Consider the following 57,671-nt stretch of genomic DNA (forward strand, 5'->3'; position numbering starts at 1 on the left):
CGCGTGGGTTCATGTTGGGGTCATCGACTGTATCGCTCATAGATGAGGTGATATCCGGCCCCACCGCACCCGTAAAGCGACAGCGGGGAAGATTCTGGATTTTCCCTTGGTGGCGTGTTGGGGAATCGGTTAATTTGAACGAACCCCCGGATCGAGTCTGCTGCCCGAGGGGATTTTTGTCGTAGTGTGACCGGGGGGTACGCGAATATGACGCGCTTTATTCTGCTGAGCTTTGGTTTTCTCGCCTGGGCGTTTTACGAAATGAGCGGCGGCGGCGATTTTCGCGCCGGGTCGGTGACGCTCAGCTCGCCTCTGGCGCAGTCAGAGGCGGCGCAGACGCCTGACGTGGTGGCACGTGCGGACACAAGTGCCGCAGAGCTGACCGGAGTGGCGCGTGCGGCGTTGGCGCCAGACCCATCGTCGAATCTGGGTGTGACCTTGACTGCGGTTGCGCCCGTGACGTCTGTGCCGCAGGTCGATACTGATGCCGGGGTCGCGTCACTGCCGCAGCAACAGGACAAGGCGGCCATCGCCGAAGCTTTGACTCTGGCGCTGGAAAGTCAGGAACCTGCAACCGAGGAAGCTGCGGAAACACTGCAGGTTGTCGAAGACCTACAGCCGAGCATCTATGACACCTCCGGCGATCTGCGCGAGGTTGCGGGCAACCGGGTCAATCTGCGCAACGGACCTGGCACCGACTATGGCGTCGTCACGCGGCTGGGCCGGGGGGATGCGGTTGTGGTGCTCGAAGAGCCGGGTAATGGCTGGCTCAAGCTTCAGGTTGTGGACAGTGCCAGCGTCGGTTGGATGGCGGATTTTCTGGTCACAGCATCGGTTAACTGACGGTCCCGTCGCGCCGCCGTTGCGGGACGGGTTGCACCTGAGCCGCAGCACAGGCATGACGATTCGAGCAATCGCCGGGGGCCGTCATGCAAAAATCCATCCTTATCACGGGCTGTTCTTCGGGCATTGGGCTTGATGCGGCGCGCACATTGGCGCAGCGCGGCTGGCGGGTGTTTGCCTCCTGCCGGTCGCAACTGGATTGTGATCGACTGCGGGCCGAGGGTTTCGCCAGCCCGCGCATTGATTACGAGGACAGCGCCAGCATCGCGTCCGGCCTGGCCGAGGTGCTTGAGGCGACGGGCGGCACATTGGATGCACTGTTCAATAACGGCGCCTATGCGATTCCCGGCCCGCTTGAAGATGTCCCAACAGCTGCCCTGCGCACCATTTTCGAAGCCAATCTGATCGGCTGGCACGACCTGACCAATCAGGTGATTCCGGTGATGCGGCGGCAGGGACACGGACGCATTATCAACAACTCGTCGGTTCTGGGGCTTGTCGGAATGAAGTGGCGCGGCGCCTATGTGGCGACAAAGTTTGCGCTTGAGGGGCTGTCAGATGTCTTGCGGATGGAAATGGTCGAAACCGGAATACATGTCATCCTGATCGAACCCGGCCCAATCGAGACGGATTTCCGCAAGAACGCGATTTTTCAGTTTGAAAAGTGGATCGACTGGGAAAACTCGGCCCGCGTCGCGCAGTATCGCACCTCACTGAAAGACCAACTCTATCAGGGCAGCGCAAAGGGGCCGCAATGGCCGGCCTCAGCAGTGACGGTAAAAGTTATTCACGCACTCGAGGCGCGACGCCCCCACGTGCGCTATTATGTAACGGCGCCGACCTATGCGATGGGGGTGCTGCGCCGGTTGTTGCCGGGTCGGATGCTGGACTGGGTCTTGGCACGCGGCTGAATACCACATTCGCTTTTGCCCCCGACGGGGCTAAATGACAGCACAAGACGAAATGAACGGGTAAGGCACAATGCGGGACGATCCTCTTTTCATCGTGATGGCGCTGGCGATGCTGGTTGTGGTCATTATTCTCATGACCGGCATCGGCGGTTTTGCCAAAGGTGGCGAGTTCAATCGCAAATATGGCAACAAGCTGATGCGCGCCCGGATTGTGGCGCAGTTCGTGGCAGTGATTCTGATCCTGCTGTTTGTCTGGTTGCGAGGGGGGAGCTGACCACATGGTGGTGCTGAACAAGATTTACACGCGGACCGGGGACGCGGGGGAAACTGCGCTGGGAAATGGCGTGCGGGTGGCCAAACATTCGATGCGGGTGACAGCCTATGGCACCACGGACGAGTTGAATGCGGTGGTCGGCATCGCCCGGCTGCATTGCCCGCCCGAGTTGGATGCGCAACTGGCGCTGGTGCAAAATGACCTGTTCGATTTGGGTGCGGATTTGTGCCGCCCCGAGATGGAAAAGGACGCCGAGGCCGAATACCCGGTGCTGCGCATGGTCGCGCCACAGGTCGACCGGCTTGAGCGCGAGATTGATGCGATGAACGCGCGGCTTAAGCCATTGCGCAGTTTCATTCTTCCGGGCGGGTCAGCTGCATCGGCCCATCTGCACCAATGCCGGACAGTGGCGCGGCGGGCCGAGCGGTTGGTGGTCGAACTGGCCACGGTCGAAGCGGTCAATCCGATCGCCGTCAAATACCTGAACCGACTGAGCGACTGGTTTTTTGTTGCGGCACGCATCACCAACGATGACGGCAGCGCGGATGTCTTGTGGGTTCCAGGGGCGAACCGCTAACAGTGGCAGGGCGGCCAGTGGACGGCCCTGCCCCCGAAAGCGTCGGCAGGCGCAGGCCCGCAGGGCTGGTGCAATCGCGACTTGGTTCGCCGTGCCCGATTTCACGCTGCGGACGTTCCGCACTCCATGGCTACATTGGCCCGAAGTTGAGCCAGCCCCCAACCGCTCCGTCGCATTGCAACAAACCTGCGGCTGCGGTATCCCGTGCAGGGTTTGGCGAAGGAATGCACAGATGCGGCACGTATTGATCAGTCTTGCGGTGGGGCTTTTTCTGGCCGGCTGTGCGGATGGCGCGCGTGAGTTGCAAAAACCGGTAGAGCCGCTGGGCAACTTCAAACTGGGGCATGCGATTGTCGTCGCGCCCAACATCGTTCAGGGGCCCGCGTCGCGCGATGCCACGGCTGACGAATGGATCGCAGGCGTTGATGCTGCGCTTGAGGAACGGTTCCGCCGCTACGATGGCGAGAGTTTTTACCACCTCGGCGTTAGTGTCGAGGGCTATGTTTTGGCGCTGCCAGGTGTGCCGTTGGTGTTCAACCCAAAGTCGGTGTTGATCGTCAAGGTTACAGTGTTCGATGACGCCACGCAGAAAAAGCTCAATGAAGAGCCTGAACAGATCACCGTGCTCGAAGCGATTTCGCCCGAGACGATGGTCGGGTCGGGCGTGACCCAGTCCAAGGCGCGCCAGATGGAGCTGCTGTCGGCCAATGCCGCGCTCAAGATCGAGACGTGGATGCGCAAGATGCAAAAGGAAAAGGGCTGGTTTGGCGGGCCCGAAGCTGATCGCGTCGATACAGAGCCAGATGACGCCGAGACGACTGAATTGGACCCAAGGGTGCAGCCGGCAGCTACGCCCGAGGCGCCCGCTAACGCGCCGGAAAATACGCCCGAGGGGTTCGACGTCATTGTGGCCGGTCCGGTCCCGGCGACCCGCTGAACCCTGGCCGCGCGCCTGCGGTTCGAGTTTGTGGGCGCGCCTTTGGATGAGCCGCAACCGCCGCCTTGGTTTGGGTGCTGTGCGTGGCGATCCAGCGGATCAGATCCCTTGATTTTTCCTGTGTGAACCAATACATCGCCCGCGATGAGAAACGGGTGCGTAGGCATCCCCCAACGCAAAGGGCGCCTGGACAAAATGGCAAAGGCAAAGTTTGAACGTAACAAGCCGCACTGCAACATCGGCACGATTGGTCACGTTGACCACGGCAAGACGACGCTGACGGCGGCGATCACCAAGTATTTCGGCGAATTCCGCGCCTATGACCAGATTGACGGGGCGCCCGAAGAAAAGGCCCGCGGCATCACGATCTCGACCGCGCATGTGGAGTACGAGACCGAGAACCGCCACTACGCCCACGTCGACTGCCCCGGCCACGCCGACTACGTCAAGAACATGATCACCGGTGCGGCGCAGATGGACGGTGCGATCCTGGTTGTGAACGCTGCCGACGGCCCGATGCCCCAAACGCGCGAGCATATCCTGCTTGGTCGTCAGGTCGGTATCCCGTCGATGGTTGTGTTCATGAACAAGGTCGATCAGGTCGACGACGAAGAGCTGCTTGAGCTGGTCGAGATGGAAATCCGCGAACTGCTGTCGATGTACGACTACCCGGGCGACGATATTCCGATCATCGCAGGCTCGGCTCTGGCCGCGATGGAAGGCCGTGATCCCGAAATCGGCGAGAACAAGATCCGCGAACTGATGGCCGCTGTGGACGAGTATATTCCCCAGCCCGCACGCGCCGTCGACCAGCCGTTCCTGATGCCGATCGAGGATGTATTCTCGATCTCGGGTCGTGGTACGGTTGTGACCGGTCGTGTTGAGCGTGGCGTGATCAACGTTGGCGACAGCATTGAAATCGTTGGTATTCGTGACACCAAGACCACGACCTGCACCGGTGTGGAAATGTTCCGCAAGCTGCTGGATCGCGGTGAGGCAGGCGACAACGTCGGCGTGCTGCTGCGCGGTATCGACCGTGAAGGTGTTGAGCGTGGCCAGGTGCTGTGCAAGCCCAAGTCGGTGAACCCGCACACCAAGTTCGAAGCCGAGGCGTATATCCTGACCAAGGAAGAGGGTGGCCGTCACACGCCGTTCTTTGCGAACTACCGCCCGCAGTTCTACTTCCGCACGACGGACGTGACCGGTACGGTTGTACTGCCCGAAGGCACCGAAATGGTGATGCCGGGTGACAACCTGAAGTTCAACGTCGAACTGATCGCGCCGATCGCGATGGAAGAAAAGCTGCGCTTCGCGATCCGCGAAGGTGGCCGTACCGTCGGTTCAGGCGTCGTCGCCAAAATCATCGAGTAAGCTACGCAAAAGCGCGCGGATGCTCGAAACATAATTTTCAGGCCGCCCTTCGGGGCGGCCTTTTCTGTTTATCAGACAATTCGTTGGATACGGGATACGTGTTTCTACACCGTCCTTGGGATTGTGTGCAGCGGTGTGGTTTAGCTTCTGATGCTTGTGGTCAACATCTATGGTCCTGGGGGTTTCGTTGTTGCCACCAACGTGAACCAGCGCGCTCCGCTAGCGGGAGAGGTGACACCGGGCAAGAGCGCAGCACCTGGCACGGCGCGGCCAATCCAACTGTTGGCAGGTCCGCGGAACCTTCGCGACCGCTCACCTAGGTGGTAGGGCGTATTCAATAGAATTGATCGTTGTGCATCATAGGCTCTCAATCCGCCCGTTGCACTTTGGCACGCGTGCCATGTCCGAACCTGTGCGAAAGGCGCCGCATGGTCGCCAGCCGACGGGTCAGGTGCGGGGATCGTCACAACAGACTCCCGGCGATGCGGCATACTTTGCCGTGACCAGATTCGCGCTGATTACCTATTGTGAAGGGATCCGAAAAACCAAAGGCTGCCCATTCCTGGGCAGCCTTTGCAGATCTGTTACGCGCTGCTCAGAGCTGCGCGTAACAGGGGTCTGTACAGTTTCCGTATCCGGTCACGCCCTTATTTCAGGATGGACTGGATCAGGGCGCGCTTTTCGCTGTTGCTGTCGCTCGAATAAGCGATGTTGAGCAGGCTGGAAACTTCTGCGTTCGACAGAGCCGAAACTTCGATGCTCGGTGCATAGCGCGAAAGGATGATCTGGTTGGCATCCACAGTCGAAGCTGCCGATGCGGCACCGGTCAGAGCGGCGAGGGAAAGTGCGGAGAGTGCGATGATACGTTTCATTGTCGTGTTCCTATTTGATGAGGGCCAGTGCGGCCCGTTGTTGATTGCGTCGGTGTGTCCCTCCGACTGAACAGCAGATAGGGGCGCCGGTTCGGAAGTTGAAATCACGAATTGCGCGCGACCGATCACGCGGATTTTCCCTTGAATTGAAGTCGTTTATGCAGGTGAGTGTGTGAAATTGCACGATCAATGTGCGGGTCAGGAAAACATGGATTCTGCGCACATCTGCCGACGGACTGGCAGGTTTCGGGCGCGTGATACGCGGCGCAAAAATAGGCAGAAAAAAGTTTGGCACGAATTTGTGACATCTGCCTTTACGTTCCTTGCTGGCATCAATGCGCAAATTCGGGACTGGTCGCAACCTATCTTCGCGCGGGCAAACCTTTCCTGCGGTCAATATGACCGGGTTGCAGAGGGCGGTGAAGACGGTCCGCACCGCTGTGCATCTGAACTGCGCCACTTTGGCCATCAAAGTCGCGCGCATTCAATGACCGGGTACGGTTGATGTCCGCAGTTTGCCCACAAGCCATGAGACTGCTCGTTTAACATGGTTTTTTCAGCGAAACGCATACCTGCGCCGTCAACGTCTGCGATCGGGGGCCGTCCTCTGGCTCCAGACAAAAGACTTTCTTCGCGTTGAAAGCATTAGGACTTGAGCGAAAGCGACACGAAACGAGAAACTGATAAATCGGTTGATAGCCCTTGACTGCGCAGTCCCTCCATTCTATCCGAAACGCTGTGTAGGGGTATAGCTCAGTTGGTAGAGCGACGGTCTCCAAAACCGTAGGTCCCGGGTTCGAGTCCCTGTGCCCCTGCCATTGAATTTCAATCAGATGATACACGCATCGAGGCGGAGCAAGCGGGCGGTTTCGTGGCGTCTTTCTGGCGCCACTCTTGTGATTGTGGCCGATTTTTCCGCCCGTGGCAGTCCACTTTGGTCGTTAGAGCCGGGCGTTTAAGGCAGTTGGATGTCAAAGATTGTGGCAAATTTGCAGGACACAATCTGCTTGTCGGAAATTCTTCGAGAAATGTCGCTTGGGCGACAAATGGTCTGACCCAGCCTTTGTATCAGAGGGTGTGTGAGTGACGATTTGAGTATTCTAGCACGGGTCCCGAGTTTTCGGGGCCCGTGTTTTTTTGCCGGGCCGACCTGTCCGAAGGTCAGCGGCGTCAGTATGGATTCTGCGCCCGAAGGTCGAGGGCCTTGGGGTCGAGCACCAAAATCTCTTTTCTGCGGATATCTATGATGCCGTGACGGCGCAATTCGCCCAGTACACGGTTCAGCGTCTGTCGCGAGCAGCCCACGACCGAGGCCAGATCCGCCTGCGAGGCCCGGATACTCGGATGACCAGATGACAACTGGCACAGGTGACTCGAAATTCGCTGTTCGACCGGCTGGAACCTGTCAACGGATCTGAGGCGGTTGTCCCGAAGCATCATAAGGATGAAGTTGCGGGCAAAATTGCGCAAGAAAGCCGGGTTTTGCAGAATTTCGCGCAGTCGCGGCAGCGAGGCAAACAGCAACGTGGTGTCTGCGCCTGTAACCGCGCTGGCAACGAGCGGCATTTCCGCGACCGTTTCACCTTCGCCAAAGACATCGCCGACGTGGATGTGGCGCAGAACCACCCGGTTCCCCTGTTCCGAGAGATAGGCGATTTCCACGGTGCCGCGGGCCACAATCGCCATGCCTTGGGCTGTCTCGCCTTGCGACATGATTTCGGTCGGGCACTTGTAGGTGCGCAGGATACACACGTCGAGAAAGGCGCATTTTTCGGCTTGTGACAAACCGTCGAGGATTTCGCAGTTCAGTAATTGGGGGAAACGCCGGGAATTGTTCATGGGTCCGTCCAGGGTCCTGGCTGGGTCGCGCGCGCGTGCAGTGTGCCGAGCGTTTGAAAGCAATTTAAATACGTCGCGAGCCAAGAGGGAGGCTAAAATGAGGGAGATACCGGTGGTCAGAAGGTCCCGTGCGCTGACGGGGCCTTCTGGTGGTATTGTCTTGGATACAAAGCGCGTCGGACTTAGTTCGGAATGTCGCCGGTCAGACCTTCGACATAGAAGTTCATGCCCAGCAAATCACCGTCGGGTGCTGTCGCGCCCTCGGCCAGCCAAACCGAGCCGTCCTGTTTGTTCAGCGGGCCGGTAAAGGGATGGTAGTCCCCGCTGGCGATGCTGTCTTTGAGGGCGAGCGCCTCGGCTTTCACATCCGCCGGGACGGCATCCGAAATTTCACCGATGCCGACCATGCCGTCACCGATACCCGCCCAAGTGTCGTCCGACGCCCAAGAGCCGTCGAGCACGGCTTGCACCCGTTCGATGTAGTAGGGGCTCCAATTGTCGATGATCGACGACACGCGCGGCAGCGGCGCATAGTCGGACATATCCGATGCCTGACCAAAGGTGATCACATCGCCCGCCGCCTGTGCGGCAGCCTGAGGAGCGGTCGAGTCGGTGTGCTGCAGGATCACATCAGCGCCATTTTCGATCAAGGCACGGGCCGCATCGGATTCTTTGGCCGGGTCGAACCATGTGTAGGCCCAGATCACCGAAAATTCGACATCCGGGTTGACCTTTTTCGCGTGGATATAGGCGGAATTGATGCCGCGGATGACCTCGGGGATCGGGAATGAGGCGATATAGCCGATCTTGTTGGTTTTGGTCATCTTGCCGGCGATATGGCCCTGGATGGCACGGCCTTCGTAGAAGCGCGCAGAGTAGACACCGACATTGTCCGCCGTTTTAAAGCCGGTGGCGTGTTCGAATTTCACATCCGGGAATTTGGCAGCCACATTGATGGTCGGGTCCATGTATCCAAAAGACGTGGTGAAAATCAGATTTGCGCCGGACAGGGCCATTTGCGTGATGGCACGTTCGGCATCAGCCCCTTCTGGCACGCTCTCTTGATATACGGTTTCGACCTTGTCGCCAAAATGCTCTTCGACGGCGAGGCGACCTTTGTTGTGCTCATAGGTCCAGCCGCCGTCGCCGATCGGCCCGACAAAGATAAAGCCGACCTTGATCTTGTCGCCATGTGCGGCGGCAAAGCCCTGAGTTGCGAGACCGACCGCAAGCGCTGCGGTGGTGGTGAGAAGTGTTCTGCGGTTCATGGGATCTCCCTTGGTGGTTTGGTTGTTTTTGTGGCCTCAACTTGAGGCATGAAAGGCGCGACCGAGCGAGGCAGGCGCCCCGTGCGCGCCACGGGCGGAAATGATGACCAGCACGAGGATGGTTATCAGATAGGGTGACATCGACAGGATCTCGACCGGGACTTTGGCACCTGCCGCCTGGAGGTTGAGCTGAAGCACCGTGACGCCGCCGAAAAGGTAGGCACCGATCGCGATCCGGCCTGCCCGCCAGGATGCAAAGACCACGATGGCCAGTGCGATCCAGCCCGCACCGGCGGTCATGCCTTCGGTCCATTGCGGGACCCGAACAAGGCTAAGGTAGGCACCGCCCAGGCCTGCACAGCCGCCGCCGAAAAAGATCGCCGCCATGCGGATGCGCACGACTTTGTAGCCAAGGGCGTGCGCGGCGTCATGGCTTTCTCCGACCGCGCGCAGAACCAGCCCCGCACGGGTGTATTTCAGAAAGGCCCAGACAGCTGCAACTAAAGCCAGCGAAAAATAAACCATCGCGTCGTGGGAAAACAGCATGCGTCCCAGAATAGGCAGATCACCCAAAACAGGGATATCCAGCTTTGGCAAGGTCGGCGATTTCATCCCTTCATAGGGCTTGCCAATCAGGGATGACAAACCCAACCCCACCAGAGTAAGGCCCAGCCCGGTGGCGACCTGGTTTGATAGGAAAATCTGCGTCAGCACACCAAAGCTAAGCGACAACACTGCTGAGGCGAGCGCGGCAGCTGCAAAGCCAAGCGTGGGTGAGCCGGTCTTGACTGCGACGGCAAAGCCGACCACAGCCCCGGTAATCATCATGCCTTCGACCCCGAGGTTCAGCACACCGGCCTTTTCCACCACCATCTCGCCGATCGCCGCAAACAGGATCGGCGTGGCCGAAATCATGATCGAAGCGACCAGCAGGACCGGATTGATCGAACCAAGATCCATTATGCCACCTCCGGGGTGCCAATGCGGACACGGAAGTTGGTAAAGACATCCGTCGCCAAAAGGAAAAACAACAGCATGCCCTGAAACAGCTGGATCGAAGCACCGGGCAGGCCGAGCATGAGCTGCGCCAACTCACCGCCAATATACGTCAGGGCCATCAGCAGACCAGCCAGCAAAATACCAACCGGATGCAGGCGCCCGAGAAAGGCGACGATAATCGCGGTAAAGCCGTATCCCGAGTTGAAATCGATACTGATCTGACCGGCCGGGCCTGATACCTCGAACAGCCCAGCCATGCCGGCCAGTGCTCCTGAAAAGCCGAGGCAAAGAAAGATGATCCGCGCAGGCGAAACGCCGGAAAAGCGCGCAGCGCGCGGCGCTTCGCCGGTGAGGCGAATATTGAAACCTTGAATATGGCGGGTCAGCAGAACATAGGCAAAAATCACCGCGATAAAGGCCGAGAGCACCCCCCAATGCATCCCGGTCCCGGCAATGATCTCGGTATTCGCGGCAGCGGCATATTGCTGGAAATTGCGGGACCCAGGAAAGCCCATGCCTTCGGGATTGCGCAACAGGCCAGACGCAACCGAGGCGAGCAAGGCCTCGGCCACATAGACCAGCATGAGCGAAACCAGGATCTCGTTGGTACCAAAGCGGACCTTCAGAACTGCGGGGATCATCGCCCATACCCAGCCGCCCAATGCCCCTGCAATGACCATAAAAGGGAAAATCAACGGCGAAGTTGTGGGGTAGAACGCCAACCCTGCGCCAGCTCCACAGATTGCCCCCATGATGTACTGACCTTCGGCGCCGATGTTCCAGATCCCGGCCCGAAACCCGATGGACAGGCCAATCGCGATCAGGATCAGCGGTCCGGCCTTGACCAGTAATTGTGGTCGAGAATAGGCGGCGAACTGCGGATGAAACAGCGGATCCCAAAATATGATGCGGATCGCCTCGAGCGGTGGCTTGCCGAGGGCCGCAAACATAATGCCGCCGAGGATCATCGTGAGAAGCACAGCAAGAATCGGCGTACACACAGTCCAGAACTGCGACGGTTGTGGTCGTTTCTCAAGTCTGATCATGTCTGCCCCTCCGAATTTCGGGCGCAAAACTTTTTACAAAAGTTTTGCGCGGAATTTTTAGAGGAGGTTTGATAAGAATTTTCAAAAAAAATTCTTCGGCTAGTGGCACGGCAGGTGAAAATATCTGATTAGGTCGCCACATGAGCCACCTCCATGTCATGCGCGCCGCCCATCATTAGGCCAATCTGTTTCATGTCGAGATCCGTGACCGGTCGGATCGCAGAGAGGCGTCCTTCGTTCAGCGCGGCGAACAGGTCCGAGATTTCCATCAACTCGTCCAGATCCTGGCTGATGCAGATAATTGCCGCACCGGCTGCAGCCAGATCCAGTAACGCTTGGCGGATCGCTGCCGCGGCGGCGGCGTCCACTCCCCAGGTGGGTTGATTGACCACAAGCACATCCGGGCGTTGCAGGATCTCTCGACCGATGACAAATTTCTGCAGGTTGCCGCCCGACAGCGCCCGTGCTGCCGTTCCCGGCGACGGTGTTCGCACGTCAAAGCGTTTGATCACCTTTTCTGTGAAGCCCCGAGTCTTGTTCCAGCTGACAAACCCGTTTGCGACCAGCCCTTCGCGCCGGGCGGCGGTCAGCACGGCGTTTTCGATCAGGCTCATGTTGGGGGCTGCGGCGTGACCCAGGCGTTCTTCGGGCGCAGACAGCAGGCCAGCGTCGCGGCGTGCCATCGGGCCAGTACGGCTCACGTCCTTGCCCTTGAGCGTGACGCTGCCCGGGTTTGAGACCCGCTCTCCGGACAAGGCCGCCAGTAGTTCGTCCTGACCGTTGCCCGCTACTCCGCCAAGGCCCAGTACTTCGCCTGCGCGCACCTCGAACGATATGTCGCGCAGCGGCGTGCCAAAGGCGCCAGGTGCGGGTAGCGATAGGTTCTGTACCTTCAGCAGCACAGCGCCGGGATCGTGTGCCTTGGCCTGGGGTGTTGCAAAGCTGGCACCGACCATCATTTCACCCAACTCGCGGGCCGAGGCGTCGCGCGGTATGGCGCTACCCACCTTTTTGCCCAGCCGCAGGATCGTGGCGTGGTCGCACAGGCTGCGGATCTCTTCGAGCTTGTGGCTGATGTAGAGGATCGCGGTCCCCTCAGCGCTGAGCTTGCGCAGGGTGAGGAACAGGATTTCGACCTCTTGCGGCGTCAGGACGGACGTGGGTTCGTCCATGATAAGCAGGCGCGGGTTTTGCAGCAGGCAGCGGATGATCTCGACCCTTTGGCGTTCGCCCGCCGACAGCGTGCCGACGATGCGGAATGGGTCGAGCGGCAGGCCGTAAGTTTCTGACACCTCGCGGATCTGCACTGCGAGATCGCGTGTCTTTGGCGGATTCTCCATCCCAAGGGCGACGTTTTCGGCCACAGAGAGGGCATCGAACAACGAGAAGTGCTGAAACACCATGGCAACGCCAAGGGCGCGGGCCGCACGGGGTTCGGCCGGGGCGTAGGGAATGCCTGCGAGCGTCATCTCACCCTTGTCGGGTTTGACCAGGCCATAGATCATCTTGACCAATGTGGATTTTCCGGCGCCGTTTTCGCCGAGCAGTGCATGGATTTCACCTGTGCCGATGTCAAAGGAGACGTCGTCATTGGCGACAACGCCGGGATAGGCCTTGGTCAGGCCTCGGAGGCTGAGGAGTGTGTCATCCACGTCGCACCGTCCTTTGTGTTCTGGCTATTGAGTAGCGTTGCCGCCACGCCAACGGCAATGGCTTGCGGGTGCTTGCCCAGCGATTTTTGCCCGATCGGGCAGCAAATGCGAAAGATTTCAGCGTCGCTATGGCCGAGATTGCGCAAGCGACTGCGGAACCGTGCCCATTTGGTGTCAGAGCCGATCAGCCCGGCAAAGCCAAAGCCATGGCTCAGCAGCGCGTGGCACAAGGCAAGGTCGATCTCATGGCTATAGGTCAGGATCAGGTGGTGTGCAGTCTTGGGCGCAAGTGAGACGGCGCGCACCGGATCAGTCGCGGGTAAACACGTGACACAGGGTGGGGGCGCAGCGGGGAAACGATCCGGCGCGGTGTCGATCCAGGTCAGTGCAAACACGGGCAGCGGGTGCAGCACGTCGACAACGGCGCGGCCCACATGACCTGCCCCCCAAATCCAGAGGTGGGTTTGCGGTGTGGTGATCGGTTCGATCATCCAGCTCTGGAGACGCTGTGGCGCGGGGCGCTGCCCCTGCGCGCGCGCGCGGTCGATTAGGCGTTTCACGGCGAGCGGCATTGAGCCGTCGCCACGGATGACCAGTGTTTGACCGCGCCCGTCAGGAAGGGTGTCGGCGGTGTACTGTTCCGTCAACAGAGTGACTGCACCGCCGCAGCATTGACCGAGGTCCGGGCCAAGCGCATGGCGTGAAAAGCCCGAGACATTCAAGGCGCGGGCTGCTGCAGCGAATTCCAGAGCGCCGCCGCCGATGGTGCCTGACTGGCCACCGCGCCAGACCAATAGTGATGCGCCAACTTCGCGCGGAGAAGATCCAGCTACCTCGGCGATCACCACGCGAGCAACGGTGCCATGCGCCGCAACGGCAGCGGTGAGCGCGGCGAGATCGAAGCTCATGCGCCGGGCTCCGAAGGTCGCGCGTGATGAGGGCGGGAAAAGAGCGTATTTGAGAAGAGAAGAAGCGCAGGGCGTGCGCAATACCCTAGCGCGGAGGGCGCATTGGACGGACTAACCATGCTCGCGGACTTTCCGGATCGTATTGAGCACGCGTTCCGGCGTGGCGGGGGCGTCGAGAGTTGGATAGGCTGTGCCACAGGCCGAGATTGCGTCGGATAGCGCCATAAGCACCGAAATGCCGTGCATGAATGGCGGTTCTCCTACCGCTTTGGAGCGGTAGACTGTATCCTCGCGATTGCGACTGTCCCACAGGGCGACGTTGAAGATGGCAGGCCGGTCCGAGCAGGCCGGTATCTTGTAGGTCGAGGGCGCGTGGGTGCGCAGGCGGCCGGTGTCGTCCCAGACCAGCTCTTCGGTGGTGAGCCAGCCTGCGCCCTGGACATAGGCACCTTCGACCTGACCGATGTCGAGCGCGGGGTTCAGCGAGGCACCGGCATCGTGCAGGATGTCGGCGCGCAGGATGCGGTATTCGCCGGTTAGGGTGTCGATCACCACTTCGGAACACGCAGCCCCATAGGCGAAGTAGAAAAACGGGCGACCCTGGCCTTTGATCCGGTCCCACTGCACCTTGGGTGTCTTGTAAAACCCGGTGGCTGAGAGGCTGACACGGCCCTCGTAACAGGTTTTGGCGGCTTCGGCGAAAGAGATCTGATTGCCGGCCACATGAACGAGGCCATCGGCAAAGCGAACATCGGCGGGATCATCCTGATGCAGTTCGGCCAGGTGACGGGCCATGCGGTCGCGGATCGTGTCACAGGCGACCTGCACGGCCATGCCATTGAGATCCGACCCCGAAGAGGCGGCGGTGGCCGAGGTGTTTGGCACTTTGGCGGTGTCGGTGGCGGTGATGCGGATGGCATCGGTTGGCAGGCCGAAACGGGTGGCGGCGACCTGAGCGACCTTCTGAAACAGGCCCTGTCCCATTTCGGTGCCGCCATGGTTCATCGAAACCGAGCCGTCCTGATACACATGCACCAGCGCGCCGGCCTGGTTGAGATGCGTGAGGGTGAAGGAGATGCCGAATTTGACCGGGGTAAGGGCGAGGCCACGTTTCAGCACCGGACTGGTATCGTTCCAGGCGCGGATGGCATCGCGCCGGGCGCCGTAGTCCGAGGATTGCGCAAGCGCATCGGTCATCTCGTGCAGGATAAAATCCTCGACCGGCTGGCCGTAGGGCGTTGTTTGCGGGTCGGGGTGCTGCTCGGGCGGGGTGTCAGGTGAGCGGGCTGGAAAAGTGGCGACCGGCCCGGACTGCGCGGCGTAATAGTTGATCCGCCGCACCGCCAGCGGGTCGCAGTTCAGACGGTGCGCGATGTGGTCCAGCACCCGTTCGATCCCCAGCATACCCTGCGGTCCGCCAAATCCGCGAAAGGCGGTGGCGCTTTGGGTGTTGGTCTTGAGGCGATGGCTTTCGATCCGCACTGCGGGCAGGTTGTAGGCGTTGTCGGCGTGCAGCATGGCGCGGTCGGCCACCGGGATCGACAGATCCTGCGCCCAGCCACAGCGGGTCATCTGAACAAATTCCACCCCGTCAATGCGTCCGGAATCGTCAAACCCGGCGCGGTATTCGATCTGGAAATCGTGCCGTTTGCCGGTGATCATCATGTCATCGTCGCGGTCATAGCGCATCTTGCAGGGCTTGCATGTCAGGCGCGCGGCCACGGCGCAGGCCACGGCCAGCGCGTTCCCCTGACTTTCCTTGCCGCCAAAGCCACCGCCCATGCGCCGGGTTTCGACCCGCACGCCATGCATCGGCAGGTTCAGCGCCTCGGCGACTTTGTGCTGGATTTCTGTCGGGTGCTGGGTTGAACTGTGCACCAGCATATCGCCGTCATCCTGTGGCAGAACCAGCGCAGCCTGACCTTCGAGGTAGAAATGCTCTTGCGCGCCCATGTCGATGCGGCCTTCGATCCGGTGCGTGGCGGCATCAATCGCCTCTCCTGCGTCGCCCTTTTCCCAGATCCGGGGGCCGTCCTCGAACCGGCTGTCGGCGGCCAGCGCGTCCTCAACCGTGAGGATGGCATCGCGCTCGGCATAGGTGATCTTGGCCAGTCGCGCGGCACGGCGTGCGGCAAGGTGCGAGCGGGCGACAACCAAGAAGACTGGCTGGCCGTAATAATGGATTGTGGCACCAGACAACAGCGGTTCGTCATGTGCCGAGGGTGAGACATCATTGGCAAAGGGCAGATCCCGCGCCGCGAGCACGGCGACGACTCCGGGGGCGGTGCGCACTGGCGTAAGGTCGAGCGCGGTGATGCGGCCCGCAGCGATCGTGGCGGTGCCAAAGGCAAGGTGCAGCGTACCTGTCGGTGTTGGGATGTCATCAACATAGCGCGCAGCACCGGTTACGTGCAGGCGGGCGGCGTCGTGGGGCAGGGGTTTGGCGACACTCATTTCTGGCGCTCCGGTCCTGTGAATTGCGCTGGACCGATGGGCTGACGCCGGACGTGTACTGTGGATATGGTGGCAGCAAAGTCTGTGCGTGCCGGTCGACGGTTATTCCAGGGGGTGGGGCGGGTCATGCAGAGACCTCGTGAACATTGGCCGGGGTGCCGTTGTCCTCGTGGAAATAGCGGGTCAGCATGTTACGGGCAGCGGTCAGGCGGTATTCTGCGCTGGCACGCATGTCCGACAGGGGCGCGAAATCCTGCTCCCAGGCGGGGTCGGCTTTGGCGATGCTGCGCAGAGTCCAGGCATTGCCGATCAGAGCGGTTTCGACCGCAGAGGCGCGTTTGGGGATGCCCGCCATGCCGCCATAGGCGATGCGCGCGGCGGTGACGACGCCGTCGTCAACCGTGACAGACAGGCAACCGCAGACAGCAGAGATATCCTGATCAAACCGCTTGGACAGTTTATAGCATTTCAGCCGGTCGGGCTGGCGCGGGATCGATACCGCCGCGACAAATTCACCGGGGGCGCGGTCCTGTTTGCCATATTCACGAAAAAAGGCACCGATCTGGATGGCGCGGCTGGTGTCACGGCTGCGCAGATGCAGCGTGGCATCCAGTGCAATCAGCGCGGGGGGATTGTCACCGATGGGCGAGCCGTTGGCGATGTTGCCGCCAATGGTGGCGGCGGCGCGGACCTGGGCCGAGCCATATCGACGGATCATTTCGCCGTAAGACGGATGGTGCGGGCGGACCGAGTCCAGCACGCGGTCCATGGTCACTCCTGCGCCGATGTATATTTCGTCTTCCGTTTCCGAGATTTCCTGAAGCTCGCGGCAGCGGTTGAGGAAAATCACCGGCCCAAGTGGGCGGAATTGCTTGGTCACCCATAGACCGACATCGGTGGCGCCGGCGATCAGAGTTGCGTCGGGTTGCGCGGCAAAGGCGTCGGCAAGGGCGTCGATGGTCTCTGGTGCCTGTGCTGTGGTGGTTTGAACTGCGGCGGGCGTGGTGCCAGAGGCTATTGCGTCAAAGGTCCGACCGCTTTCAGTGCTCGCCCCTGCCGCGAGCTTTGCGCCGTCGTCCAGCCAGGTGGGAATGGGGGCCGAAGCCGCACTGTTCGCCGCACGGATGATCGGTGCGTAACCGGTGCAGCGGCACAGATTGCCGGCCAGAGCATCGTCAAATCGGGTGTCGCCATTGCAATGTGCTGTGACCATCGACACCACAAAGCCCGGTGTGCAGAATCCGCATTGCGAGCCATGGCAGTCAATCATCGCCTGCTGCATCGGATGCAGCGTGCCATTGGGGCCGATAATCCCCTCAACGGTGCGCACTGCACGGCCTTGGAGCTGCGGCAGCAAAAGAATGCAGGCATTCAACGCGCGCGCCGCCCCCGAATGATCCGTGATCATCACCGTACAGGCGCCACAATCACCTTCGTTGCAGCCCTCTTTGGTGCCGGTGAGGCCGCGTTCCTCGCGCAGCCAGTCGAGCAGCGTGACCGTTGGATCGACATCCCGCAGCGACACACTCTCTCCGTTCAGAAGAAATGTAATATCCATCAATAAAACCGCCGCCTTACCGTTTGGTCGTTGTCCGGAATGCGCGCCCTCGATGCGGCGTAGAAAGCGATTGCCCGGTGGGATCAGGCTAGGCAAGCTTTGCCCTAGGATGCAAGCCCCTTGCCGGTGCTTCGTGTCGTTTTGGCTGGGCAACTGCGGCAAGATCGGGCAGTTTCCCTGATTTGGGGGCAAACTGTGCCGACAAAACCGCTGGTCGGGGCGGCTATCCCACGCATTTCCCGATCTGCCGCGGCGTAAGATTGCGTTGGCCGGTTGAAAACCAGGTTTCGGATTGCTGCCCGACCGCCTTGCAATTATTGGAACAGGTAATCGTCAAAGGGAATAAGAGGTCATCTTTGTGAAACACATTCTTTTGGCAGGGGTCTTTATCGCGTCAATCGGCACAGCGTCGCAGGCGGCACTGGTGGCGGATGTGTCCGGTGTGGTGGGGTTGGGTTACACCGCGATCAGCTTTCGCGAGTCTTCAACCGCAGTGGGCGACGGTTATTTCCAGTACGGTAGCGACATGTCCATTGGTGATGCATGGCAGAACCTTGGTGATTTCACCGGGATCAACGATTTTGAAATCCTGTCGCCCATCTATGGCAACGCTGAAATCAACATCGGCGCAGGCGGATCAGCCGTCACACGTGGAATCGACATGTTCTATGTGAATCATGACCTCACGTTCGGTGACGCTTTTGGCGTCGGAGTTGTTGGGCCGGACAATTTCACCTTTGCCACGGGCGATCTGGTCAGTTGGAGTGGTGAGTTGGTCTTTGCTACGGATATCTCGGATATGGTGAATTTTACCGGATCTCGCAGTTACTTTGGCAGCGCCTATGGCGGCGGCGGAACCCAGTTGGATCTTGAGCTGATCTTCAATGCCAAGCTGGCGTCGGTGCCGCTGCCTGCTAGCTTGCCGCTGGCGTTGGCCGGGCTGTTGGCTATGGTCGGGCTGGGCTGGTCCAGGGCGCGCCGCCGGAAAACCTGACGCGCCGAGTATTTCACAAAATTGATGGTAGAGACCACAAGCGATTGTGGTCTCTTTGTCATTGGGCCGCTAGATTCACACCATGTCTCAGCATCCTCGATTCGTTCATCTGCGTGTTCACACCGAATATTCCCTGCTCGAAGGCGCCGTGCGGCTGAAAAAGCTGCCCGCGCTTTGCGAGGCGGCGAATATGCCGGCCGTGGCGATCACCGACACCAACAACCTGTTTGCCGCGCTGGAGTTTTCGATTGCGGCCAGCGGGGCAGGGGTGCAGCCGATTATCGGCTGTCAGGTTGATCTGCGGCTTGCCGATCCTGCTCCGGGCGAACGGCCACGTGATCCCGCGGGCCTTGTCCTGCTGGCGCAGAATGAGCGTGGCTACCAGAACCTGATGAAGCTCAACTCGTGCCTCTATTTGCGCGGTGACGGGCAGTTGGCGCATGTCACGTCCGAAGATCTGGCGCAGCACGCCGACGGCGTCATCTGTCTGAGTGGCGGGCCCGACGGGCCGGTCGGACAATTGTTGCAACAGGGTCAGCGCGGGGCCGCTGAGGCGCTGATGGGGCGTCTGGCGCAGATCTTTGGTGACCGGCTGTATGTCGAATTGCAGCGCCACCCCGGCGAGTCGGGGCTGCCCGAGAATGAGCGCGCCTCAGAGCGCGGTTTTGTCGAGATGGCCTATGCGATGAACCTGCCGCTGGTCGCCACCAACGACGTTTATTTCCCGAAATCCCAGATGTACGAAGCGCATGACGCGCTGATCTGTATCGCCGACGGGGCCTATGTCGATCAAAAGGAAGACCGGCGCAAACTGACGCCGCAGCACTACTTTAAATCGCCGCAAGAGATGGCAACGCTGTTCGCCGATCTGCCCGAAGCGATCGAGAACACGGTCGAAATCGCGCGTCGTTGCGCCTTTATGGCCTACCGGCGCGACCCGATCCTGCCGAAATTCGCCGATAACGAGATTGAGGAACTGCGCCGTCAGGCCAAAGAAGGTTTGGTCGAACGGCTGCGGGTGATCCCGCATGCGACCAGCGTCGAAGACTATGAAAAGCGGCTCGAATTCGAACTGGGCATTATCGAGGGCATGGGATTTCCCGGCTATTTCCTGATCGTTGCCGATTTCATCAAATGGGCCAAGGATCAGAACATTCCCGTCGGGCCGGGGCGAGGGTCTGGCGCTGGTTCCCTCGTCGCCTACGCGCTGACCATTACCGATCTTGATCCGCTGCGATATTCCTTGCTGTTCGAACGCTTCCTGAACCCGGAACGGGTTTCGATGCCCGACTTTGACATCGACTTTTGCATGGACCGCCGGGAAGAGGTGATCCGCTATGTGCAGGATCGCTATGGCCGCGACAAGGTCGGCCAGATCATCACGTTCGGTGCGCTGCTGTCCAAGGCGGCAGTGCGCGATATCGGCCGTGTGTTGCAGATGCCTTACGGCCAGGTTGACCGCCTGTCCAAGATGATCCCGGTCGAGGGCGTGAAACCTGTCAGCATCGAAAAGGCGCTGGCGGATGAGCCGCGCCTGCGCGAAGAGGCCCGCAACGAAGAGGTCGTCGCCCGACTGCTCGAATATGGCCAACAGGTTGAAGGGCTGTTGCGCAACGCCTCGACCCACGCCGCCGGGGTTGTGATCGGCGACCGTCCACTGGATGAGCTGGTGCCGCTCTATCAGGATCCGCGATCCGATATGCCCGCGACGCAGTTCAACATGAAATGGGTCGAACAGGCCGGTCTGGTGAAATTCGACTTTCTGGGCCTGAAAACCCTGACCGTGATCCAGAATGCCGTTGACCTGATCAAGAAGGGCGGGCGGCATTTGCACATCGCCGCCGATGGCACGGAGCTTTATGAACCGCCCGAGGTGGCGATCGACGATATCGGCGCGATTCCGCTGGATGACGAGGCGTCGTACAAACTCTATGCAGCGGCCAAGACTGTGGCGGTGTTTCAGGTGGAATCCAGCGGCATGATGGACGCGCTGAAGCGGATGAAGCCGACCTGCATCGAGGATATCGTGGCGCTGGTCGCGCTCTACCGTCCCGGACCGATGGAGAATATTCCGACCTATTGCGAGGTCAAAAACGGCCTCAAGGAACGCGAATCCGTCCACCCGCTGATCGACCATATCCTTGAGGAAACCCAAGGGATCATCGTTTATCAGGAACAGGTGATGCAGATCGCGCAGGTCATGGCCGGCTACAGCCTTGGCGGCGCCGACCTGCTGCGCCGCGCCATGGGTAAAAAGATCAAAGAGGCGATGGACGCCGAACGCCCCAAGTTCGAAAAGGGCGCGGGTGAAAACGGTGTGGCCAAGAAAAAGGCCTCCGAAGTCTTCGATCTACTGGAAAAATTCGCCAACTACGGTTTCAACAAATCGCACGCGGCGGCCTATGCGGTGGTCAGCTATCAGACCGCATGGCTCAAGGCGAACCACCCGGTCGAATTCATGGCCGGGGTGATGAACTGCGATATCCACCTGACTGACAAGCTGTCGAACTATTTCGAAGAGGTCCGCAAGGGGTTGTCGCTGCCCTATGTGCCGCCCTGCGTGAACCGGTCTCAGGCCTCTTTTGACGTCCAGGACGGCGCGCTGGTCTATGCGCTGGGCGCACTCAAGAATGTCGGTCTTGATGCGATGCGGCTGGTGGTCGAGGGTCGCAGCGACAAGCCCTTTGTCAACCTGTTCGACGTGGCGCGGCGGGTGGATCTGAAGCGTGTCGGCAAACGCCCACTGGAAATGCTGGCGCGGGCCGGAGCGTTTGATCAGCTCGATTCCAACCGGCGACGGGTGTTCGAAGCGCTTGACCCGTTAGTGGGATATTCAGCGGCGATCCATGAACAAAAGGCATCGGCACAGGTATCGCTGTTTGGAGAAGCGGGCGACGATCTGCCCGAACCGCGTCTGCCGCCGGTGAACGACTGGATGCCCGCCGAACGTCTGAGTGAGGAATTCAAGGCTATCGGCTTTTACCTCTCGGGTCATCCTCTGGATGATTACATGGGGGCGCTGAAGCGCAAGAATGTCCTGACGCTGGATGAACTTATGGTCAAGGCCGAGCGCGGCGCCTGCGTCGCCAAACTCGCGGGTGTGGTTGCCGGTCGGCAAGAGCGCAAGTCGGCGCGTGGCAACCGGTTTGCCTTTGCACAATTATCCGACACAACCGGAAATTACGAGGTGACGCTGTTTTCCGAGACACTGGAAAAATCGCGCGAGTTTCTGGAAACCGGGGCCAAGGTGGTGGTCACGGTCGAAGCAACGATGGAGAGTGATCAGCTCAAACTGCTCGGCCGGTCTGTCGCGCCGGTTGACGTCGCAGTGGCCGATGCCGGGTCGTCGGGCTTGCGGATCTTTGTCGATGATGCGGCAGCGATTGCGCACATCGCGTCGGTTCTGGGACGCGCGGCGGACCAATTGCCCAAGGCGGCGCGCGGGCCGGTACAGTTGTGTCTGAGCCATGCAGGCCTGCCGGGCGAAGTTGAAATTGCCCTTGATCAGCAGTTTCCGGTCAATCCCGAGATCAAGGGCGCAATCAAGTCGCTGGGCGGTATCCTCGCGGTCGAAGAGTTCTGAGACCCTGTATCGGCGGAAGTTGGCGGTGCGACGGGCGGATCGTGGCGTGTCCTCACGTCGCAGGCGCGGTGCGCTAGACCTTTGGCACAGTTCTGCGCTAGGTGTCCCGGGTGGGATGAGACTAGGAGAAGTGCCGTGCGCCGTATCATGACGGGTGTACTTGTTTTGCTGTTGGCGGCAGGTTGCAGCGATCCGCTGCGCAATGTCGACAAGCTGTCGGATGTGCCGCTGGCCGAAGATGCCGCCAGCGTTGACGCCCTTCCCGGCGCGGTGGAATCCAGTGCCGAGGGTGGATTTCTGACCGCGCAGGCTGATTCGCCGACTCCGATCCCCGCAGAGCCAAAGCCCAAAGGCGGGCTGTTGGGGTTTTTCGCAGGCAAGGCGGCTAAGGCCAAGTCCAGCCCGTCGGCAGGTGACGCACTTGAGGGCAGTGTTGGTGATGATACGGCGCTGTCGGTGCCCAGTGAAGATGCCGTCCAAGAGACACAGGTTGCCGCGCTGTCGCCTTCTGGGGGCTCTGATCGCAAGAGCGGTGGCGGGGGGCTGTTCGGTTTTCTGGGCGGTGGTGGTGCCAAGACACCGGATCCGAATGCACCAGACAACCGCCAGGTCGGTCCCGGTGTGACCCTGCCATTTGGGGAAATTGCGCGGATCTGCGCCCTGCCGGAACGGGCGCTGGGCACGCTGGTCGAACGCTATCCCGAACGCGGTCGGGGTTATGCGCTGTATGACAGCAAACCGGGCAACAATGCCGCGCACAACTGGTACCTGACCGGCTTTGATGATGGCTGTGCGCGCCAGTTCACGGCGGCGCTTGCGATGTTTGGCGCACCCGAGATGCATGAGCAGTTGCGCTATGGCCTGCCCTCGGCCTCAGTACCCTATTCTCCGACGGATACGGCCTACGAGCAGGTCAAGTCGCGGGTTTGTGGCGCGCGCACCGGCCAGCCCTGCGGTCGCAAGATCGGTGCACTGTCCAAAGATACCGCCTTTGTCAGCGTCTATGAACGCTTTGGCGGCAGTTCGGGTTGGAACGACCTTTTGCTACATGACGGCGATGTGGTTGCCTCGGATCTCAACTGATCCCCGACCGGAGTGGGCTGTTGACACCTGTGCGTCTCAGTAATGCGGCGGGCGTTCGTCGCCAAGGACGATGCCGCCACCGGCATCGGTTTCGCGCGCGGCCTCACGCCGCATCAGCAGATCGACCCGTGTGGTGAGGCGGGCAATCTCATTGTCCTGACGCGCCACGACATCGGACAGATCGTCCAGCGCGCGCAGGATATGAGCAAGGCGTTCTTCGATGGGATGCGTGTCGCTGGGCATGGATGGCTCCTTTGGCTGCTGATATAATCGGTCTTGTCGGTCGCCGCAATTGCATGCCGCATAGGTCTTGCCGCCCCCGCATGTCAGGCTGACTTGCCCCGGATGGGGCAAGCGGTTAAACGGGCGGCGCATCAGGACGGGATCAGCAGCGATGGCCAAAAGCCCCAAAACACCCCGCCCCCGGGCGCAGACGCCCAAGGGGTTCCGCGACTATTTCGGCACAGAAGTTACGACGCGCGCAGAGATGTTGCGCAAGATCGCCGGGGTCTATCATCGCTATGGCTTTGACGCGCTGGAATCCGCCGCAGTGGAAACCGTCGAGGCGCTGGGCAAGTTCCTGCCCGATGTCGACCGGCCCAATGAGGGTGTGTTCGCTTGGGAGGATAATGCCGAGGGTTGGGTCGCGCTGCGCTATGACCTGACAGCACCGCTGGCACGGGTCTACGCGCAGCACCGCAATGATCTGCCGCTTCCCTATCGCCGCTATGCCATGGGTCCGGTCTGGCGCAATGAAAAGCCCGGTCCGGGGCGGTTCCGGCAGTTCTATCAATGCGATGCGGATACGGTGGGGGCCGCGTCGGTCGCAGCGGATGCAGAGATCTGCGCGATGCTGGCGGACACGCTGGAGGTCGTCGGCATTCCGCGCGGCGATTACATCGTGCGGATCAACAACCGCAAGGTACTGAACGGGGTGCTCGAGGTGATGGGTGTCGACGACAGCCAGCGCGACGCGGTCCTGCGCACCATCGACAAGTTCGACAAGGTCGGAGAATCCGGCGTGCGCGAGCTGCTGGGCAAGGGGCGGCTGGACGCTTCGGGGGCCTATATCGACGGGGTTGGGCTGAGTGAGGAACAGGCCGCGCCGGTGCTGGCCTTCCTCACGTCCCGCGGCGATACGGCGGAACAGACGCTGGCGAACCTGCGCACGGCGATCGGCGGCTCTGCCGTCGGGGCGGAGGGCGTCACCGAACTTGGGAAAATCGCCGATCTGCTGGCGGCCCAAGGTTACGGCCCCGACCGCATCGTCATTGACCCCTCTGTGGTTCGTGGGTTGGGCTACTACACCGGCCCTGTCTACGAGGCGGAGCTGACCTTTGAGATCCACGACGAAAAGGGTCGCAAGCGGCAGTTTGGCAGTGTTGCCGGCGGTGGGCGCTATGACGATCTGGTCAAGCGCTTTACCGGGCAGGCGGTGCCTGCGACCGGTGTCAGCATCGGCGTTGATCGGCTGTTGGCCGCGTTGCATGCCAAGGGACGGCTGGACGGCGAGGCACAGGGCCCGGTTGTTGTCACCGTGATGGACCGCGACCGCATGGCCGACTACCAGCAGATGGTGGCCGAACTGCGCAACAATGGCATCCGAGCTGAAGTTTACCTTGGCAATCCCAAGAACTTTGGCAATCAGCTCAAATACGCCGACAAACGCGGCAGCCCGGTTGCCGTGATCGAGGGTGGTGACGAAAAGGCGCGCGGCGTGGTACAGATCAAGGATCTGATCCTCGGGGCCAAACTGGCCGAGGATGCCACCCTTGAAGAATGGAAGGACCGCCCCAGCCAGTTCGAGGTGCCGCGCGATAAGCTGGTCGCCAAGGTCCAGGAAATACTGAGCGGCCAATGACCAGCACCACGATCAGAGCCGAAGCCGCGCGGCTGCGCGCGGTGTTCGAGGACGCAGGCGCGTTGCCGGTGGAATGCAGCATCCTGCAACCGGCGGGCACGCTGCTGGACCTGTACGGCGAGGATATTCGCGCGCGGGCTTATGTCACGCAGGATCCGGGCCGGGGCGAACAGATGCTGCGCCCGGATTTTACCGTGCCGGTGGTGCAGATGCACATGACCCACGGTGCCGAACCCGCCCGCTATACCTATGCGGGCGAGGTGTTTCGGCGGCAAGAGGATCACCCCGAGCGGGCGTCGGAATACCTTCAGGTCGGGTACGAGGTGTTTGACGGCACTGATCCGGCGGTGGCCGATGCCGAAGTGTTTGCCCTGTTCGAACGTGCCCTAGGCGGGGCGGGGCTGCGGGCCTCAACCGGGGATATCGGTATTCTGATGGCGGCGGTGCAGGGGCTGGACACGTCCGAACGCAGACGCGCCGCGCTGATGCGTCATATCTGGCGACCCAAACGGTTTCGGGCGTTGATTGATCGCTTTTCGGGCCGTGCGTCGGTGCCTGCGAGCCGTGCCGCGCTGCTTGGCGCGGTCGACCCGATGGCAGGTGCAGGCCCGATGATTGGGCTGCGCTCCGAGGCCGAGATTGCCGCGCGCATCGACGCGCTGCGTGAGGATGCGAACGAGCCGCCGCTGAGCGAAGGGCAGGTCGCATTGATCGACGCGGTGTTGGCGGTGCGGGAAACGTCGGTGTTTGCGCTGGAACATCTGCGCGATATCGCGGTGGATCTGCCCGCGATCGGTCCGGCGGTCGAGCGGTTCGCGCAGCGCAGCGAGGCGCTGTATCAGCGCGGCGTTGATGTGGCACGGCTCGACTTTGAGGCCGCCTATGGCCGCACCTCGATGGAATATTACGACGGCTTTGTCTTTGGTTTTTACGCCGAGGCGCGGCCCGATCTGCCACCCGTCGCGACCGGCGGGCGCTATGACGCGCTGACCCGGCAATTGGGCAATGGCACCAGCATTCCGGCGGTCGGTGGTGTGATCCGCCCCGATATCCTGAGCGCGGTGCAAGGGGGCTGGGAATGAACGTCAAGCTGGGTGTGCCGTCAAAAGGGCGGTTGATGGACAAGACGTTTGAATGGTTCGGCACGCGCGGCATCACATTAAGCCGCACCGGATCAGAGCGCGAGTATGCCGGCGCGGTCGAGGGCGTCGGGGGCATCGACCTCGTGCTGTTGTCCGCCGGAGAGATCCCGCGCGAACTGGCCGCCGGGCGCATTCATCTGGGCGTGACTGGCACCGATCTGATCCGCGAAAAACTGGTGCAGTGGGACCAGAAGGTCGAGCCGCTGGCCGAACTGGGTTTTGGCTTTGCCGATCTGATCGTTGCCGTGCCGCAGGCCTGGGTTGACGTTGATACGCTCGACGATCTGGATGCGGCGGCGGCGGCGTTCCGCGCCGCGCACGGCTTTCGGTTGCGGATTGCCACCAAATATCACCGGCTGGTGCGCGACTATCTGCGCAACGGCGGCGTGGCTGATTATCAGCTGATCGACAGTCAGGGGGCGACCGAAGGCACGGTCAAGAACCTGACCGCAGAAGCCGTGGCCGACATCACCTCGTCCGGTGAAACGCTGCGCGCCAACCACCTCAAGATTCTGAGCGAAGAGCCGGTTCTGCGCTCGCAGGCCACGCTGTTTCGCAGTCGGACCGCCCCCCATGACGATGTGCAGGACGCGGTGCTGAATGCGCTTTGTGATCGGATCGGACTGGACGTGCGCAACCGCAGAATGGGGCGCCGCAGCTAGACGATGAGAGCGTATTTGGTGCGCTTGCGGACTTGCCGGATGATATGTCTGTCGGTTCAGCGTCGGCGGGCGCGCACCGTCATGTGTCGCAGCGGTTGCATTGGCGGGTGGAAAATAGCTTAGTCAGGCGCACAACAAACACCAACCGGGAGAATAACCATGACCATAAAAACAGCATCGAGTGCCCTGTCCCTGTGTCTGATTGCGGGCAGCGCGGTGGCCAATTGCGATTCAGTCACTTTTTCGGATGTCGGCTGGACCGACATTACCGCGACCACAGCCGCTGCGACTGTGGTGCTCGACGCGCTGGGCTATGACACCGATATCAAGGTGCTGTCGGTGCCAGTCACCTATACCTCGATGGCGGCCGGGGATATCGACGTGTTTCTGGGCAACTGGATGCCGACGATGGAGGCGGATATTGCCCCTTATCGCGAGGCGGGCACCGTCGACACCATCCGCGCCAACCTGACCGGGGCGAAATATACGCTGGCCACAAATGCGGCCGGTGCGGCGCTGGGAATCAAGGATTTCTCGGATATCGCGGGCCATATGGACGCGCTGGACGGCGATATTTACGGCATCGAACCGGGCAATGACGGCAACCGCCTGATCCTTGACATGATCGAGACCGATGCCTTTGGCCTGGACGGGTTTGATGTCAAGGAAAGCTCGGAACAGGGGATGCTGGCGCAGGTTGGCCGCGCCACCGGACGGGATGAGCCGATCATCTTTCTGGCCTGGGAACCGCATCCGATGAATGCCAATTACGACCTGACCTATCTGACCGGGGGCGACGACTACTTTGGTCCTGATCTGGGTGGTGCGACGATCTATACCAACACGCGGGCGGGCTATGCCTCTGAGTGCGAGAATGTCGGCAAACTGCTGAACAATCTCGAATTCACTCTGGCGATGGAGAACGAGATCATGGGCGCGATCCTTGATGATGGCAAAGATCCCGAAGACGCGGCGCGGGATTGGCTTTCTGCCAATACCGACGTGATTGGCGGCTGGCTGGACGGCGTGACCACGCAGGATGGTGGCGACGCGTCGGCGGCGGTCATGGATGCGCTCAAGATGTGAGACCGCTTGAACGCGTAAAAATGGATCCGGCACTGTGGTGCCGGATCACGCAGGTCAGCAATCATACCATTTTGTAGTGGCGGCGGGGCCGGGACGGTTCATGCGCAAAGCATCGCCTGATCTGCGTGGCAACGCCCTGATGCCATCGGCTGGCTGACGCACGCGAATGGCTGCCATAGCTTTCCTCTTGGCTCTGAATTCATTCGGGCGCGGAACTCTTCACAAACTGGTGCGTTAGATAGTCAGACCAGACAATGGAGAGATTATCATGGCCACCACCAACCTTTCGAACGGCACCGCATCCAAGGATTATCAGGAACTTTCCGAGCAGATCACCACGCTCAAGGGTGATATCGCAGGCATCGCAGAGCTGTTGGGCGAAATCGGCGTGCGTCGCAAGGACGAGTCGATCGAGGCCGCGCGTCAGCGTGCTGAAGAGCTGCGCGTCCGCGGTGCCGAGCATCTGTCCCAAGCGCAGCAGCATGCCGCGGTCGCACAGGATCAGGCAATCGACGCGATCCGCCGTCAGCCCGGCACGGCTGTTGGTCTGGCCGTCGGCATCGGCTTTCTGGCGGGTTTCCTGACAGGTCGTAAATAATATGTCGCTGGTTTCCAGCCTCAAGCAAAGCGCGCGGCGTACGTCGCGCGCTGTTGCCATGTCCGCCGCCGGTATGATCTGCATCTGCGTTGGCGCCGGGTTCTTTACGTCCGCGTTGTGGATGATTCTGTCGCGGTGGGAGGGCAGCCTGTTCGCCGCCTGCGTGATTGGCGGACTCTATGCGGGCGGTGGCCTTATCCTTGTGGCGCTGTCGGGACGCGGATCGCATTCGCCAAAACACAACTCCCGAACCGAGGATGCCGAAGCGATGGTGCGTCTGGTTGAGGGATTTCTGACCGGACTTGACGCCGGGCGCCGCACAGCGCGTCCGAAACCACGGTCGCATACTTCGTGAACAACACATCCTCAAACCGACCGCACGTGTCGGTGCGCTTGTCGCTGATCGTGCTGGCGGTTTTGGCCAGCCTGTTTGCGCTGCACGCGGCGCAGAACATCGCGGCACCGATGGTGCTGGGCATAGTGACGGCTGTTATCCTTGCTCCGTTGATGGATTTTTTTGGCCGTTTACACATTCCGGCAGGCTGGGCGGCGACCCTTATTCTGATCCTAACGCTGTCGATCCTTGGCTTGCTGATTATCGCGCTCGAACCGCTGTTCTGGCGCGTGGCGGATGAATTGCCGCGTATCCGTTCCGAATTACAGTCGATTGTCATTGATTTGCGCAGCATGATTCGCGGCCTCGACGATATGAGCGAGGAAATGCAAAAGGTCATCGGCGGCGATGCAGCGGCAAAGTCGGGCAACACAGAGGATCAAGCAGCTACGCAGTTGCCAACCGTGGCCGATGCGCTGTTTCTGGCCCCGGTTCTGATGGCCAAGGCGCTGGTGTTTGCCGGTACATTTTATTTCTTTCTGCTGACACGGCTCGAGATTTATCTCGCCCTGGCCCGGCGGCTGGGCGGCGCGGCCCAGGCCAGCCAAGTGCAACAGCGATTCCGCACGGCGGAAAAGCTGGTGTCGCGCTACTTTATCACCATTTCCGCAATTAATCTGGGCCTCGGCTTGTTGTTGGCTGCGGTGCTGGCGTTGATCGGGCTGCCCGCGCCGCTGGTCTGGGGCATGGCGGCGGCACTGCTGAATTACGTGCTGTATGTTGGTCCGGGTCTGATTGCCTCGGGGTTGGTCCTCGCCGGGATCGTGCATTTTGACGGACTGATGGTTGTTGCCCCTGTGGCGTGTTTCCTGACGATCAACATGCTTGAGGCGCAGTTCGTCACGCCGTCGATGATCGGGCGTCATGTGTCGCTGAATGCGCTGCTGGTGTTTGGCGCACTGGTGTTCGGCCTTTGGTTCTGGGGACCAATCGGGGGCATCGTGTCGATCCCGGTACTGGTGATTGCCGTAGCACTGCTGGACGAATCTGGTGTGCGCGGGGCGTCCCTAACCGCCCCCGCTTGACGCATTGTTTGAACCTGAGCGCGCGTTTCCACGGTTCTGTTGATGCGATCTGCCCGGCAGCGATGCATCCGGTCCACACCGCGGCGGCGACGCGGCCAATTTGTCGGGCGTCGTCATTGCCGTATCGGGACTTCTGTGCCATCAAGGAAAAAGGAATCTGAACGAAAGAGTTTAGTGGATGTCAGACTACGCTTCCCGCCGCAGAATGATGGTCGACACGCAGGTGCGCCCATCCGATGTAACCAAATTCCCGATCATTGACGCGATGCTTGCCATCCCGCGAGAGGTTTTTGTGCCTCGGGACCGGAGCGAGGCGGCGTATGCCAGCGAAAATGTCGCCATCGGTGGCGGGCGCGTGCTGCTGGAACCACGTACCTTTGCCAAGATGCTGGATGCGGTCAATGTGACCAATGCCGATCTTGTGCTCGATGTGGCGGCTGGGCTTGGATATTCTTCGGCCGTAGTCGCGCGGATTGCCGAGGCGGTTGTCGCGGTTGAAGATGATGCCGACCGCGCCAAAGAGGCGCAATCGCTGCTCTCGGACCAGCAATCGGACAACGTGATCGTCCACTGCGGCCCGCTGAACCAAGGTGAAGCCGGTCATGGCCCCTACGATGCGATCCTGATCGAAGGCGCGATCGAGGAACTGCCCGACGCCATTTCTGCCCAGCTCAAGGAAGGCGGGCGCATTGCGGCTGTCTTTATGGAGGGCGCTTTGGGTGTGGTTCGGATTGGACACAAGATCGACGGCACCATCGCCTGGCGATTTGCGTTCAACGCCAGCGCGCCGGTGCTTCCTGGTTTCGAAAAACAACGGACCTTCGCGCTCTAGCCCTGACAGGCTGGCGCGGATGCTCATGGCGTGAGGCGATAGAGGCAATCGGAATGCGGCGCATAGGCAGATCACATATTGTTTCGGCCCCGCGTGGTTCCCATATGACCATCGCAATCTTGGCAGAGGCTGAAACGGCGGAACCATGAAGGGCAAACAGCATCTGGGTGTTGCTCGTGGGCTGGGTGGGCCGTTTGGCGCCATCTGGTTTGGGATTGGTTTCTGAAAAGATGCGAAACACTGAACGATAAAGCGACAGAATTCGCCAACCCGGTACGCTGCAAGAAGGCCGAGATTCCAGAAAAGCCTGCAATTAACCGGCGCAATGGCACAGACAGAAAAATGAGGCGGGCAGTATGAAGCGTAATACACTGGCACAAAAACTGACACTTGGGGCAACCTGCCTCTGGCTGGGCGCGGGGGCGGCGGCAACTGCGGTGCAGGCTGATACGCTCGCCGATGCTTTGGTCGGAGCCTACAATACCAGCGGTCTGCTGGAGCAGAATCGCGCAGTCCTGCGCGCGGCTGACGAAGACGTGGCACAGGCCATTGCATCGCTGCGGCCGGTTCTTAGCTGGACGAGCCAGGTCACGCGCGATTTCGGCGTAAGCCGCAGCAATAGCTCGGGAAATTCGGCTGTCGGGTCGGCGTCCAATACCGCGTCTCTTGGTCTGAGTGCCGAGCTTACGCTGTTCGATTACGGTCAGAACCGTCTCGCCATCGAGGCAACCAAAGAAGCCGTTCTTGGAACCCGCCAAACGTTGGTGGCGGTGGAACAGCAGATCCTGCTGCGCGCGGTCAATGCGTTCATGGAGGTGCGTCGCGCCACGGAAACGGTCGCGTTGCGTCAGAACAACCTGCGACTGATCACTCAGGAACTGCGCGCCGCCCGTGACCGTTTCGAGGTGGGAGAAGTGACCCGCACCGACGTCGCTCTGGCCGAAGCGCGGCTGGCGGCATCGCGCAGCGCGCAGACGGCGGCCCAGGGGGATCTGAGCGTCGCACAAGAGGAATATCGCGCCGCAGTCGGTCATGCCCCTGGCAACCTGATCGCGCCGCGTTCGGTGCCGCAATTGCCGCCCAGCACCGCAGCCGCCAGTGCCACGGCGGTCCGTACTCATCCGGAAATCATCGCGGCGCAATATAATGTGTCGGTCAGTGAACTCAGCATTCGCCGCGCCGAAGCGGCGATGAAACCAACGGTGACGCTGAATGGCTCACTGGGGGCAACGCAGAACTACGACAACAAGAATTTTAGTCAGAGCGGCTCTGTCTCGATCCGGACAAGCGGCCCGATCTATCAGGGGGGGCGGCTGTCATCGCTGGTCCGGCAGGCTATGGCCAGCCGCGACGCACAGCGCAGCGCGTTGTTGCAGACCCGCATCGCAGTCGAGCAGAACGTCGCCAACTCCTATGTTGGGGTGCAGGTCGCGCGGGCTTCTCGCACGTCGAGTGCCGATCAGGTTCGTGCCTCGCAGGTCGCGTACGAAGGTGTTCGCGAAGAAGCTACGTTGGGCGCACGCACCACGCTGGATGTTCTGAACGCTGAACAAGAGTTGCTGGACGCACGCGCGAACCAGATATCGTCCGTGGTTGACGAATATATCGCGGCGTATTCCGTGCTTGCCGCGATGGGGGTGCTGACGGCGCAGCAGCTGGGCCTGAATGTGCAGCAATATGATCCGGCCAGCTATTACAATCTGGTCAAGGATGCACCGGTGCAGAGCCGTCAGGGCGATCAGCTGAACCGGGTATTGCGCGCGATCGGCAGAGAGTAGCGCCATTCTGGTCCAAAAGAGTAGTTTCGGTCTGGTCTGTTGTGTGGCGGGTCTGGTCGCGGTACACTCGGTCAGAGGCTAGAGTGGTATAAAAAAATGTCAGACCGCATGACAAACTTGGGGGTCGAGGATGTCCTGTCTTCGATTCGACGGCTTGTGTCCGAAAAGGTGGAATCGGGCGCACCCGATGCAAAACCTGCGATGCCGGGTCGGCTTGTTCTGACACCGGCCCAGCGTGTGCCAGACGAAATCGACGAAATTGCTGACCAGCATCCTGCCAGAGAGACGGCGACGCTGGCCAGAGAATCCGAGCAGGTTTTGCCAGAGCCCATGGTTCTGAGAAAGACCGATCGCGCGCCGGAACCTGCTTTGGATATGTTTGTACATCGCGCAGCCCGGGACAAGGCTGAGCAACCCGAGCAGGGTGAGGATCGAACCGTGCGCGCACAGGCGTCTGACGCCCTATCCGTGCTTGTCGAACAAGAGGTGATGCAGGCGCTGAGCAACCTCGACGCAGAGTCAGGGCCTGAAGGGGCTGCGATTGCTGAGCCTGTCGGCGATGCAGATCCGACGATGCCCGAGAATACTGAATACGTTGAAGCGGTAGAAATCGACGCGATCAGCAACATGCTTGACACGGAATTGGATAAAGGGGCTCTGTCGACTAAGGTTAAGACTTCAACCCGCGCCGAGGTGCCGCGTGTCGGGCTGACCCTCGAACAGAAGATCCTGGAACTTGAGACCATGATCTCAGAAACCTCTGGCGGCTGGGATGACGAGGCCGACGCCGAACAGATCGGAACTGCGGCGTTTGTTCAGGGGGTGTCGGACAGCCTGCCGTGGCGGGATTTCCACGACGACGACCAAGAGGACGCCTCATCGCGGGCGCATCCGGCTATTGACGCTTTTTCGAATGTTGTCACGTCCCGCCTTTGGCCTGATGCCGCCCCCGAAACCGATGCGGAACAGACGCTGGAGGCTGCCATAGCCGTAGATGATATGGTCGAAGACGAAGCCGAGGACAGTTCAATGATTCCAACCGACGAGAGACCATCGGATCAAAAGCGTGGCTCCGTGCCGCTCTCGGATGCGGACGCGTTGATCGACGAAGATATGTTGCGCGATATGGTGGCCGAGATCGTGCGGCGGGAATTGCAGGGCGCGCTGGGTGAACGGATTACCCGCAACGTCCGTAAACTGGTACGCCGCGAGATTCAGCGCGCCTTGTTGGTACAGGATTTCGAATAGGGCGGGGCGTTACGCCGCGCCTTTTAGGACTACCTGCATCGATTGGGTGCTTGTCGACCAACGATGGCTTTCACAGCTTCGTTTCGACATACGCCAGTCAACGCGGCCCACCCCCAGAATTGCACGCCATCTGCTCAGCGTTACCGGTGTTTGTCAAAGATGTTGTCCACCGATTTCATGCGGGGGCTCTGATTTCAGGGGCGCGGATTTTGTTTTCGGGGTTGAGCCAGACGGGTCCGGCGGGTTGCCAGTTTCGGGTTTTTCCTGACCAGCGTTCTGGCTTTTGTGCGCGTGCATTTGCATAGAGACTGGCGCGGCTTGCGAGCGTTGCGCTGTCATGCCCGGTGTGGCGCGCATTGGGTGTGACGAAGCGGATGGCGCTGTGCAGGTGTTGGCCGTTGTACCAGCTGGCGAAGGATTTCACCCAAGCCTGTGCGTCTTCTTTTGTGGCAAAACCCTTGGTCGGCCAGTTCGTGCGGTATTTGCAGGTTCGAAACAGCGCCTCGGAAAACGGGTTGTCATTGCTGACGCGTGGGCGGCTGTAGGACGCCGTGATGCCCAACTTCTCCATTGTCACCTTCATCGTGGCGCCCTTCATTGGGCTGCCGTTGTCCGCATGCAAGACCAGCGGCCGGGTGATGCAGCCCTCGGCCAGGACCGCCTGTCGGATCAGCGTCGCGGCCAGGTCTGAGGCTTCTCGGTCATGAACCTCCCAGCCGACGATCTTCCGACTAAAGATATCTACGATGAGGTACAGGTAGAAGAACATGCCCGCCACCGGTCCCGGCACCCAGGTGATGTCCCAGGTCCAGACCTCACGCGGGGCCGTGGCCTCATAACTGGTCGGCGGCTTGCGCCTGATGGGCGGTCTTGCCCGGCCCCGGTGATGCTGCTGCCCGCGCTCGCGCAGGATGCGGTAAAAGCTGGATTCCGAGGCCAGATACTGCCCCCGATCGGCCAGTTTTGGCACAATCTGACTGGGCGGAAGGCTGGCGAATTCCGTTGAATTACAGACATCGAGCACGGCGGCCCGTTCATCCGCGCTCAGCTTGTTGGCCGGTTCCGGGCGCCACGCGAGGGGCCGCCGATCGGGCTGAACCTCGCCGCCGTTTGTCCAGCGCCGCAGGGTGCGGTCGCTGATCTCCAGCTCGGCACAGGCTTTGGGGCGTCGCGCGCCTGCGGTGACGGCCTCTTGGATCAGCAGCGTGGCGGTTTGGCGATGTGGGGTGCTGATCATGCGTCCTCGTCGCCCCCCCAGATCGCCGACGCCTTTTTTCTGAGAACCAGAAGGGCTGCCGTTTCGGCCAATGCGCGATCCTTGCGCGCGAGATCGCGTTCCAGTTCCTTGATCCGTTTCTTCTCGTCCTTCGTCACCTGACTTAGTCGGGCAGAACTGCTGCGATCCCAATCATTCGCCTGCTCACAAGCGCCGCGCCAAGCCAAGACCTGCTCTGGATAGAGGCCGCGCCTGCGGCAGTACTCGGCCAGATCGACCTCATTCAATGCAGCCGTTTCCAGCACAGCCGCAAACTTGTCCCGCGAAGACCAACCCTCGGGGCCTGCGTCAGCGTCGGGCAGAAACCGCCCCTTTCCGCGCGCCACGCCCCGCCACTTGTGCAGTGTCGCTTCGGATATCCCTTCCTCCTGTGACAGCTCCCTAACAGGTCGCTGAAATAGTCTGCTGCCAAGAACGTTGTTCTTGTCAGGCGGGAGGGACCGTGCTCCGAGCTCGGGTCTCAGGGCGCATTTTGCGGGTCTTGCTCGTTGTTCTTGGTCATGTTGCCAGCAACTTCGGCAGCCTCGCCAGATTGCAGGCGGCCATGGTCATCGTGAACTGCGCGCCGAGCCTTTCGGTGCCGCGCAGCATTGTCTGGGTCATCGAGCCCACGGTTTTGGCCCACCCGAAGGGCTCTTCGATCTTCTTGCGCCGTTTCTGCGACACGGCGTAGCCTGAATGACGGGTCGTTCGCCCGTCGATTGCGGAATGGCGTGATTTGCGGGCGACGTGCGGCGTAACGCACATCTGACGAAGATCGGAGATGAAGTCTGTGCTGTCATACCCCTTGTCTGCACCAAGAGTGAGACGTCGGGTCGAGCCCCGGGGAGTGACGGTTGACCATTTCCAGTGCTGCCTTTCGCTCCGCGTGACCATCGGCCTGCGTGACCTCCGCCTGCACGATCAGGCCGTTAAGGTTTTCCATCAAAGTATGGCCCATGAAGCAAAGGATGGCCCCGGCGCCGGGCGACTTCTTGTAAAGACGGGCCTGGGGATCGGTCACCGATGCAGGCGTCGAGTTCGAGCGCTTATGCCCGCGAAAGTCGGCTTTGGCATTTCGGTTGCGGCTGGTCTTGCGGGGCATCGGCTCGATCTCGGTGTTGTTGGGTTCGGGGGCAGTGGTGTTGGAGGGCGGCGATGGCGGTGGTGGCGGATCGTCTGGCCCATCCACCTGGTCCGGCGGTGCGGTATCGGCTTTCGGCTGACAACTTTTCATGGAAGCCCACGCCTTGATCAGCGTGCGGTCGACCGAGAAGTGCTCGTCCGAGAGCAGCGGCTTCACCTCCGAGTGAGCAAGAACGGCGGCCATGAACTTGCGCGACATCTCTGTGGACTTGTCGCGATTTAGTTCCGGTCTCTTTCGAGCGATATTCGCAATGAAGGAGACACAAATTGGCACCAAGATACAGCGACGAGTTCAGACGTGATGCGGTTCGCATTGCAACAAGCAGTGGACTGACGCGACCTCAGATTGCGTCTGATTTAGGGGTTGGTGTTTCGACACTGAACAAGTGGGTTCAACACCATCAGAATGATGACCTGATGTCCGGCCCGCATGAGGATGTGGAGAAGGAGAACGCCCGCCTTCGCAAAGAGAACCGGCTACTCCGCGAGGAGAGGGAAGTGTTAAAGAAGGCGACGATCTTCTTCGCAGGCCAAAAGGCGTGAGGTTTGCCTTTATCGACACCTGGAAGAAGATCTGGCCCATTGAGTTTCTATGCCGCGTTTTGCGGGTAACTTCCCGTGGGTTTCGCGCCTGGAAGATCCGCCCTATCAGCCGAAGCCAGCGAGATGACATGGTGCTGTTGGCCCATATCAGAGAACAACACCGCCTTAGCCTGCAAAGCTACGGCCGACCTCGCATGACGGAGGAACTGCGCGATCTCGGTCTTGTTGTCGGGCACCGCCGGGTAGGCCGGTTGATGCGTGAGAACGCGATCAAGGTTATTCGAACCCGTAAACATAAAGTCACGACTAACAGCAATCACGCCTTCAATGTCGCCCCCAACTTTCTTGATCAGGACTTCTCTGCTGATGGCCCAAACCAAAAATGGGCAGGGGACATTTCCTACATCTGGACGAGCGAGGGATGGCTGTATTTGGCAGTGATCATCGATCTTTACTCCCGCCGGGTCATTGGCTGGGCGGTCAGTAACCGGATGAAGCGGGACCTGGCCATCAAGGCATTAGACATGGCAGTAGGGCTGCGAAAGCCACCCAAAGGCTGTATCCATCATACGGATCGTGGCTCTCAATACTGTTCAGGTGACTATCAGAAAAGTCTGAAGCAGCATGGATTTCTGGTCTCAATGAGCGGCAAGGGAAATTGTTATGACAATTCCATGGTCGAGACCTTCTTCAAATCTCTGAAAGCCGAACTGATCTGGTGTCAGAAATGGGCGACCCGCAGACAAGCAGAAGGAGCAATATTCCAATACATCAATGGGTTCTACAACCCGCGAAGACGGCATTCATCCCTTGGCGGGAAAAGTCCCTTGGCTTTCGAGAGACGGGCTGCCTAACATGAGCTGAGAGACCGGAACTTTTGCGTGGCAAGTCCACAACCGCTCTGGCGCAATGGAGGGACGGCCAAAATCGGCGTAGATCGCCGCGAACTCGCCATCGAGGGTGATCAGCGCATCATTGACGACCTGACGGATCTTGCGCAGCGGGTGCCGGGCCGGAATGCGATCTTCAAGATCGACGTAGCTGAACAGCGACCCGCTCGTCTCGTCCGTTCCACGCATGATCACCTCCGGCCAACCGTCAGGAAAAGTAAATCATGTCCCAGTTCGGGCGTCGAGCGGCGGGTTTTTCAGCAGCGTGCTAATGGCCATGTTGTTCGGCGGAAACATTCGCTTCAGCACGGCTGCTTTCCGTTCCGGTGAATGTCCCACGTCATCGTCCTATCCCGCCCACCTGAAAAATAGAGGAAAAGTAGAGCAGCGGGCAACGTCCCTGACACAGGGGGGACCTCTTTGGCGGTGCTGACCTAGGCGCGTTTGCATCCCAAGGGTGGCAGCGTCGAATCGCTAGCATAAACCCCTTGAATGGACGTCGGTGTTGGTCCGGCATCTAGCTGGGTGAACCAAGGCGCCATATCGCGTGGCCGTGCGACACAAAAAAGCACGTCCCGAAGGACGCGCCAAATTGGTCATATCAGTGTCAGTGTGGTCAGGCGGCTTCGGACTGCTGCGCAGCGTGACGACGCTCGCTCTCTTCCCGCGACAGTGCGACAGAGGTGCGCACACCTTTGCCGACGAAATCCATCAGGCCCGTCACAACGCGTTCGTTCGGGTCAATACCGGCGCAGGACAGCACTTCGCGGCCATCGCGCGACCGTGCCCAACGGGCGATCTGCTCGGGGCCATTGCCATACTTCTTGTCATCGGCAATGGCATCGTCCAGAGCAGCGAGTACCACAGCCGCGAACAGCTTGCGCGCACGGTTGCCCTGCTCGCTGTTATACGCGGTACCATCAACGAAATCTCTCATGTTTCGACCTTTGATTATTGCTCTTGTCTTTTCGGGCGTGAAGGGCGTTATGGCCTATTCCGATTGATTCGGATACCCTGATTTCGCATATCTGCCATGCGTCATTCGCATAGTTCTGTGGCATTCGATACGATATCTGGTTGTCTTGCCACGCCCCTACAGTCCAGATATAGGGTCCGACACAAACCAATCAACCTTTAGCCATGGTTCTGACGCATGCCAAAGATCAACGGAAACGAAATTCGCCCCGGCAACGTGCTGGAGCATAACGGCGGTCTCTGGGCGGCTGTCAAAGTAGACCATGTAAAGCCGGGCAAGGGCGGGGCCTTTGCCCAGGTCGAAATGAAGAACCTGCGCAACGGGTCCAAGCTGAACGAACGCTTTCGATCTGCGGACAAGGTCGAGCGCGTGCGCCTTGATCAACGGGACATGCAGTTTCTCTTCGAGACCGACGGCATGTTGACCTTTATGGATACCGAGACCTATGAACAGGTCGAACTTCCTGCCGATATCCTTGGCGAACGGCGGCCCTTTCTTCAGGATGGCATGACCATTCTGGTAGAGTTCCATGACAGCGAGGCGCTGAACGCGACGCTGCCGCAAAAGGTCACTTGCCGGATCGTCGAGACCGAGCCGGTGGTCAAGGGGCAGACTGCCGCCAACAGCTTTAAGCCGGCGCTGCTGGATTGCGGAATCCGGGTGTCGGTGCCGCCTTTTGTCGGGCAGGATGAAGACATCATCGTGAACACCGAAACAATGGAATATTCCGAGCGCGCCTGAGCTCGGTTTGACATTCTGAAAAAGGCCCCGTCGCCCGCGCGGGGCCTTTTTGCGTGTGGGTATGTTGCGCGATCAGCTTTGGCGCGTCACCCGCGCTGTACCGGCTGTCATCGGGCCGTTTGCGCGGTCAAAGCGCAAATAGGCGATGCCCGCGCCGCCGGACTGGGTATACAGCACACCTGCCGCTTTTCCGTCGGCGTCAATCGCGGTGCCCACCGGGGCGCTGCCGGTGACGGTGACTGGGGCCAGGCCCTTGCGCAGTTCGGTCTTGTGTTTCATCCGGGCGGTGACCTCTTGCCCGACATAGCAGCCCTTGCGGAAATCAACGCCATTCAGGCGCTCGAACCCGGCCTCAAGGATAAAGGTGTCGGCGGTCAGTTCGATGCCGCTTGCCGGTACACAGGCCGTCACACGTCGCGCATCCCAGTCGATATCATCATCGCCAGGCTGGCCGTGATAGCCACGCCAGCCCATCGCCGGGTCGCGCGGGTCAGAAAAGGTGCCGTCGGGCGGTGTGCCCAGCCCGCGTGTGACCTGGCGGTCAATTTGTGTCACAGCGACCTTGGATCGAAGTTTGTACATTGTCAGCGCGCGCATCAGATCACTGGCAAGATCCGGGGCCACGTCGATCAGGATCGTTTCGCCTTCTGCGCTGTCTGCTTGCTGATCGGGAACCAGAAAGAAGTCGGCGCGATACTTGCCTTGCGGGGTCAGCAATGCGGTATAAACCAGCCCGCTGCGCAGGCGTGTTACGTCGTTCGTCACCAGCCCCTGAAGAAAGTCCGTTGCGTCAGGGCCGCTGACGGACAGGATCGTGCGGTCGGATTGGGTCATTTTGGAGTCCCCTTGCTTGCCTGACTGTCATATAGGATGCCGTCAGGATCACAACAGAGGCAACCATGCGCGCGCCAATCACCGTTATCATTCCAACACTTGACGCCGAGCGGGTTCTGCCTGCCACGATGTCCGCCCTGATGGAGGGGCTGGAGGCGGGGTTGATCCGCGAACTTGTGCTGAGTGATGGCGGGTCTATGGATACGACACCGGATCTGGCGGATGCGGCGGGTGCGGTCTGGATCACGGGGCCTCGATCTCGTGGCGGACAGCTGCGGCGCGGCGCCGAGGTGGCGCGCGGAGACTGGCTGCTGTTTTTGCGGGCAGGCATGGTCCTGCACCCCGGCTGGGCGAAAGAGATGCGCGCGGCGATCTCGGAACCCGGCGCCTACTATTTTTACCTGCGTCTGGGTGGGCGTGGCGCGTGGCCAAAGCTGCGGGCGGGGTGGGCCAATCTGCGGGCGCGGGTCTTTGGGCTGGCTTACGGCAATCAGGGGCTGCTGATCGACATCGCCACATATGGCACCACTGGCGGTTTTGCCGATGCACCCCGGTTCGAGGATGTGGCCATGGCCCGCGCGCTGAGTGGTCGGTTGCGCAGCTTGCCCGTGACGGCAGAGACGCAGGCGAGAGGGTCGGCGGCTGTGGTGCGTCACGACGCTTCGGCGCTGCGCCTTGTCTGGCGTCGGTTTCAGGTGATGCTAAGTTCGGATCCCCGCGCGCGCGCGGAGACACTGCCACACTGACGACCGGGTTCAGGTCTCGTTGAATTGCAGCCGGTGCAGGTCGGCGTAGTGCCCACCGCGCGAAAGCAGTTCGTCATGGGTGCCCTGATCGACAACGCGGCCCTGATCCATCACCACAATCTTGTGGGCGCTGCGGATGGTCGACAGACGATGCGCGATGACCAGCGTTGTGCGCCCCTCTGATAGTCGGTCAAGAGCGGCCTGCACCACCGCCTCGGATTGGGCATCAAGGGCGCTGGTGGCCTCGTCCAGCAACAGGACGGGCGTGTTGCGCAGCAGGGCACGGGCAATGGCCACGCGCTGGCGCTGCCCCCCCGACAGGTTCGATCCCCGCGGTCCCACGGGGCTGTCAAGACCGTCCGACAGGCGCGGCAGGAAATCGGTCACATGTGCTGCATCCAGCGCGGCGGTCAGGCGGTCCTGCGGGATGCCGCCCTGCCCCAGCAGAATGTTGTCACGCAGGGTTTCGTCGAACAGCAGCGCGTCCTGTGACACCACTGAAAACAGCGCCCGCAGATCGCCCAGCCGCATGTCGGTCACTCTGACATCGCCGATGGTGATGCGGCCTTGATCGGCTTCGGCCAGACGGGTCAGCAGATTAAAGACGGTGGATTTCCCGGCACCCGAAGCCCCGACCAGCGCAGTGGTCTTGCCCGCCTCAGCGACAAAACTGGTGCCGCGCAGAACGGGGGTATCGCCATAGGCCACGTGAACATCGTCCAGCACGATTTCCGGCACCCCCTGCGGTGCGGGGCGCGGATTGGCGGGGTCGCGCAGGTCGGGCACGATCTCGAGCAGTTCTTTGATTCGTTCGATACTGGCAGCAGCCACTTGCCAGACGCCGCTGAAGGCACCCAGACGGCGCAGCGGTTCAAACGCCAAGCCAAGCGCGGTGAAAAACGCCATGGTGTCGCCGACAGTCTTTTCGCCTGACAGGATTTCGGACCCGCCGTAGAACAGCACCACGACAAATCCGACGCCCGACATCACGTCGATCAGGCCGGGGATTGCGGCCTGTCCCAGACTCGACCTGACCTCGGTGCGGATGCGTTTTCGGGTCAGTTCGCGGTAGCGATTCCATTGGTAGTGTTCGAGCCGGTTGAGTTTCACCGGAACGATGCCGTGGAACACTTCGTTCAGCCGGGTCGACAGTTTCGCGGCGACATCGCGGGTGATGCGGGCGTTGGCGCGCACATATTTTTGCAGGAATATCGCCGGCGCCACCAGCAGGGGCGTGCCCACCAGCGCCGCCAGTGTCCAGCGCCAGTCGACCGAAATCGCCACTGCGAACAGTGAGATGAGGGCGATCACATCGCGCCCGGCACCTGTGATGATGGTACGCCAGACCTTGTTGATGGCTTCGACGTCGCCCTCAATCCGCTGCATCAGATAGCCGGGCGGAAAGGTTTGATGAAAGCTGCTGTCCAGCGTCATCAGATGCGCCAGCAGATCCTGCCGGATATCGGCCACCGTCAGTTGCGAAATCCGCGTCAGCAGCACCTTTTGCAGCACGCTAGCAATCGCCCGCGCGGTAAAGATGGCAAAGATCACCAGCGCGACCCAGTATAGCGCTTGTTGGCTGCCGCCGACCAGCACCTGATCGAACATCGGTTTCATCATATAGCTGAGCAGGCCGAACATCGACCCTTCGAGCATCATGAACACCAGTGCGACCAGCAGCAGCCGGATATGTTTGTTAAGATATTTGCGCCAGAGCCACAGGATCAGTGCCCCCGCGCCCGGCGCACCGGGGGGGCGTGGTTCCGGCGGGATCTTGCTGCTCATGTGGTCAACCCAAGCCGGTCCGCGGGAATTTGCGAGTCAAATCCGTGCTGGATCACCTTGCTGTCGTATTCGGTACGAATCCACGCCTCGAATCCGATGGGATCGCGGGCGGTTCGGGCGGCATAAACATCCAGAATATAGTCCTGAATCCCGGTCTTGGTGAAATCCAGGTGGATGTATTTCAGGCCCAGCTGCTTGCGCGCGTCGGCGACGGGTGCGTCTTCGAACACCAGCAGATACAGTGCTGCGACAAAGCCTGCCCGGTCCGCGCCGGATTTACAGTGAAACATCAGCGGCTTTTCGGCGGCGCGCAGCACGTCGATGACATGCACGATGCGGGCGCGGCTGGCGGCCATGCGGGCCCACAGCTTGGCATTGACCAGCGTCATACCCAGCGCCTCGGTGCTCTCTTTCTCAAAGAGGTAATGCGAATATTTCTCTTCGCCGCGCAGGTTCACAACGGTCTTGATGCCCATCGCGGCGTATTTTTCGAACCGGGCGTGCGTTGGCTGGTTCGAGCGGTAGACACCCGGCGCGATCTGGAAAAAGTTAGTCCAGAAGCTGCGCAGAAATGCGTGATCAAAGAACTGATAGTGAAATTTCGACCAGCGCCGGGCCGAAGGATCAGTGATATCTTTCCCGAACGAGCGACGCACACGGCGCTCAGTTTGCTCGACACGGTTCCAGAATTTTCCCAGCATAGGCCCATCCATATTCCCGCCGGGGTTTAGAGGCTGCAGCGCAGGCTGGCAAGCTGCGCGACTGTCGCGCCGGGTGGCACCCGTTGCGACGTTGCGTTCAGGGTGCCGTATTGCGGCTTGTGCGGCGCCCGCCGCGGCATTTTGCCCGGCAGCGATTGACCCTGCCAACCTTGGGGATAGTGTAGCGCCGTTTCGGATCGGCGCGATCCCCCACCTTCAGGAGAAATCCCCGCATGTCACTGGCCCACGGTCGCCCCTATCTGGCCATTCCCGGCCCCTCTGTGATGCCGGACGCTGTGCTGCGTGCGATGCATGTGGCGTCGCCCAATATCTACGAAGGTGATTTGCCTGCGATGATGGCGGGGATTGTGCCAGACCTGAAACGGGTGGCGCGGACCGACGGTCAGGTGGCGATGTATATCGCCAATGGACACGGCGCATGGGAGGCGGCGCTGGCCAATACCGTTGGTGTGGGCGAAGAAATCCTTGTCGCCGTCACCGGGCGCTTTGGCTATGGCTGGGCCGACATGGCCGAGGGGCAGGGGATCAAGGCGCAGATCCTTGATCACGGCCGCCAAAGCCCGATTGATCCGCAGCGTGTTGCCGATGCTCTGCGCGCCGACACCGACCGCAAGATCAAGGCGGTGCTGGCGGTGCATGTAGACACCTCGTCCTCGTCCCGTTCTGACATTGCAGCGCTGCGTCAAGCCATTGATGCGGTTGGTCATCCGGCGTTGCTGATGGTTGATTGCATTGCTTCGCTGGCCTGTGACGTGTTCGAGATGGATGCCTGGGGCGTGGACGTAATGGTAGCGGGGTCGCAAAAGGGGCTGATGGTGCCGCCCGGCGTTTCCTTTGTGTTTTTCAACGCCCGCGCCGCCGACGTGCGCGCCGCCATCGCGCGCGTGCCGCGCTATTGGGACTGGCAGCCGCGGGCCAATGCCGAGTTCCCGTATCAGTATTTCGGCGGCACCTCTCCGACGCATCACCTCTTTGGTCTGCGCGCGGCGCTCGATATGATCCACGCCGAAGGGATTGAGGCGATCTGGGCCCGTCACGCCACGCTGGCCCGCGCGATCTGGGCCGCCTGCGATGTGTGGGGCGACGGCGGTCCGCTGAGTCTGAACATCACCGCCCCGGCCTATCGCAGTCATGCGGTGACGGCGCTGCGGCTGGGCGCGCCTTATGGCAGTGCCTTGCGGACATGGACCGATACCGAGGCCGGGCTGGTGTTGGGAATCGGGCTGGGCATGTCCGAACCGGACGACCCCGATGGCACCGGTTTCTTTCGCATCGGACACATGGGGCACATCAACCCGCACATGATTTTGGGAATGCTGGGCACGATCGAGGCCGGTTTCATCGCGCTCAAGATCCCACATGGCTCGGGCGCGGTGTCGGCAGCGGCGCAGGTCATCGCCGGGGGCTGAGCGCACGGGGCGTCAGTTGTTGCGGGTGCGTCGCGCGGCCAGCCGTTGGATCAGGTGGTTCAGGGCGGCGCCTGCCAACAGGACCGCGCCCAGGCCATAAAGTGCCCACAGCACGAAAAATACCCACAGCAGGTTGACCAGCCCCATGACAAGCGCAGGGCTGGTGAAATCCTCGACCCTTTGTGGGGGCTGCCGCTGCATCGTGGATCTCCGGAATGGTCCGACCAGAGGGATGATAGCGTGATTGTCGCCCGTGTCAGGCGTTTTGTGAGTCAGGTGGTTTGCTGACAGGGGCCTGGGCTGAGTCTGGCTGCCCCGACGCGGACAAGGCCCGGGGCAGGGCCAGTGCCAGAACATCCAGATCCTCGGGGGTGCCGGCGCTGATGCGGATGCAGCGATCCTGCGGCGCGACAAACGGCATCCGCACAAAGACCCCTTCGGACGCCAGGGAACGCACAAGAGCGCGGGCAAAACTGCCGTCGCGGCCGCAGTCGATGGTCACAAAATTGGTGGCCGATGGAAGCGGAGTCAGCCCATTGTCGCGGGCAATCGCGCCGATCCGGTCCTTGGCAGACGCGACCTGCGACAGGACGTGATCCAGCCATTCGGCATCGTGCAACGCCGCCAGCGCCCCGACTTGCGCCGCACGGTTCATGCCAAAATGGTTGCGCACCTTGTCAAAAGCCGAGATCAGCGCGGTTGCCCCCACGCCATAGCCGACACGCGCGCCGGCCAGCCCGTATCCTTTGGAAAATGTCCGCAGGCGGATCACTCGGGGATCTTCGGGGTCGATCCGGGGCGCGGTGCCTTTGGGCGCAAATTCAATATATGCCTCGTCCAGAACCAGCAACGTGCCGTCGGGCAAGGTGTCGAGCGCGGCCTCGATCACTGCTGCGCTGTGCCAACTGCCCATCGGGTTGTCAGGATTGGCAAGGTAGACCAGTTTTGCGTCGACCTCGGTCGCTTTGGCGATCAGCGCGTCGATATCCTCGTGATCGCCGTTGAAGGGAACGGTGTGCAGCACCCCGCCAAAGCCGTTCACGTGGTAATTAAAGGTCGGATACCCCCCGAGCGAGGTCACAACCGCATCGCCGTGCGCCACCAACAGCCGCACCAGATAGCCCAGCAGCCCGTCGATACCTTCGCCAAGGATAAGATTGCCGGGGGCACAGCCCATGAGGTCGGCCAGCCCTGCCTTAAGATCAAAGTTGGTCGCGTCGGCATATTTCCAGATCTGCGCCGATTCTGCCTGCATCGCGGCTATTGCGCGGGGCGAGGGGCCAAACACGCTCTCGTTTGCGCCGAGCCGGGCAAGGAAAGGGCGGCCGATCTGGCGCTCTTGCACCTCGGGTCCGACAAAGGGCACGGTTGAGGGCAAGCCCTCGACGAGGCGGGTATATCTGGGTCCGGTCATGGCGCTGACTATGACAGGCGCGGGCCTGGGGGCAAGTTGGTTGTGCGTGGTTTGGCTGCGATATGCGGTGGGCGGAACCGGTGCTGTGATTGCCCCGGCCCCGGGGTCATGCGTCAGTCGCTTTGGTCCAGCGATGCGGCAAGGCGCATCAGTGAGATCGCTTCGGCGCGGTAGCCAAAGGGGTCGTCGCCGCGTGACTGCGTGGCAAGGTTGGCGGCATCGTTATAGCTCCAGTCACCGATATGCGAGTCGCCGCGCAGAATCTGGCCAAACCCTGCGATGGCTGTGGCAAAACGCGTGTCTTCGCTGGCCTCAGCCTGCACATTCGGGATTGGCGTTTCGATCAACTGGCTGGCGGTGGCACCGGGTGCCTTGTAGCGCAAGCGCAGAAAACCCAGTTCACTCTGATCACCGCTGGCGGTGATGGTTTCGCCGTAGCGCAGCGGTGCGTTCAGCACGGCAGACGAGCCAACCGGCGTGATTTCGTACAGCGCTGTAACCGCGTGACCCGCGCCGATTTCTCCGGCATCCACGCGGTCGTTGGCGAAATCCTCGCGCAGCAGGGCACGGGTTTCGTAGCCGATCAGGCGGTATTCAGCGATCACCGCCGGATTGAATTCGACCTGTATCTTGACATCGTCGGCAATCGGAAACAACGCGCCTGACAACTCGTCCACCAGCACTTTGCGCGCCTCGTTCAGGGTGTCGATATAGGCGGCGCGCCCGTCGCCGTTCTGTGCCAAGGCTTGCATCGTGGCATCATCCAGATTGCCACGGCCAAACCCCAGAACCGACAGGTAGGTGCCGCTGTCACGCTTGTCCGCGATATAGGTTTTTAGTGCCTCTGGATCCGCAAGCCCGACGTTGAAATCGCCATCGGTGGCCAGGATCACGCGGCTGACCTCTCCGTCTTTGGTCATATCTTGGGCGATGGCATAGGCCTGTTGCAATCCGGCCTGACCGGCGGTCGATCCACCGGCAGATAGCTGTTCAAGGGCGGTGTTGATGCGGTCCCGTTCGCTGGCAGGCGTCGGTTCAAGGGCAAGGCCGGCACTGCCCGCATAAGTCACGATGGCGATCTGATCCTCGGGATGCAATTGCGCCAACATCAGCCTGAAGGACTGGATCAACAACGGCAGCTTGGTCGCATCCTGCATCGACCCAGAGGTGTCGATCAGGAACACTAGATTGAGCGGCGCGCGCTCAGTGACGGCAGGCATCTGCCCCTGCAATCCGATATGCACAAGCTGGGTGCCTGCGTTCCACGGGGTTGCCACCACCGAGATTGCGGGGCGGAACGGCGCTTCACTCCCGTCGGGCGCGGGATAGGCGTAGGGGAAATAGTTGACCATCTCCTCGATCCGCACGGCGTCGCGGGGGGGCATCCGTCCCGTCATCAAAGACGATCTGACGATGCTGTAGGACGCGGTGTCGACGTCGATGGAAAAGGTTGAAACCGGGTCTTGGGCTGTGACTTTGATCGGATTGGGATCGGCGTCGGCAAAGGATTCGGTGTCGGGCGCAGGGGTGATCCAGGTGTCGGACGGGACGGGCATGGGGGGGGCCGAAATCGCCGCACTGTCGGCGATGGCGCGGCCCATCTGCGGCGCGATCTTGCTGGAAACCATCGGCGCGGGCGGGGCAGAGGCGGCGAATCCCTGTGGTGGTGCCAGTTCTGCCATGGGCGCGGCGGTGTCGGCTGCAGAAGGGGCCGCCTCGATCGGCGTCGCAATGGCCTCTTGTCGTTCGCGCGTCCGAACTGCGGGGGGGCTGTGCGGTGGCGCGATCCCCCGCATCGGCGGGGCGATCTCGCCGCCAAACGGCAGAACCACCAGCAGCGCGACCGATGCCGCCACAAGTGAAGTTGTGGCGACTAGCGCCTTGCGGGTCGTGAAATCAGCAATCATCCTGAATACTCCAGCGAACAGCTCACCCATGCCGGATGTGCTTTCGGAAGTAGGACGCGCTGCGGCCTGCGATCCTTGGGCCTCGTCGAAAATTTTCATCGCTTGCGCCAGATCGCGCGCCTTTGAGTGCGCGTCGGGTTCGGGCATTGCCCGCTGCATGTGCTGTTTCAACTTTTCAAAATCGTCGCTCATGGGGTTTCCTCGTGCTCGGCACAGGCGCGCAGGCGTTTGCGAATCTCGGACATCCGCCACGAGATCGTGCCCTCGGACACGCCAAGAATTTCGGAAGTTTCCGCGTGGGTCATATCCTCGGTTACCACCAGAACCACCGTGTCGCGCAGGTCTTGCGGTAGATGCATCATGGCATTCTCAAGCCAGGACAGCGCCTCGGCTCGGGTGGAATTGTCGGCCTGTCGCGCCAGTTCGAAATCGCCCCAGCCCTGTGCGGCACGTGCATGGCTGACGTTGCGGCGGCGGCGGTCGTGGCTGGCGTTGACCACCACGCGGTAGAGCCATGTGGTGAACCGCGCCTCACCCCGCCAGCCGCGCAACTTTCCCGGAAGGGCGGCAAAAACGTCCTGTGTCAGATCTTCGGTTTCGGCCCGGTGGCCGGTCAGCCGGAATGCCAGCCGGAACACCCGGTCATAATTGCGCGTGATCAGCACAGAATAGGCCTCGCGGTCCCCTTGGGCCGCGGCCATGGCCAAATCCTCGTCTGAAGTTGTCATGCGCATTACTTGAGTGAGACGGGCGCCAACGGTCAATCCTTGGCTGGGTCTGAAATATTTTTTTGCGACGGGCGCTGGATCAGGTTTCGTTTGCGGCAAACGCCGCCAGAAACCGGTCGATGGCGCGTTCGATTGCAGGGGAGGGATCGTCTGGGCAAGGCATACGGTAAATGTGTTGACGGATGCCAATATAGACGATGCCGCCGTGCAGATTCCACAGATCCTCCATCTCGGGCCGGGTCGCGGTGGCTGATCCGGCATGGACCTCATCCAGCAGGGGCCGCAGAATCACATTGCCCAGATGTTCCAGATAGCGGCGGTTGAGTTCGGCCCCGGCGAGGCCCGAAAACATAAAGATCCGCATCCATTCATATTCAAAGATCAGCTTGCTGTAGTCGTTGTAGAACGCCAGAAGCCGGTCGCGCAGCGGCACTTTGCGGTCGGTTAGACGGGTGGGCCAGTCGGGTGACAGGCGGTTCAGATAGACCTGTGCATAGACCGCCTCGATCAGTGCGTCTTTGGTGTCGAAGTAATTGAAAAGAAGAGATTGTGTGATGTTCAGCCGCTTGGCCAGATCGCGGGTGTTCCCGTCCAGTCCCACCTCGGCAAAGAATGCCACAGCGCCGTCGACGATCTGCTGTCGGCGCTGCTCGGGTGGCAGGCGTCGGCGGGTCGCTTTGTCGTGCGGCGAAGTGGTGACGGGATCGTCTTGGTGTCTGTCCATGTCCACGGTTTGTCATCTGACCAGAAAAGATTCCACTTGCAATATGCTCGCATTTATAGATCATCTGATCAACAATGAAGATCAAGCGATCAATACCCGGGGTTGAGGAGCGCCGGTAGTTTTGGGGGGAGGCACTGAATGAAGGCTCAGGCGGGCGGATATGTCCGGGCAACGGACGTGAGCCATGCGCTCAGAATGCTGGCAGAGGCGGATGGCGCCGGGCGGGTTCTGGCCGGCGGTCAAAGCCTGATTGCAGCGATGAACATGCGTCTGTCGACCGGCGACATGCTGGTCGATATCTCGCGACTGGCGGAACTGTCGGGTGTCACGGATGACGGCGACTGCCTGCGTATCGGCGCGCTGACACGGCATGTGGATATCGGTCGCGATCCGCTAATCCGCCGCTTCGCGCCGCTGCTGAGCGAGGCTGTTGATCACATCGCCCACGCCGCGATCCGTAACCGAGGCACCATTGGCGGGGCGCTGGCCCACGCCGACCCGGCGGCCGAATTCCCTGCCGCGATCCTCTGCCTTGATGCGACTCTGCACATTCAGGGGCCGGATGGCACCCGCAGCGTTGCGGCCGGGGATTTCTTTGTCGATGTCTTTACCACCGATCTGCAAGAGGGCGAGATCCTGATCGCGATCACACTGCGCAAATGCGCCCAGGGCGAACATCAGGTGCTGGAGGAGGTCGCGCGGCGTTCGGGTGATTATGCGCTGGCGGGCCTCTGCCTGATCCGCCGATCCAGCGGGCACCGGGTCGCGCTGTTATCCGTCGGCGCAACACCGGTTCTGGCCACCGGCGCGATGGCCGCGCTGGATACAGGCACGGTCGATGAGGCGGTCGCCGCGCTGAAGACCGAGATTGATCCGCCATCGGACACTCAGGCAAGCGCCAGCTACCGCAAGCATTTGGCGGGTGTGCTGCTGCGCCGCGCCGTGGCACGCATCGAAGGAGGCCAGCCATGAGCGACAGTTTCCGCGCCAAAGTGGACATCGCGCTGACGGTGAATGGCGAACCGGTTGAGGCACGTGTGCCTGCCGGGCGCCATCTGATCGATTTTCTACGCCTGGATCTGGGGCTGACCGGCGCACATGCCAGTTGCGAGCACGGCGTTTGCGGTGCCTGTACCGTGCGGGTCGACGGCGATGCGGTGCGCGGCTGTCTGACGCTTGCCGCGCAACTGGACGGGTCCGAGGTCTGGACGGTCGAGGGGTTGTCAGACACCGCCGAAATTCGCGTCCTTCAGGACGCCTTTGTCGCTCGCAACGCGTTGCAATGCGGATTCTGCACCCCCGGAATGCTGGTTGCCGCGCAAGAGCTGCTGCATCGGCGGCCAATCCCTGATCGCGCCGCGATCCGCGAGCATTTGTCGGGCAATTATTGCCGCTGCACAGGGTACGAGGCCATTGTCGACGCGGTCGAAGACACGCTCCGCAAGTGTGCAGATGAGGACATGGCATGACCCTGAATTTTGGCAATCCCAACCGTCCGAATTCGTATATCGGCAAGACGGTCCCACGGCCCAACGCGCCCAAACTGGTCGAGGGGCGGGGCCGCTATGTCGACGACATCACACTGCCGCGTATGGTGCATGTGGCCTTTGTCCGCTCGCCCTTTGCCCACGCTCGTATCACCGGCATTGACACAACCGAGGCGGAGGCTGCCAGAGGTGTTTTGCGCGTGTTCACCGGCGCGGATCTGGCCGCAGTTTGCACGCCGTGGGTTGGCGTTCTCGCGCATCTCAAGGGGCTGAAATCACCGCCCGAACATCCAATGGCGGTGGATCGCGCGTGCTGGGTTGGGGAACCTGTGGTGGCCGTGGTGGCGACGTCCCGCGCAGCGGCCGAGGATGGTGCCGCGCTGGTGGATGTCGACTATGATCCGCTGCCGGTCGTCACCGACATGATGACCGCGCTGGACAAGGACACTCCGGTGCTGCACCCGGAAATGGGTGACAACCTTGCCTTTCGGCGCCAGCATGAAGAGGGGGATACCGACAAGGCCTTTGCCACAGCGCACAAGGTCGTCTCGGCCCGGTTCACCACTGCGCGCCATACCGGCGTGACGCTGGAACCGCGCTCGATCCTTGTTGATTGGAACCCGGCAGACGGGCAGATGACGGCCTATCACGCGACGCAGGCGCCACACATGATCCAGACTGTGCTGGCCAAACACCTTGACCTGCCCGAGGGTCGCGTGCGGGTGATTTGTGGCGATGTCGGCGGCTCTTATGGGATCAAGGTGCATGTCTACCCCGACGAGGTCGCCACAGCCGCGATTGCCAAGGTCATGGGCCGCCCGGTCAAGTTCATCGCAGACCGGCTTGAGAGCTTTACCACCGATATCCACGCCCGCGATCATCAGATCGAGGCGAAGATTGCGGTGGATGAGACCGGTAAGATCCTTGGCTTTGACGTTGATGACTGGACGGCGATTGGGGCCTATTCGGTCTATCCGCGCACCTCGGCGATGGAGGGCAATCAGGTGGTGAACCTCTGCGGTGGGCCCTACGATTTTGCCAATTACCGCGCCAGCACCACGGTTGTGTTCCAGAACAAAACGCCGACGTGCCAGTATCGCGCCGTCGGTCACCCGATTGCGGTGGCGATCACCGAAGGGTTGGTGGACATGGCGGCGGCCGAATTGGGCATCGACCCGGTCGAGATCCGCCGCCGCAACATGTATGCTGACGATGCGTATCCCGTCACCTCGCCTGCCAAGATGCGGTTCGAGGGGCTGTCGCATCACGCCTCGATGGACAAGCTGCTGTCGCTGATGGATTACGACGCGCTGCGCGTCGATCAGGCCGAGGCCCGCAAGCGCGGCGTGCATCGCGGCATCGGCATCGCCAGTTTTATCGAGCTGACCAACCCGTCGCCGTTTATGTACGGCATCGGCGGGGCGCGGATTTCGGCGCAGGATGGCTGCACCGTGCGGATGGACCCGGACGGGTCGATTGTTGCGCTGTCCGGCGTCACCGAACAGGGGCAGGGGACCGAGGCGATGCTGTCCCAGATCGTGGCCGAAGGCGTTGGCGTGTCCCCCTCAAAGGTGCGTATCATCACCGGCGATACGCAGGTCACGCCCTACGGCGGTGGCACATGGGCGTCGCGCGGCGCTGGCATCGGCGGCGAAGCGGCGTTGCGGTCGGCGATGGCGCTGCGCGACTCCATCCTCGATGTGGCGGCGGCGATGCTGCAATCGGACAAATCGAAACTCGATATCCGTGACGGAGAGGTTGTGGATGCCGACACTGGCGCGTCGCGCATGCCGCTCGAAGAGTTGGGCCGCATCGTCTATTTCCGGGGCGATACCCTGCCCAAGGATCTGCCGCGCGAGCTGGTGCAGACCCGGCATTACATCACTTCAGAATATCCCTTTGCCTTCACCAACGGGGTGCAGGCCAGCTATCTTGAGGTCGATACCGACACCGGTATCGTCACGCTGTTGAAACACTGGTGCGTCGAGGATTGCGGGCGCATCATCAACCCGCAACTGGTGGACGAACAGATCCGGGGCGGCATCGTGCAGGGTCTGGGTGGCGCATTGTTCGAGGAAATCCATTATGACGCCGAGGGTCAGCTTCTGAACGGGTCGATGGCGGATTACCTCGTGCCGATGGCAGCAGAAATGCCCGATATGATCATCGGCCATGTCGAAACCCCAACCAAGGAAAGCACCCTTGGCGCCAAAGGCGCCGGTGAGGCGGGAACTGCCGGGGCACCCGCTGCCGTGATGAATGCGATCAACGATGCGTTGCGCCCCTTGGGCGCGCAGGTGACCCATATGCCCTTTACGCCCGAACGCATTCTGCGGGCGCTGGGGACCATTGACGACTGAAACCATAACGGCGTGCGAGGAGGCATGCCGATCCAGGGAGGATAACCATGAAATTCACGACATTTACCGCAGTGACAGCCTTGAGCATCTTTGGCGCGGGCTTTGCCGCAGCGCAGGAACAGATCACCGTCAACATCGGCTCATCGCACCCCGAGGCCAACATCTGGGTCTATGCGATGAAGAACACCTTTCAACCCGAGGTGAACCGCATTCTGGCGGAAAAAGGCGAATATCAGGTCAACTGGAACGAGGCCTATGCCGGCACGCTGTATAAATTCACCGACACGCGCGAGGCGGTGATGGACGGCATCGTCGATGTTGGCATGGTTGGCACGGTCTGGGAGGGGGCGAACATGCCGCTTCAGAACGTGACCTATTTCTCGCCCTTTGCCACGTCCGACCACAAGATGATCATCGAGATTTTTGACGATCTCAGCCAGAACCTGCCGGAACTTGCCAACAGCTGGTCCGAGAATGGCATGGTGCATCTGTCGTCGCTGATCACCGACAGCTATGACATCTATGCAAACTTTCCAGTCAACACGATGGCTGACCTGCAGAATCGCAAGCTGAACGCGCCTGGTACTTCGGCCAACTGGCTGCAGGGCACGGGTGCGACCCCGGTCGATGGCGCGCTGACCACCTATTACACCAACATCCAGACCGGCGTGACCGAGGGCACGCTGTCCTTTGCCTCTGGCATCCTGCCGACCCGCGTATACGAGGTGGCACCGGAACTGACCCGCGTTGGCATCGGGTCGATGTATTTTGGTGGCATCGCCGCGAACGAGGATTTCTTTGACGGTCTGCCCGCCCCGGTCCAAGAGGCGTTTCGCGGCGCGGCCAAGGCTACGTCGGCGGCACATGGCGATTACGTCGCCGATCTGGCCGCCCGTGCCATGGTGGAAATGCAGGCGGCGGGTCTGACTGTGCACGATCTGCCCGAAGCAGAGAAAACCGCCTGGGTCGAAGGGCTGCCGAACATTATCGAGCCCTGGCTGGAACAGACCGGCGATGCGGGTAAAGTGGTGCTCAAGGCGTATTTTGACGCGCTGCGCGCCCATGGTGCGACACCGCTGCGCAACTGGGACGACGGGCTCTGATTCCGTCTGAACTGTAAATTTGCGCCCGTCCGGACCTCCGGGCGGGTATTGTCACTCCCCAGCCAACCATCGAGCGAGCCAGCATGAGCCAGGACGAAACCGCAACAGCCGATCCCAGTTTTGTCCCGCGCTTTTCCGAGGCGCCTGTGGGCGCGGTGCTGGGGGGCGTCGCTGCGGTGATGTCGTCGATCGGGACGCTGTGTATCGGTGGGTTGATGGCGCTTGTCGTGGCCGATGTACTGGGGCGAAACTTTTTCAATGCGCCGATCACCGGCGTGGCCGAAATTGCGGCGCGCACGGTTGTGGCGATCGTATTCCTGCAAGTCGCCGCCGCGATCCTGCAACGGCGCCTGACGCGGGCGGATTTTCTGGTACGTCGGCTTGAACGCGCTTCGCCCCGGCTGGTGTTGCTGCTTGAGGCGCTGTTCGCGCTGTGCGGGGCGGTGGTGTTTGCACTGATCCTCTGGGCATCCTGGCCCAAGATGATGGACGCCTGGACCGGCGCAGAATTTTTTGGCGTGCAGGGCGTGTTCACGATCCCCACCTTTCCGTTCCGCGCCATCACGGTGCTGGGCTCTGCCGTGGCGGCTCTGTCAGCACTCTATCGCTGCACCGAAGAGATCCGCAGTTTTCAAAGGGGCGCACAATGACAACGCTTGCCATTGGGTTCCTGCTGATTGCGGTGCTGATTGCGCTGGTTCTGCTGGGTATGCAGATCGCCTACGCCCTGTTCGGCGTTGCCTTTGTCGGGATCTGGATCATCCGCGACAACATGGGGCTGGCCTTCAGGATGCTTGAACTGACCGCCTATAGCGGAATTGCCGATTATCTGTTTGCGACGATCCCGCTGTTTGTATTGATGGGGTTGCTGGTCAGCGTGTCCAACGTCGGGCGTGATACGTTCGAAGTGGCCGAGGAACTGCTGCGCCGCATGGTCTGCGGGCTGGGCGTGGCGACGGTTGCGGCGAACACGATCTTTGCCGCCGTCACGGGCGTTTCCATTGCCTCGGCTGCGGTTTTCACACGGGTGGCCGTGCCTGAGATGACGCGCCACGGCTATCGCCCGGCATTTGCTGCCGGAACAGTGGCGGGGTCATCCGTGCTGGGCATGCTGATCCCGCCAAGCCTGCTGCTGATTATCTACGGCGTGCTGGCAGAGGTGTCGATTGGCGGCATGTTCATCGCGGGTATCCTGCCGGGGATCATGTTGGCGCTGGGCTTTGTTGCCATGCTGATCGGCGTCACAATGCTGTTTCCCGGCTTTGTGCTGACAGATCCAGAGGCGGCGCGGGTACGTCGTCTGGACCGCGAATTCGTGAAGATGCCACTCCCGGTCATGGCCGCCAAGCTCTTTCCCATCGTGCTGTTGGTGTTGCTTGTGCTGGGCGGGCTTTACACCGGGTTCTTCACCCCGACCGAGGCCGGCGGCATCGGTGCCTTTGGCGCGCTGATCGTGGCATTGTCGCGGCGGTCGCTGGACCGGCACCGCCTGTGGGAGGTGATGAAGCAGACCGGCGTCATCTCGGTGTCGATCCTGCTACTGCTGATCGCAGCCAGCTTTTATTCGCGAATGCTGTCGATTGCCGGGCTGCCCAACGCCATTGCCGGGCTGGTGCAGGGATCGGGCTTTGGCCCAATGGGATTCCTGTTCTTTTATGCGGTGATCATCCTGCTGATGGGCATGATCCTCGATTCCACGTCGATCCTGCTGATCATGGTGCCGATTGCCGCCCCGATCGCGCAGGGGATGGGGATCGACCTTAGCCATTTCGGTATTGTCACTGTGCTCGCGGTTGAGATCGGGTTGCTGACGCCACCCTTTGGCATATCGGTGTTTACGGTCCACAACACGCTGAATGATCCCAATGTTTCTGTCGAACAGATCTTTGCGGCGACGCTGCCGTTTATCGCGGTGATGCTGGCCGTACTGGTTCTGGTGGCACTGTTCCCGGCCATTTCGACCCTGTTCCTCTAAGGGGTTCCTTTGGCGGTTGAGGTACGCAGACCCTACTGCGGGTCAGTGAAATGACAGGTGTTTCTACATGCCCAGGCGCGTTTCGATGTGCCAGATACGGTGGCATCCTGCCGCATTTGTTCGTCTGCCGCGCGGAAAACCAAGTTTCTATTATTAATAGACATGCGCTTGTCGCCGTGTCACAAAATCGAAACACGAAAAGAGGTAAGGACCCCGGGTGGGCCAAAGCCCTGAATTTTCGTCTTTTCTTGCAGCAGGGAGTTGCACATGAACCGCACCGTCGCATTCGCCACCACGGCGCTATATGCCGTAGTGAGTGTCACACCGGGCTTTGCCCAATCCATGGATGAACTGGTCGCCGCCGCCGAGGCGGAAGGAACGCTTACCACTATCGCGCTGCCACATGACTGGTGCGGCTACGGTGCCGTTATTGACGGCTTCAAGGCCAAGTATCCCGGCATCGCCGTGAACGAACTGAACCCCGATGCCGGTTCCGCGGACGAGCTTGAGGCCATTCGCGCCAACATGGGCAACACCGGCCCGCAGGCCCCTGATGTTATCGATGTTGGTCTGGCCTTTGGTCCTGCCGCGCAGGACGAAGGTCTGGTGCAGCCTTACAAGGTGTCGACCTGGGATTCGATCCCAGACAGCGCCAAGGATGCTGACGGCCATTGGTACGGTGACTACTACGGCGTGATGTCGTTCATCGTGAACACTGACATGATCGACAACGTGCCCACCAGCTTTGCCGATCTGCTGAAGCCGGAATATGTTGGTGCCGTTGCGCTTGCCGGTGATCCGCGCGCGTCGAACCAGGCAATCCTGGCCGTGCTGGCCGCAGGCATGTCGCGCGGCGCAGAGCCGGGTGAGGCCGCTGCCAAGGCGGGTCTTGAGTTCTTTGCAGAACTGAACGCCTCGGGCAATTTTGTCCCGGTCATCGGCAAGGCTGGTACGCTGGCACAGGGAACCACGCCGATTGTGATCGAGTGGGATTACAACGCGCTGGCGGCCCGTGATACGCTGGCAGGTAACCCGCCGGTCGAAGTGATCGTGCCGTCCGACGCGGTTCTGGCCGGGGTGTATGTGCAGGGCATCAGCGCCCACGCGCCGCAGCCCAACGCCGCCAAGCTG

At 61.0% G+C, this 57,671-nt stretch carries 51 protein-coding genes, 1 tRNA gene and 2 pseudogenes (2 of these 54 cut by a window edge); 31 read left to right on the forward strand and 23 right to left on the reverse strand.

The annotated features are described in order from the left end of the window. Positions 1–40, reverse strand: the 5' end (the start) of a protein-coding gene (locus IMCC21224_RS04510; RefSeq protein WP_047994331.1) for a DNA topoisomerase IV subunit A. It extends 2,276 nt beyond the left edge of the window; the window shows 40 of its 2,316 coding nt (coding positions 1–40); its start codon is at positions 38–40; its stop codon lies beyond the left edge, outside the window. Positions 41–207: 167 nt separating this feature from the next. Between IMCC21224_RS04510 and IMCC21224_RS04515 the strand changes: the two genes are divergently transcribed. The 6 genes from IMCC21224_RS04515 to tuf all read left to right on the forward strand — a co-directional run bounded on the left by IMCC21224_RS04515 (position 208) and on the right by tuf (position 4,913). Further along, a complete protein-coding gene (locus IMCC21224_RS04515) occupies positions 208–843 on the forward strand; it encodes an SH3 domain-containing protein (RefSeq protein ID WP_047994332.1) in 636 nt (211 codons plus the stop codon). A gap of 86 nt (positions 844–929) precedes the next feature. Then, complete coding sequence (locus IMCC21224_RS04520; RefSeq protein WP_047994333.1) at positions 930–1,754, forward strand: SDR family NAD(P)-dependent oxidoreductase; 825 nt, start codon at positions 930–932, stop codon at positions 1,752–1,754. A 70-nt stretch (positions 1,755–1,824) separates the two neighbouring features. Continuing rightward, complete coding sequence (locus IMCC21224_RS04525) at positions 1,825–2,028, forward strand: twin transmembrane helix small protein (RefSeq protein WP_047994334.1); 204 nt, start codon at positions 1,825–1,827, stop codon at positions 2,026–2,028. A gap of 4 nt (positions 2,029–2,032) precedes the next feature. Further along, positions 2,033–2,605 (forward strand): cob(I)yrinic acid a,c-diamide adenosyltransferase, encoded by a 573-nt coding sequence (locus tag IMCC21224_RS04530; RefSeq protein ID WP_047994335.1) that lies wholly within the window; start codon positions 2,033–2,035, stop codon positions 2,603–2,605. A 232-nt stretch (positions 2,606–2,837) separates the two neighbouring features. After that, positions 2,838–3,542: a hypothetical protein gene (locus tag IMCC21224_RS04535; RefSeq protein WP_047994336.1), complete on the forward strand. Its 705-nt coding sequence runs from the start codon at positions 2,838–2,840 to the stop codon at positions 3,540–3,542. Positions 3,543–3,737: 195 nt separating this feature from the next. Continuing rightward, positions 3,738–4,913 (forward strand): elongation factor Tu, encoded by a 1,176-nt coding sequence (gene tuf, locus IMCC21224_RS04540; RefSeq protein ID WP_047994337.1) that lies wholly within the window; start codon positions 3,738–3,740, stop codon positions 4,911–4,913. Positions 4,914–5,560: 647 nt separating this feature from the next. On the opposite strand, the gene IMCC21224_RS04545 is transcribed toward tuf, so the two are convergent. Continuing rightward, entirely contained in the window at positions 5,561–5,785 is a 225-nt protein-coding gene (locus tag IMCC21224_RS04545) for a hypothetical protein (protein WP_047994338.1), read from the reverse strand. A gap of 742 nt (positions 5,786–6,527) precedes the next feature. Between IMCC21224_RS04545 and IMCC21224_RS04555 the strand changes: the two genes are divergently transcribed. Beyond that, positions 6,528–6,603, forward strand: a tRNA-Trp gene (locus IMCC21224_RS04555). Positions 6,604–6,955: 352 nt separating this feature from the next. On the opposite strand, the gene IMCC21224_RS04560 is transcribed toward IMCC21224_RS04555, so the two are convergent. From IMCC21224_RS04560 to xdhA, 8 genes are all read right to left on the reverse strand, one after another. After that, positions 6,956–7,624 (reverse strand): Crp/Fnr family transcriptional regulator, encoded by a 669-nt coding sequence (locus IMCC21224_RS04560; RefSeq protein ID WP_047994340.1) that lies wholly within the window; start codon positions 7,622–7,624, stop codon positions 6,956–6,958. A 182-nt stretch (positions 7,625–7,806) separates the two neighbouring features. Beyond that, a complete protein-coding gene (locus IMCC21224_RS04565) occupies positions 7,807–8,892 on the reverse strand; it encodes a BMP family ABC transporter substrate-binding protein (RefSeq protein ID WP_047994341.1) in 1,086 nt (361 codons plus the stop codon). Positions 8,893–8,928: 36 nt separating this feature from the next. Beyond that, on the reverse strand, positions 8,929–9,852 hold the full coding sequence (locus IMCC21224_RS04570) for an ABC transporter permease (RefSeq protein ID WP_197089164.1): 924 nt from the start codon (positions 9,850–9,852) through the stop codon (positions 8,929–8,931). Then, positions 9,852–10,937, reverse strand: coding sequence for an ABC transporter permease (locus IMCC21224_RS04575; RefSeq protein WP_047994342.1), 1,086 nt, complete (start codon positions 10,935–10,937; stop codon positions 9,852–9,854). The genes IMCC21224_RS04570 and IMCC21224_RS04575 overlap by 1 nt, the downstream gene beginning before the upstream one ends. 128 nt (positions 10,938–11,065) lie before the next feature. Continuing rightward, positions 11,066–12,589 (reverse strand): ABC transporter ATP-binding protein, encoded by a 1,524-nt coding sequence (locus IMCC21224_RS04580; protein WP_047994343.1) that lies wholly within the window; start codon positions 12,587–12,589, stop codon positions 11,066–11,068. Further along, entirely contained in the window at positions 12,556–13,497 is a 942-nt protein-coding gene (xdhC, locus tag IMCC21224_RS04585) for a xanthine dehydrogenase accessory protein XdhC (protein WP_047994344.1), read from the reverse strand. The genes IMCC21224_RS04580 and xdhC overlap by 34 nt, the downstream gene beginning before the upstream one ends. Positions 13,498–13,608: 111 nt before the next feature. Then, on the reverse strand, positions 13,609–15,951 hold the full coding sequence (gene xdhB, locus IMCC21224_RS04590; protein WP_047994345.1) for a xanthine dehydrogenase molybdopterin binding subunit: 2,343 nt from the start codon (positions 15,949–15,951) through the stop codon (positions 13,609–13,611). A gap of 124 nt (positions 15,952–16,075) precedes the next feature. Beyond that, positions 16,076–17,509 carry a xanthine dehydrogenase small subunit gene (gene xdhA, locus IMCC21224_RS04595; RefSeq protein WP_047994346.1) on the reverse strand — a complete coding sequence of 478 codons (1,434 nt, stop codon included), beginning with the start codon at positions 17,507–17,509 and terminating at the stop codon, positions 16,076–16,078. A 358-nt stretch (positions 17,510–17,867) separates the two neighbouring features. On the opposite strand from xdhA, the gene IMCC21224_RS04600 reads away from it, so the two are divergent. From IMCC21224_RS04600 to IMCC21224_RS04610, 3 genes are all read left to right on the forward strand, one after another. Beyond that, the gene (locus IMCC21224_RS04600; protein WP_047994347.1) at positions 17,868–18,503 is read left to right on the forward strand and encodes a hypothetical protein; all 636 of its coding nucleotides are present in this window, start codon (positions 17,868–17,870) and stop codon (positions 18,501–18,503) included. Between the two features lie 82 nt (positions 18,504–18,585). Next, positions 18,586–22,086, forward strand: a complete 3,501-nt coding sequence (dnaE, locus tag IMCC21224_RS04605) for a DNA polymerase III subunit alpha (protein ID WP_047994348.1) — start codon at positions 18,586–18,588, stop codon at positions 22,084–22,086. 135 nt (positions 22,087–22,221) lie between these two features. After that, positions 22,222–23,169, forward strand: a complete 948-nt coding sequence (locus IMCC21224_RS04610; protein ID WP_156178121.1) for a hypothetical protein — start codon at positions 22,222–22,224, stop codon at positions 23,167–23,169. 36 nt (positions 23,170–23,205) lie between these two features. Here IMCC21224_RS04610 and IMCC21224_RS04615 read toward each other — a convergent pair whose 3' ends face one another. Next, the gene (locus IMCC21224_RS04615; protein WP_047994350.1) at positions 23,206–23,412 is read right to left on the reverse strand and encodes a SlyX family protein; all 207 of its coding nucleotides are present in this window, start codon (positions 23,410–23,412) and stop codon (positions 23,206–23,208) included. Positions 23,413–23,563: 151 nt separating this feature from the next. Between IMCC21224_RS04615 and hisS the strand changes: the two genes are divergently transcribed. The 10 genes from hisS (at position 23,564) to IMCC21224_RS26380 (ending at position 33,795) form a co-directional block, all read left to right on the forward strand. Further along, entirely contained in the window at positions 23,564–25,030 is a 1,467-nt protein-coding gene (hisS, locus tag IMCC21224_RS04620; RefSeq protein WP_047994351.1) for a histidine--tRNA ligase, read from the forward strand. Then, positions 25,027–26,112, forward strand: a complete 1,086-nt coding sequence (locus tag IMCC21224_RS04625) for an ATP phosphoribosyltransferase regulatory subunit (protein WP_047994352.1) — start codon at positions 25,027–25,029, stop codon at positions 26,110–26,112. Before hisS ends, IMCC21224_RS04625 begins: the two co-directional genes overlap by 4 nt. Then, positions 26,109–26,834: an ATP phosphoribosyltransferase gene (gene hisG, locus IMCC21224_RS04630; protein WP_047994353.1), complete on the forward strand. Its 726-nt coding sequence runs from the start codon at positions 26,109–26,111 to the stop codon at positions 26,832–26,834. The genes IMCC21224_RS04625 and hisG overlap by 4 nt, the downstream gene beginning before the upstream one ends. A gap of 159 nt (positions 26,835–26,993) precedes the next feature. Then, positions 26,994–27,920, forward strand: coding sequence for a choline ABC transporter substrate-binding protein (gene choX / locus IMCC21224_RS04635; protein WP_047994354.1), 927 nt, complete (start codon positions 26,994–26,996; stop codon positions 27,918–27,920). A 268-nt stretch (positions 27,921–28,188) separates the two neighbouring features. Further along, complete coding sequence (locus IMCC21224_RS04640) at positions 28,189–28,518, forward strand: YqjD family protein (protein ID WP_047994355.1); 330 nt, start codon at positions 28,189–28,191, stop codon at positions 28,516–28,518. Position 28,519: 1 nt separating this feature from the next. Continuing rightward, positions 28,520–28,873 carry a phage holin family protein gene (locus IMCC21224_RS04645; RefSeq protein WP_047994356.1) on the forward strand — a complete coding sequence of 118 codons (354 nt, stop codon included), beginning with the start codon at positions 28,520–28,522 and terminating at the stop codon, positions 28,871–28,873. Beyond that, complete coding sequence (locus tag IMCC21224_RS04650; RefSeq protein ID WP_231582015.1) at positions 28,870–29,937, forward strand: AI-2E family transporter; 1,068 nt, start codon at positions 28,870–28,872, stop codon at positions 29,935–29,937. The genes IMCC21224_RS04645 and IMCC21224_RS04650 overlap by 4 nt, the downstream gene beginning before the upstream one ends. Before the next feature lie 178 nt (positions 29,938–30,115). Next, entirely contained in the window at positions 30,116–30,769 is a 654-nt protein-coding gene (locus tag IMCC21224_RS04655; RefSeq protein WP_047994357.1) for a protein-L-isoaspartate O-methyltransferase, read from the forward strand. Positions 30,770–31,125: 356 nt separating this feature from the next. After that, on the forward strand, positions 31,126–32,547 hold the full coding sequence (locus IMCC21224_RS04660) for a TolC family outer membrane protein (protein ID WP_053078891.1): 1,422 nt from the start codon (positions 31,126–31,128) through the stop codon (positions 32,545–32,547). Positions 32,548–32,655: 108 nt separating this feature from the next. Further along, positions 32,656–33,795, forward strand: coding sequence for a hypothetical protein (locus tag IMCC21224_RS26380; protein WP_053078892.1), 1,140 nt, complete (start codon positions 32,656–32,658; stop codon positions 33,793–33,795). A 175-nt stretch (positions 33,796–33,970) separates the two neighbouring features. Here the strand turns inward: IMCC21224_RS26380 and IMCC21224_RS04670 are convergent. Together IMCC21224_RS04670 and IMCC21224_RS26955 are read right to left on the reverse strand one after the other, a co-directional pair. Beyond that, positions 33,971–35,535, reverse strand: a protein-coding gene (locus tag IMCC21224_RS04670) for an IS3 family transposase (RefSeq protein WP_369796038.1) whose coding sequence is annotated in 2 segments (ribosomal slippage) — positions 33,971–35,061 and positions 35,061–35,535 — 1,566 coding nt in all. Because the reading frame shifts where the segments join, the coding sequence is not laid out codon by codon here. 34 nt (positions 35,536–35,569) lie between these two features. After that, positions 35,570–36,416: pseudogene (locus tag IMCC21224_RS26955) on the reverse strand (IS5 family transposase); the annotation flags it as partial. 47 nt (positions 36,417–36,463) lie between these two features. Here IMCC21224_RS26955 and IMCC21224_RS04690 point away from each other — a divergent pair. Next, positions 36,464–37,593 (forward strand): IS3 family transposase gene (locus IMCC21224_RS04690; protein WP_156178125.1). Its coding sequence is split into 2 segments (ribosomal slippage): positions 36,464–36,704 and positions 36,704–37,593, totalling 1,131 coding nucleotides; the frame shifts between segments, so codons are not numbered across the junction. 39 nt (positions 37,594–37,632) lie between these two features. Here the strand turns inward: IMCC21224_RS04690 and IMCC21224_RS26960 are convergent. Then, positions 37,633–37,818 (reverse strand): annotated as a pseudogene (locus tag IMCC21224_RS26960) (IS5/IS1182 family transposase); the annotation flags it as partial. A 427-nt stretch (positions 37,819–38,245) separates the two neighbouring features. Further along, a complete protein-coding gene (locus IMCC21224_RS04700; protein WP_047994361.1) occupies positions 38,246–38,566 on the reverse strand; it encodes a DUF6280 family protein in 321 nt (106 codons plus the stop codon). Between the two features lie 216 nt (positions 38,567–38,782). Between IMCC21224_RS04700 and efp the strand changes: the two genes are divergently transcribed. Next, positions 38,783–39,346 (forward strand): elongation factor P, encoded by a 564-nt coding sequence (gene efp / locus IMCC21224_RS04705; RefSeq protein WP_047994362.1) that lies wholly within the window; start codon positions 38,783–38,785, stop codon positions 39,344–39,346. Between the two features lie 72 nt (positions 39,347–39,418). Here efp and IMCC21224_RS04710 read toward each other — a convergent pair whose 3' ends face one another. After that, positions 39,419–40,180: a folate-binding protein YgfZ gene (locus tag IMCC21224_RS04710; protein ID WP_047994363.1), complete on the reverse strand. Its 762-nt coding sequence runs from the start codon at positions 40,178–40,180 to the stop codon at positions 39,419–39,421. Between the two features lie 65 nt (positions 40,181–40,245). Between IMCC21224_RS04710 and IMCC21224_RS04715 the strand changes: the two genes are divergently transcribed. Further along, a complete protein-coding gene (locus tag IMCC21224_RS04715) occupies positions 40,246–40,926 on the forward strand; it encodes a glycosyltransferase (protein WP_047994364.1) in 681 nt (226 codons plus the stop codon). A 9-nt stretch (positions 40,927–40,935) separates the two neighbouring features. Here IMCC21224_RS04715 and IMCC21224_RS04720 read toward each other — a convergent pair whose 3' ends face one another. Continuing rightward, positions 40,936–42,711: an ABC transporter ATP-binding protein gene (locus tag IMCC21224_RS04720; RefSeq protein WP_047994365.1), complete on the reverse strand. Its 1,776-nt coding sequence runs from the start codon at positions 42,709–42,711 to the stop codon at positions 40,936–40,938. After that, positions 42,708–43,412: a tyrosine-protein phosphatase gene (locus IMCC21224_RS04725; RefSeq protein WP_047994366.1), complete on the reverse strand. Its 705-nt coding sequence runs from the start codon at positions 43,410–43,412 to the stop codon at positions 42,708–42,710. Before IMCC21224_RS04725 ends, IMCC21224_RS04720 begins: the two co-directional genes overlap by 4 nt. Positions 43,413–43,645: 233 nt before the next feature. Here IMCC21224_RS04725 and IMCC21224_RS04730 point away from each other — a divergent pair, with 233 nt between their 5' ends. Next, a complete protein-coding gene (locus tag IMCC21224_RS04730; RefSeq protein WP_047994367.1) occupies positions 43,646–44,842 on the forward strand; it encodes an alanine--glyoxylate aminotransferase family protein in 1,197 nt (398 codons plus the stop codon). Positions 44,843–44,854: 12 nt separating this feature from the next. Here the strand turns inward: IMCC21224_RS04730 and IMCC21224_RS04735 are convergent, their stop codons facing one another. The 5 genes from IMCC21224_RS04735 to IMCC21224_RS04755 form a co-directional block, all read right to left on the reverse strand. Then, a complete protein-coding gene (locus tag IMCC21224_RS04735) occupies positions 44,855–45,043 on the reverse strand; it encodes a hypothetical protein (protein ID WP_047994368.1) in 189 nt (62 codons plus the stop codon). Positions 45,044–45,098: 55 nt separating this feature from the next. After that, positions 45,099–46,256: a pyridoxal phosphate-dependent aminotransferase gene (locus IMCC21224_RS04740; protein ID WP_047994369.1), complete on the reverse strand. Its 1,158-nt coding sequence runs from the start codon at positions 46,254–46,256 to the stop codon at positions 45,099–45,101. A gap of 113 nt (positions 46,257–46,369) precedes the next feature. Continuing rightward, positions 46,370–48,310 carry a von Willebrand factor type A domain-containing protein gene (locus IMCC21224_RS04745; protein WP_369796039.1) on the reverse strand — a complete coding sequence of 647 codons (1,941 nt, stop codon included), beginning with the start codon at positions 48,308–48,310 and terminating at the stop codon, positions 46,370–46,372. 41 nt (positions 48,311–48,351) lie between these two features. After that, the gene (locus tag IMCC21224_RS04750) at positions 48,352–48,891 is read right to left on the reverse strand and encodes an RNA polymerase sigma factor (protein WP_047996872.1); all 540 of its coding nucleotides are present in this window, start codon (positions 48,889–48,891) and stop codon (positions 48,352–48,354) included. 79 nt (positions 48,892–48,970) lie between these two features. Further along, the gene (locus IMCC21224_RS04755) at positions 48,971–49,615 is read right to left on the reverse strand and encodes a TetR/AcrR family transcriptional regulator (protein ID WP_047994371.1); all 645 of its coding nucleotides are present in this window, start codon (positions 49,613–49,615) and stop codon (positions 48,971–48,973) included. A 138-nt stretch (positions 49,616–49,753) separates the two neighbouring features. Here IMCC21224_RS04755 and IMCC21224_RS04760 point away from each other — a divergent pair, with 138 nt between their 5' ends. The 7 genes from IMCC21224_RS04760 to IMCC21224_RS04790 form a co-directional block, all read left to right on the forward strand. Beyond that, positions 49,754–50,587, forward strand: a complete 834-nt coding sequence (locus IMCC21224_RS04760) for a xanthine dehydrogenase family protein subunit M (RefSeq protein ID WP_047994372.1) — start codon at positions 49,754–49,756, stop codon at positions 50,585–50,587. Next, entirely contained in the window at positions 50,584–51,084 is a 501-nt protein-coding gene (locus IMCC21224_RS04765; protein ID WP_047994373.1) for a (2Fe-2S)-binding protein, read from the forward strand. Before IMCC21224_RS04760 ends, IMCC21224_RS04765 begins: the two co-directional genes overlap by 4 nt. Then, on the forward strand, positions 51,081–53,462 hold the full coding sequence (locus tag IMCC21224_RS04770; RefSeq protein WP_047994374.1) for a xanthine dehydrogenase family protein molybdopterin-binding subunit: 2,382 nt from the start codon (positions 51,081–51,083) through the stop codon (positions 53,460–53,462). Before IMCC21224_RS04765 ends, IMCC21224_RS04770 begins: the two co-directional genes overlap by 4 nt. 47 nt (positions 53,463–53,509) lie before the next feature. Continuing rightward, positions 53,510–54,565, forward strand: coding sequence for a C4-dicarboxylate TRAP transporter substrate-binding protein (locus IMCC21224_RS04775; protein WP_047994375.1), 1,056 nt, complete (start codon positions 53,510–53,512; stop codon positions 54,563–54,565). A gap of 83 nt (positions 54,566–54,648) precedes the next feature. Beyond that, the gene (locus tag IMCC21224_RS04780; RefSeq protein WP_047994376.1) at positions 54,649–55,215 is read left to right on the forward strand and encodes a TRAP transporter small permease subunit; all 567 of its coding nucleotides are present in this window, start codon (positions 54,649–54,651) and stop codon (positions 55,213–55,215) included. Beyond that, positions 55,212–56,540, forward strand: coding sequence for a TRAP transporter large permease (locus IMCC21224_RS04785; RefSeq protein WP_047994377.1), 1,329 nt, complete (start codon positions 55,212–55,214; stop codon positions 56,538–56,540). Before IMCC21224_RS04780 ends, IMCC21224_RS04785 begins: the two co-directional genes overlap by 4 nt. 267 nt (positions 56,541–56,807) lie before the next feature. Beyond that, positions 56,808–57,671, forward strand: the 5' portion of a protein-coding gene (locus IMCC21224_RS04790) for an ABC transporter substrate-binding protein (protein WP_156178127.1). Its footprint extends 237 nt past the window's final position; the window shows 864 of its 1,101 coding nt (coding positions 1–864); its start codon is at positions 56,808–56,810; its stop codon lies off the right edge, out of view.

The organism is Puniceibacterium sp. IMCC21224 (genome assembly GCF_001038505.1).
Taxonomy (GTDB): Bacteria; Pseudomonadota; Alphaproteobacteria; order Rhodobacterales; family Rhodobacteraceae; genus Puniceibacterium.

Coding starts and splice junctions, on each gene's coding strand:
- IMCC21224_RS04515 (WP_047994332.1), top strand. CDS start 208: ATGACGCGCTTTATTCTGCTGAGCTTTGGTTTTCTCGCCTGGGCGTTT.
- IMCC21224_RS04520 (WP_047994333.1), top strand. CDS start 930: ATGCAAAAATCCATCCTTATCACGGGCTGTTCTTCGGGCATTGGGCTT.
- IMCC21224_RS04525 (WP_047994334.1), top strand. CDS start 1,825: ATGCGGGACGATCCTCTTTTCATCGTGATGGCGCTGGCGATGCTGGTT.
- IMCC21224_RS04530 (WP_047994335.1), top strand. CDS start 2,033: ATGGTGGTGCTGAACAAGATTTACACGCGGACCGGGGACGCGGGGGAA.
- IMCC21224_RS04535 (WP_047994336.1), top strand. CDS start 2,838: ATGCGGCACGTATTGATCAGTCTTGCGGTGGGGCTTTTTCTGGCCGGC.
- tuf (WP_047994337.1), top strand. CDS start 3,738: ATGGCAAAGGCAAAGTTTGAACGTAACAAGCCGCACTGCAACATCGGC.
- IMCC21224_RS04545 (WP_047994338.1), bottom strand. CDS start 5,785: ATGAAACGTATCATCGCACTCTCCGCACTTTCCCTCGCCGCTCTGACC.
- IMCC21224_RS04560 (WP_047994340.1), bottom strand. CDS start 7,624: ATGAACAATTCCCGGCGTTTCCCCCAATTACTGAACTGCGAAATCCTC.
- IMCC21224_RS04565 (WP_047994341.1), bottom strand. CDS start 8,892: ATGAACCGCAGAACACTTCTCACCACCACCGCAGCGCTTGCGGTCGGT.
- IMCC21224_RS04570 (WP_197089164.1), bottom strand. CDS start 9,852: ATGGATCTTGGTTCGATCAATCCGGTCCTGCTGGTCGCTTCGATCATG.
- IMCC21224_RS04575 (WP_047994342.1), bottom strand. CDS start 10,937: ATGATCAGACTTGAGAAACGACCACAACCGTCGCAGTTCTGGACTGTG.
- xdhC (WP_047994344.1), bottom strand. CDS start 13,497: ATGAGCTTCGATCTCGCCGCGCTCACCGCTGCCGTTGCGGCGCATGGC.
- xdhB (WP_047994345.1), bottom strand. CDS start 15,951: ATGAGTGTCGCCAAACCCCTGCCCCACGACGCCGCCCGCCTGCACGTA.
- xdhA (WP_047994346.1), bottom strand. CDS start 17,509: ATGGATATTACATTTCTTCTGAACGGAGAGAGTGTGTCGCTGCGGGAT.
- dnaE (WP_047994348.1), top strand. CDS start 18,586: ATGTCTCAGCATCCTCGATTCGTTCATCTGCGTGTTCACACCGAATAT.
- IMCC21224_RS04615 (WP_047994350.1), bottom strand. CDS start 23,412: ATGCCCAGCGACACGCATCCCATCGAAGAACGCCTTGCTCATATCCTG.
- hisS (WP_047994351.1), top strand. CDS start 23,564: ATGGCCAAAAGCCCCAAAACACCCCGCCCCCGGGCGCAGACGCCCAAG.
- IMCC21224_RS04625 (WP_047994352.1), top strand. CDS start 25,027: ATGACCAGCACCACGATCAGAGCCGAAGCCGCGCGGCTGCGCGCGGTG.
- hisG (WP_047994353.1), top strand. CDS start 26,109: ATGAACGTCAAGCTGGGTGTGCCGTCAAAAGGGCGGTTGATGGACAAG.
- choX (WP_047994354.1), top strand. CDS start 26,994: ATGACCATAAAAACAGCATCGAGTGCCCTGTCCCTGTGTCTGATTGCG.
- IMCC21224_RS04640 (WP_047994355.1), top strand. CDS start 28,189: ATGGCCACCACCAACCTTTCGAACGGCACCGCATCCAAGGATTATCAG.
- IMCC21224_RS04645 (WP_047994356.1), top strand. CDS start 28,520: ATGTCGCTGGTTTCCAGCCTCAAGCAAAGCGCGCGGCGTACGTCGCGC.
- IMCC21224_RS04655 (WP_047994357.1), top strand. CDS start 30,116: ATGTCAGACTACGCTTCCCGCCGCAGAATGATGGTCGACACGCAGGTG.
- IMCC21224_RS04660 (WP_053078891.1), top strand. CDS start 31,126: ATGAAGCGTAATACACTGGCACAAAAACTGACACTTGGGGCAACCTGC.
- IMCC21224_RS26380 (WP_053078892.1), top strand. CDS start 32,656: ATGACAAACTTGGGGGTCGAGGATGTCCTGTCTTCGATTCGACGGCTT.
- IMCC21224_RS04700 (WP_047994361.1), bottom strand. CDS start 38,566: ATGAGAGATTTCGTTGATGGTACCGCGTATAACAGCGAGCAGGGCAAC.
- efp (WP_047994362.1), top strand. CDS start 38,783: ATGCCAAAGATCAACGGAAACGAAATTCGCCCCGGCAACGTGCTGGAG.
- IMCC21224_RS04710 (WP_047994363.1), bottom strand. CDS start 40,180: ATGACCCAATCCGACCGCACGATCCTGTCCGTCAGCGGCCCTGACGCA.
- IMCC21224_RS04715 (WP_047994364.1), top strand. CDS start 40,246: ATGCGCGCGCCAATCACCGTTATCATTCCAACACTTGACGCCGAGCGG.
- IMCC21224_RS04720 (WP_047994365.1), bottom strand. CDS start 42,711: ATGAGCAGCAAGATCCCGCCGGAACCACGCCCCCCCGGTGCGCCGGGC.
- IMCC21224_RS04725 (WP_047994366.1), bottom strand. CDS start 43,412: ATGCTGGGAAAATTCTGGAACCGTGTCGAGCAAACTGAGCGCCGTGTG.
- IMCC21224_RS04730 (WP_047994367.1), top strand. CDS start 43,646: ATGTCACTGGCCCACGGTCGCCCCTATCTGGCCATTCCCGGCCCCTCT.
- IMCC21224_RS04735 (WP_047994368.1), bottom strand. CDS start 45,043: ATGCAGCGGCAGCCCCCACAAAGGGTCGAGGATTTCACCAGCCCTGCG.
- IMCC21224_RS04740 (WP_047994369.1), bottom strand. CDS start 46,256: ATGACCGGACCCAGATATACCCGCCTCGTCGAGGGCTTGCCCTCAACC.
- IMCC21224_RS04745 (WP_369796039.1), bottom strand. CDS start 48,310: ATGCCCGAACCCGACGCGCACTCAAAGGCGCGCGATCTGGCGCAAGCG.
- IMCC21224_RS04750 (WP_047996872.1), bottom strand. CDS start 48,891: ATGACAACTTCAGACGAGGATTTGGCCATGGCCGCGGCCCAAGGGGAC.
- IMCC21224_RS04755 (WP_047994371.1), bottom strand. CDS start 49,615: ATGGACAGACACCAAGACGATCCCGTCACCACTTCGCCGCACGACAAA.
- IMCC21224_RS04760 (WP_047994372.1), top strand. CDS start 49,754: ATGAAGGCTCAGGCGGGCGGATATGTCCGGGCAACGGACGTGAGCCAT.
- IMCC21224_RS04765 (WP_047994373.1), top strand. CDS start 50,584: ATGAGCGACAGTTTCCGCGCCAAAGTGGACATCGCGCTGACGGTGAAT.
- IMCC21224_RS04770 (WP_047994374.1), top strand. CDS start 51,081: ATGACCCTGAATTTTGGCAATCCCAACCGTCCGAATTCGTATATCGGC.
- IMCC21224_RS04775 (WP_047994375.1), top strand. CDS start 53,510: ATGAAATTCACGACATTTACCGCAGTGACAGCCTTGAGCATCTTTGGC.
- IMCC21224_RS04780 (WP_047994376.1), top strand. CDS start 54,649: ATGAGCCAGGACGAAACCGCAACAGCCGATCCCAGTTTTGTCCCGCGC.
- IMCC21224_RS04785 (WP_047994377.1), top strand. CDS start 55,212: ATGACAACGCTTGCCATTGGGTTCCTGCTGATTGCGGTGCTGATTGCG.